Below are 57671 nucleotides of genomic sequence, written 5' to 3'. Positions count from 1 at the left end.
AAAGCAATCTGGATCTATCTGCAATAGGATGTATGCTCGAAGGGTCGAACATGTTAAAACCATGCCCGCCACCAAATATCAATTCGCCTTTACTGGTTTTCAAGGCAGCATTTATATTAAATTCTTTACCCTGCAGGCCATCTGTTTTATCGAAATTTTCAAACTGAAAGCTATACGAGTTGTTATTGCGGGTTAAAGTTACACGGCATAGCCCGCTTGAGGTGCTTAGCCACATGGCTCCTCTATTGTCTTCCAGTACATTTAAAACCTGATTGTCCGGCAAACCATTTTTCTTCGTAAGAGATACAAATCGGTTTGTCTTAGGGTTCAGTATGCTCAGTCCGTCCCTTGTCGCTATCCACATCAGATTGCGGCTGTCTTCGGTGATGCTATTTATATTATTCCCAACCAAACTGTTAGGGTCATTTGTTTTATTATAATGTATTACCCTATGTTCATTTTTCAATATTTTGTCTACTCCCAAATATCCTGCAACCCAAATATTTCCCAATTTATCTTCAAACAGTGAAGATACGTAAGGGCTTCTGATGTTATTTTGATCAAACGGATGATAAAATATTTCCTTTGAACGATCGAAGATCTCCAAACCACCGGCAAAGGTGCCTATCCACAACCGGTTCGACGAGTCTTCGAGGATACTCCATACCCTGTCATCGGCGATACTGGTTGATATATTGTCGTTATGTTTGTGGTGTATGAATTTTGTACCATCATAACAATCGAGCCCGCCAAAATAAGCTCCTATCCATAGCTTCTGTTCGTGATCAATATACAAGTTGACAATGACATCACTACAGATGCTGTTGGGATTTCCTGAGTCGTGTTTATACTGTGTAAACCTGCCGGTTTTCCGGTTAAAATAAATTAAACCTCCGCCATTTGTCCCGATCCATAAATTCCCTGCCCTATCTTCCACAAATTTGTCAACATCTTCAAAACTCAAACTCGCAGGGTCTGAAACAAAATGCCTGTAAAGAGGAAATCTGATAATATTTTTATGATAGTAGCTTACTCCTTCTTTAAAAGTACCGGCCCACATAATGCCTGTATCGTCTTTATACAGCGTCACACTATTTTGTGCCAGCGATTTTGAATCGTCTTCCCGGTTCAGCAGGTAGGTGGTCTTAAACCCTTTTTTATCAATAAGGCTTATCCCGCCATGGTCGGTGGCGATCCATATAAGCCCGTCATCAGCCTGTATAACACTATTAACGATGTTCGACTTCAGCCGGGCTCCAGCCGTTTCCTTGTCAATGTGCCTCAATACGCCTGACCGAGGGCTGTAATAATATATACCCTGGTCTACAGCGGGGGTATAAACCCACAAATCGTTATCCCGGTCGACAGTTATCGAATAATACCTGTTTTTATCATTATTTGCTTTATAGAAAACCTCAGTCCGATAGGTGATTTTATACTGTTTAACATCAAACCTCTCTACTACTCCACCATAATAAACCAGCCAGATATTTCCATTGGTATCCAAGCTGACGTCTGAAATAAGGTTTGAATATAAAGAAGAGTGGGAATTGCTTTGATGATAGTAACGTGTGGTCTGCTTTTTTAGGGTATTATAATGGTACAGACCAGAATCCGGGCATACAAACCAAAATCCTTCTTTACCATCCTTTAGTATTTTAGATACCGATGGATATCCCGGAAGTTTTAGCTGATGAAGCATCGCCCCCACATCAGCATTAAACTGCTCTGTCTGCGGGTCGTAAAAACAATATCCACCACGGGTTGCCACCCACAATTTATTATCCGGTCCTTCAAAAATGCCTGTTACGAAATCATCATTAATGGAGCTTTTATTGTTGTCATCGTGCTTAAATACTTTGAAGGTATAACCATCATAACGGTTAAGGCCCGATGCCGTGCCAAACCACATAAAGCCCTGCGAATCCTTAAATATGCAGTTAACCTGATTATTTGAAAGCCCTTTACCTATATTGAGCTGCGAAAACTGGTACTGGCCTGTTTGCGCAAAATTGTCTGCGCAGGTAAAAAACAATACCGAAATGACAATATAAAGCTTTACACGCATTGAAATATAATTGGAAACGCCTAAATCAATAGCCCGGCATCTAACAAGCGGTACACTAAGATAAATATAAAAGTCGGATAAACCCGGAAACATCCGCTCCGAAAACCCATCTAAACCAGGCGTAAAAAAAAGCGCCCGGCACCCCACTATGGCGCTTACTTTAACCGTATATCTTTATCTGGAAGTCTGAGGATCAATAATTAAAGTAATCGACATCGGTGTACCATTCTTCCCAGCTTGTTAATTGCAGGAATATTCCTGGTTATTTGCCTGCTGTTTTTAACACCAAAGTAGTTACCAGCGAATCTAATTTTACCGCGGCCAGATCAAGGGTGATACCCGTTGCGTCCTGATGAAATTTAACTTTTTCACCATGCAATACCTTGCACCCTGTAATACTCTGCTTAATTGGTGGTAATTTAATAACACCATCACCCTCCGGAGCTTTCAGCAAGTGGATATATATTTTATTTCCCCTGTAAGTAGCTCCGTAAAAACCATCAACAGGTTGAAAAGGCCCTGGGCGTGTTTGATATATGCCTTCGCCATTTTTCGCTAACCACTCTCCCACCTCTTTCAGGCGCTCCACGTGAGTGGGTGGAATAATGCCATCCGGGTCCGGACCGACATTTAATAACATATTTCCCCCGCGGTCAACGGTGTTCACAAGCATATCTATAATCCGTTTCAGTGGCATTAATTTCTGGGCTTTATTATATCCCCAGCTTGTTTCATTAAGGTTCAGGCATTTTTCCCATGGGAAGGGAATGATGGGCCCTTTAACATCCGCGCCCCCCTCGTCGGTTTGGAAATCTCCCAACATTCCCGATCTCGGATTAATAACCACATCAGGGTTATAGCTGCGTACCATAGCGTTAAGTTTTAACGGCTCCCAAAACCAGGCTGCGTCGGCATCGCTGCCTTTGTGCGCCAACCAGCCTCCATCGTACCACAAAATATCTATTTTGCCATAATTTTTCATTAGCTCCTCTACCTGCCCATAAGTTTGTTTCTTCAGCAGCGCGGCATTTTCAGGGAGACCTTTCGGATCGAAATAACCAGGGAAGCGCCAATCCAGCGGAGAATAATAAATGCCTACATACAGGCCCGCTTTACGGCATGCATCGGTGTACTCTTTTACAAAATCGCGGTGAGCGGCAGTTTCCCAACTATCAAAATGACGGTAACTCGACGGGCTGTTCCAAAGGGCAAAACCATCATGGTGCCTGGAAACCATTACCATATATTTCATCCCGGCCTCTTTTGCTACTTTGGCCCATTCGGCAGCGCTAAAATGCTTTGGGTTAAACTGATCAGCGAGTTTCGCATATTCCTCGGCCGGGATTTTTTGGTTGAACATGGTCCATTCGCCTGTTGCCGGGATTGCATATAAACCCCAATGGATGAACATTCCGAATTTCTGGTCTTCCCACCATTGCATCTTTTCGGGCGGGAGGTTGGAACCCGGACCCGATACACCTTGCCCTGCGCCCTTTAAATTAGGATAAATCTTTCCTTTCTCCATTGATTTTCTTTCTGCCTCGCCCATCTGCTGGCTCTTTACGGCAAAAGAATGGCTCAACAGCATCGCCAACAGACCGATCGCCTTAATCGTTATTTTTTGTTTGTATATCATTTTGGTTTCAGGATGTGAACTTTTCATGTTTCAATTTAAGCGGATATTTCTCTATAACCGAAGCTGCCAGATGCTTTAAATTTGCCTGCGTTTCATGATCATATGTCAATTTTTTTCAGGTGTGTTTGAGTTCTTCTCGACAATTACTCCTGAAAAGCCGCCTCGGGGCTGGCATTTGATATGCAGGATACTTGATTTTTGGATACTTTTTGTTTCGGTTATAATAGACTTCGCATCCGCTCCGTCCTTGAATACTTGAAAAGAATAATCTGATTTGCCTAAAAATTTAAAGTCAAGATCAAGAGTTTGCTCGGTATCTTTTCCATTAAGCCCTGCAACATACCAGCGTTTACCTTTTCTTCGGGCTATAACAACCATTTCGCCCGGGTAGCCGTTTATCAGCTTTGTTTCATCCCAGGTTGTAGGAAAACTCATCAGGAATTTGCGGGGTTCATCAGCTAAGGCATAATAGGCAGAAGGCCTATCGGCAAAATGCTGTAAGCCCGATTCAAATACTACTGCCAAAGCCAGTTCGTGGGCAAAAGAGGTTTTATGTTCGTGCTGCGAATTGGAAAACGTTACCGGTGTATAATCCATCGAACCTATAATATTCCGCGTAAATGGAAGAGTGGTATTATGCGCGGCGGCCTTATCGGTTAAGATGCCGTTGTTATTATACCATTCGGCACCATACACCGCTTCGGTACTCATTAAATTAGGATAAGTACGCGCCCAGCCACGAGGTATAGTAGCCCCATGAAAATTTACCAGCAGATGGTATTTTGCTGCATCTTCCAAAATATCCATATAATATTTCATCATGTCCTGCTGGTCTCCTGCAAAAAAGTCGACCTTGATACCTGACACACCCATATCTCTCAGCCATGAAAATTCCTTTTCTCTTTTCTCGTGGGTTAACAGCCTGTCCGCCGGCGTCGCGCCAAGCCACTCGGTACCTGAGTTATACCACAAAAGAGTTTTGATGCCTTTGCTCCTGGCATAATTCAACGCATCCTTTATTGTTCCGCCGTTCGACATTACATCCCATTCCCAATCAATAAGCACATAAGGCCAATTCATTTTTACCGCCAGGTCAATGTATTCAATCACCCTTTGATAGTCTTTCGAACCATGATTGTATGCCCAGTACACCCAGGCTGCGCTTCCGGGTTCAATCCATTTAGTCTCTTTAAAAGCGGCCGGTTCACTTACATCCGTAATCAACGTACTCTCCACCAAATCAGCCAGTTTTCCTACTATCATCACATGCCATTGCGATTTCCATGGCAAGGCGGAAACAGCACCGCCATGCCAGTTCTTCTTTGCCACAGGATAACTCACCTTATACAGGTTTGCATCTTGCTGATTGTTAAGCTTAGCCGCGCAATTTTGCCTGCTTATGTTTGCTTCCGAAATCAGCACCCATAATGGCTGATCATTAACCTTGTACAAGGCTGGATATCCCCAATCATGATTATTTTTTTCGGTAGTGCCATTAGTATTAAGCGGAAAAAAATTCTCATAGGACTGATTAAATGGCTGCATCCATCTTGCCGTGCCTGCGGGGATTACATAGGCTGTCGCTTCATCTTTAATCAATAAACTCGAGTCCGAATGATTTGGAAAAGTATACCTGAAAGTAACCCCGTCGTTATAAACTCTGAAAGTGATATCTAGGGGTTGTTTAGAGTCATTCTGATAATGAAATGTTTTTTCAATACCGAAGTTTTCGCAAAGTTTCCGCTTTCCTGTCAGCATTTCATATTTGTCATGAACTGCGACGGTCTTGCCCTCGCCAATAAATTTGAGATTTGATACGAATTGCTGATCAGCCCTTAATATACCTAACGGCGAGGCTGGCAACACTTCGATATAAGCATCATTGCTTCTATATAATACCTTAAAATAAGCCTGGCCTAAGGCACTCTGGCTTGCAGGTTGCATTTCCACAACTACCTTAATTTTTTTATCAGGAGATAAAATTTGTTGGGCGTAACAACAACCTACATAGCTTAAAAAAAAGCTCAAAACTAAACAAATGTTTTTCATATCAATTTATAAAGAATCATCCGGCAGTTGAAATCTTATTCATCAGCACCCATTTTTCCCCATTCTTCGCCCAGGGGAGAGGCTTCTGAAATTTCCACATCAGTTCTTCCCATTCCTGAGCTTTAGCATCTGCAGCATCCATCGCTTATTTACGGCCAAACGAAAAAGATGCATCGGTTTCCATGATTATAAAAAGCCTGTTACCGGTACGATAAATTTCCATTTCTGTAATGCCGGCAAGCTCAAGTCCTTTATTTCTGTCCACACATTTTTATGCCATTGCTCATATTCTTCAATCAGGGCAACATCGTCATTTAGGTCTACTACTAAACAATATCTCACTATATATTAAAATTTCAGCTGATTGGCATGGTTATGGAAAATTAAGTTAGCTATCCATAAATTCCGGATAATTAAAGCAGGCTCCACGATACCAGGTATGGTAGCATTCTGGGTTTGTTCCATTATTGGTTTATAAAGGCTTTGAGCAAACAGCCTAATTGTACAGGCCGTACTTAAGGCTATTTAATTGGAACAAAATTAGGCAAAGCGTCTTTCGCAAAATTGTACCAATTAGACTTTCTTTTACACAAATCCGACATTTACAATAAGATCACTCCCGGTACATTTTTAAAATGCATAATATACCTGTTTTAAATTCGATATAAATACCTGAATATGTTAACATAGTCTATCTTAAGATGATAATGCATACTCAGCTTGTCTTTTATAAAAACAATACAAATCAGACAATTATTTTAACTTTGAAATCCCGAATCGATATTTATGAGCCGAAGAATTCTAAAACACTCTTTTTCTTTATTACATGTTGACTATGTTAGGCTGGACAATAAATGGAACTATACAAACATTGTAAGCCCCTATTACCGGTTGTATCTTATAGACGAAGGCGAAGGGCTTGTTTCGAACTCAGAAAGCACAGTAAAACTTGAGCCGGGCTATATTTACCTGATACCCAGTTTCACGTTATGTAACCTACACTGTGAAAGGTCTTTAGGTCAATATTTTATACAGTTTTTTGAAGAATCGTCCGATGGAATTTCGCTATTTTATAACAACAGGTCGATAATGAAATTAAAGGCAAGTTTGTTAGACCTTGAAAATTTCAAAAGAATACTTGCGATCAATCGCGGCCGGGGCATTAACCGGTCTGATAATCCTAAGGTATATGAAAAAAACGTTTACTATAAGGAGTACCAGGAACTAAACAGTATGCAAAGCATGTCGGCCTTTATGGAAACCCAGGGCATTATTTTGCAATTAGCCTCCAGGTTTCTGACGCCCGAAACCTTCGAGCAAAATAAGCTCAGTTCTATCCCCTCAAAAGTTTTAGATGCGATTAGCTATATCCAGGTTAATCTCCATGAAAACCTCACCGTTAAATTGTTAGCAGAAAGGGCAAATCAACACCCCGATTATTTTTCAAGGTTGTTTTACCAATACACAGGCGAAAGGCCCCTGTCTTATATTAATGACAAGCGTATTGAACGGGCCCAGTACCTGATTACAACCACGAACATGCCCTATAGTGATATTGCAAAGGAAACCGGCTTTGAAAACGTTCCTTATTTTTCGAAGATTTTCAAAAAACTAACGGGTATGACGCCCAGCGGTTACAAAAAAAAGAACCAAAATATTAATACTGTATAAGGGTTATATGCGGTATATTAACTCCTCCGGGGAAAAGTTTATCATGGCAGCTACAGAACCGAATTTACCCGATTTAGTAAAACAACTTCCCACCAGTATCTGAAACATTTGAATACCTTGATTCAAATGTCCTGAGGATATCTCCCGGACCTAAAAGAATTAAAGTATCGCCAACAAAAAAGATCAAAGCTGCTGGTAGGCTGGGTATACTTTCTCTGGCAGGGTATTGACACTTTAACCTTGACAAAAGGACCAAGGCTGGGTTTGCTTATTTGCGGTGATGAGTACGGTTACAAAACGTACCCATCACCGCAAACTGGTTAATTAGGTTGAAACGGTGTGGCCTCCGCAAATTCAAAAAAAGTGCTGATACATTTTTCGGGAGACTGGTTTGAGTCGATCACATAGTCGCTTAGGGTGCGGTAGGCCGGGTTGATCATGTTGCTTTTTGCCTTACCAACTTCGTCATAGGTATAGCCACGGTATGCTATCCGGTTACCTAAAATTTCGGTTGCTTGTTCAACGTGCCCCAAAGGCCTTAGTTGTACTACCTTGATATCATTTTGCACAAGGAATGCTTTTAGTTGCGTAAGATATTTACTGTTGGTAAAAACAACATGGCCGCTACCGGTATCCACGATCTGTCCTTTATTGTGTTTTAAGGCAAATACGATCAAATGATACTTTAGCCAATCCATAGCTTCCTGGTTGAGTATCTTTTTTTGCACCATGTCTTTGATCAACTTTTTTTTTTGATCAACCTGCAGGCTTTGGTTCATTTGCGATAACTTCTCTGCTCCAAATACTTTCAAAAGCCAATCCTGTATCACCGGGGTTTTATACCAATAGTCCCAGCAGATCATATCCAGCGGGATAAAGTTCATCCCTGTTTTTTCAGATAATGTTTTAGCAAAAGTTGTTTTTCCGGCGCCTGTTGGCCCAACAATTAAAAGTTGCTGCCCTGTTCGGATCTTTTTGAGGTGCTTTTCACAAAGCTGTATTTCCTCCCTGGCCCAGTCAAGCGCATCGCCAACAAATTTTTCGGCTGCGGGTGCCGGCCTGGCACATTTGGTAATGATATCCAGCCCTATCCGTACCCTGTTTGCGTTTTTATTGATCAGTTCTTTTACATAGCGTTCTTCTTGCTCTTCAAGTCCGCCACGCTCCAGCATCCTGCGGTCAAGCGCCAGTACATGCGTAAAAGCATAAAAACCGTGAAAGATGGCCGGCATAGGCCGCGGGATATCCAGCCGGATGGGGCTATCGTACAATTCATCGGTATTGTTTAAAAACAAAGGGGCTGGTTCGGCAAATTGTAAGCCAATGGCGAATAGCTTATTGTGGGCCATCTCGTGTACAAAAGCCTGGCTTAAACAGATATAATCGTTCACAGTGGCCCACATGCTGCCATACACGTTTGGCGGTTGGTGGCTCATAGAACCCCAAAAACCATCTTTGGCATTATCGGTTAGGTATTTGGGATGAAATTCGTTTATAATTTCCCCAAACTGGGTATGGATTTCGGGCCAGCATTGCAGCAATAGCTGCTCGGCTTTATAAATGTGGTGATGATCCGCCGGGGCGTCCTGCAGGTTGTTGGCAACTGTATCTGTAAAGCGGATAGCCACTTTGCCACCAAATATGGTGAGCTCATTAAGTTGCGGGCCGGTTACCTTAACTATCGGATTATTATTTAAAGCGTCTAAAAAAAATTGTGTATCGCTGCCATCTGCTTGCGGAATGGCTATTGCATTTAGAGTTTCAGTGAGTGTCAGCATTTTGCAGAAGTGTTATGAATGATCCCTTTTTTGAATGATGCAGAATCAGATACCGGCTTAAAGCCTTTTTGCTGATAAGGGAAACTTAACCCGGTAACCCCTTCAGCAGGATACCTATCGCCCAATATTTGCACACTATACTTTTGGTGATAGGGTCTGGCCCAGTTGGTAGCCTGCAATTTGAACAATGGCGTACGGAACTCTTCGATGCCATGACAAGACGACCATTCTACCGGCCATGAAAGTACCTCGCTCAAAACTCCGGCATCAGCTGCGTAACCGTTGCATTGCATCCAGTTTAAATGGTTTTCAAGTAACTGGGCATTATCACTGCACGACAGGTTTTGCGGCGCATGGGCAAATAAGCTTAGCCCCATGTCTTCCCAAAGCAGCAATGAATTGAGGGTCTGATCATGTTCGATCAGTGCTGGCGTTTTGAACCGGCTTTGGGGCGAGTTTTTGGCAATATCCCAAATAGTTGGTGCACGTAGCGCATCGTTCTGCTGCTGTTTTTGATCTGGCTCGGCGTAAACGTTTGTAAGGTAAACCCTATTGCATACCCTCGAAGGCGATGATCTGCATGCCACTGTCTGCGAGGTGTAGGCTACCTCAAATGTTTTAGCCATTGATAAAAATGTGCCCCACAGGTGCCCATATAAGTTTAAGCTGCGACTTTGCCACCGGCCTTCATGAACACCGATGAGTGTACTGGCTAACAGTGACTTTCTGAGGCTGGCAAACTTATTGTGCCAGGTATTGCGGGCATCAAGCGAAACCCACATTAATGAAATATTTCGATCGTTCATGCGGGTTGGGTTTGTTTACTTTGATGGATATGATTAATAATACCCGCAATATTCGGGTTTTTCCCCTTGGCCCAATTTTTAAGGAAAACAGCCTCTATGTACCGCAATCCAGGATAGGTTGACAAAGGTTGCACACCTTTATCAATCATTTCTTTTTCTTTAATGGTAAACAGGGTCTTCCAAACCTCGCAATGCTCGGTGCGGTTTCTCCAGTCGCCTTCAATCGAAGTACCCGGACAATGCCCTTTGCACATGGCAAAAAAACGGCAGCCTTTGCACCCGCCAAATTCCTGGGGAGTATTGTATAAGGCGATATATCTCGAATATGATGGTAAGGGGGCTTTTACAAAATCTATTCCTTCTTTATTGGTACGGCCACAATTCGACCTTTTACCATCACCTTCTACGCCTCTTACGGCAGCGGTGGTATATGGGTCGCAGGCGTTCCAAACGCAGCTGGTGTTTTTGTCGTTGGCGTTTAGCAAGCGCTCAATTTCGCCAAACACATCGAACCGCAGATTTTTTAAGCCCTTTTCAAGCTCATGAAAATACAGCATAGCCTCGATATTCTGCCTGGCGCTTAGCCTGAAATTTTCGCCAACCATGGCGTTATCCACTTCCATTAAATGTAAGCGGGCTGATTTGATGCCCATATCGTCCAACTCTTTCATCCAGGCACCCATAGCCGGCAATACGTCGGGCAAGGCATTGCCGGTATGCAGTGTCACGATAATGCCGGGTATAATTGCGTTGTCGATAAGTAACCTGATGTTTTGATGGGTTTTTTGAGATAATTCCCTGGTGCGGGCCAGGGTACCCGCCCAGCGGATATCATTAAGCATTACGGGCCCGTCGACAGATATGCCCACATGAACCTGGTACTTTTTAAACAGCTCAATATGAGCAGGCGTGATCAGCGATCCGTTGGTTTGAATCCCATTCTTACCAAACCGCTCGTAGCCCCAGGCAAAAAGCTCTTCAAGGTCGGCAAAGGGTACCAACAGTGGTTCGCCCCCAAATAACACGAATGAACCGTCTTCACGCAGGATGGCATCTTTCATTTTTTGCATGTCATAAAGCCCGTTTTTTGCTTCAGCATCCCGCTGGGGATGCTGATAGCAATAATGGCAGGCGATATTGCATTTTACGCTCAGCGGCCTAAGTTCTACAGCCATTTTTATAAGTTTATCGTAGTGTCATAATGGGCCGATTCGCTCCAGCTCCAAATTTCTATTGAGCCTCTTACGAAAAAGTCCAGGTCAAATGCATCAGGGTTAGCATTTCCATCAGGAAAGAAATTAGCAAGCGGCACCTGCACATCAACACCAATACCAGCTTTGACACCTAAACCGAAGTTCTCACCGAAAACGTCCACATGCGGCAGAGCGTCCACAATCGGCACCTCAAAAGAAGCCTTGACTTGTACTTCAGTTGTGTAAAGATCTAAGTGGTTGTTGGAAGATATATCTAATATCGGGATAGCAGGGAACGGTAGTGGAGGCAGAGGAATAGTCACTGTGATATCAGTATTTCCTATTATATCAACATGAAAATTAAGCGGCACACTTGGCGGTACTGATGGCGTGAGGGAGTAATCCAAATGGAAATCCAGCTGGTAATCCACATGACCGCTTTGGCAAATCGTTGTAATGTCGTTAAACAGTGTTGCGATATCGGTAACAGCCACCTCGAAGTTATTAACAAGGTTGCTTAGTACATATTTGCCATCCGCAATTGCACCGTTAACTATAGCCTGTACGTATGCTGCAGCAGCGCCGCCATACTGCCCGGCGGCGTCATTAAGCACTGCGTTTAGTAATGCGGATGCCTCCGAGACAAGTTGACTAATGATGACTGACTCAAGCTGGGTAAGATCAGTGAAAGGGGTTGACGAGAAATCGAAGGTTAGTTGAACAGGATACCCGAACCAGGTAAAATCGCAATTAAGCGTTGTTGTATAATCACCTCCGGAAGCGGTTACAGTCAGGCTAATGCTAAATGGCGTATCCGAGCCACTCGTGATATTAACATTCCCTAAGCCAGGCACATCCGGGATGGTATAACTGAAGCTGTCAAGATCAACACTAAAGTTCAAACTCATATCCGTCAGACTGGTGAAATCAAAGTCGAAAGTAAGATCCCCCAGGAGGTCAAAACTATAATCAAGCGAAATGGATATTGTACCGATGTCATCGCCGCCTATGGATATATCTGTATCAACCCCTAACGAGGTCAAACCTAAAATGGTTACATCTACGGTAGTGGAGAACGACTCGAGGCTATCTTCGTTTAAATTGCAGCTAAACGCCGCCCCACCCGGCTGTATACCATATTTGGGGTTCCCGGTGCTGTTGCCGGTGACGGACGCTATTGTCTTACCTTCATAAATGATCGAGATCGGTGACATTTGCAGTTCTCCGGAAACGCCGCTTGAACTGATGGAAAGGGCCGCAAATGTTGTAAAACTTTCAACGCTTACTACCGATAAGAAATTGACACCTTTCTTGGCGGTGCTTCCGTCGGGAAGTTCAACATCCTGATCGCAGAAATAAAAATTCAGTTTTTGGATATTTACATTTCCCAGAAAAGAGGGTGCTTGTGGGCCCAAGGTTGCATTCCATATATCGGCGAGCGTATAAGGCGCATCTGTATTACAGGCCAGGTAAGGGATATTCACTTCGGTATCATCGATGCCTATGCTCACGCCCACTCCTCCGCCAATTTGGTTTGGCGATATGCCCACTTCAAATTTACCTTGCAGCACTGCAAGAATAGAAATAATAGTACCTACTATACTGCCTTCCAATGATATCCCCAGGCTATTTATAACAAGCCCGTTAATTCCAAACGGATTGTTTAGGGTTGTAGTTTCGTCGGCCGAAAATGCGATCATTGCCCCGTCATCAGCGCATCCGAAAGACAGGGTGCCTTGAATACTTAATTGTGTTATATCAGGCGGAGGGCTGGTTTGGAAATCATAGTCGAGTAGTATGGTGGTGCCTATTTTTATTTGTGGTAGCTCCGAACTGATGGTTAAGCTAATGCCGTTGATGGTGAAATCGGTGTTCTGGGCATTCGGAAAATTGATCTGTATTCCGGGGATATCTCCTGTTAATGAGAAATCCCCATCGTTATAGCTAATAGTGATGTCTATGGTTGTATCCCCTAAAAAGCCGCCCAGGTAACTAAGCGCCGGGTCTAAAATTCCGGTCGAATCGGTAGAAACCATGGTTAATGTTGCAACAACCTCGACCCCATCACTGATACCGGTGTAATTAGTGCCAGGGATAGCATAGGTTGAGTCGTCAAAGTTTGAGATCACAACAAACAGGCTATCGAGTTGTACACCGGTAAATAGTGATAGATCATCAGAGAGAATGGTCAAACTGCTACCGCTCAGGTCGATAGCAACATAGTATTGTGATAGTCCATCATATAGACCCAAATCGAGTGTAAGGTTTGTTTCAACAATAACTAAGTCGGCCGAAAACGTAAAGCTCGCACCAGTATCATCGCCGGTATCGCAACTAAATTTTACCGCGTTAAGCGTAAGTGCCGTCACAGCTGTCATGCCGTAGGCTGATGGCTCATGTACTGATTTAAAACCAAGCCCCAGATCGGGGATAAGGGTATTCAGTTCAAGGCCGCCGTCCTGGTCAGACCAACTGGCATCAATGGATATGCCACCCTGGGAATCTGTAATGGTGAGATCAAATACTTCACCACCGATTACCGCACTGAAATCGGCCTCCATTTTGTAACCTGAACCATCCTGTACGATATCAATATCGACAGTTAGTTGCAGATCGGGTCCGCTATAAATATTGAGCGAGCAAACATAAGAGAACTGAAAGGTAGCCGGGCTTGTTGACAAGGTAACTGTAGCGCCGGTTATTGACTGGTTACTTACATACGCCGGAAGGCCACTGGCAATTTGTATACCGAAGATGTTGTTTACATCATCAGCCAGGTTGCCTGATAAACTATAACTAAAACTGATCTGGGCGTCGCCATTTCCGTCTACAGAAAAAGTTATACCCAAGCCATTGGTCGTCTCGATACTCTTAAGAAAAAACTCAATGGTGATATCGGTAGCCGATACGGTAAATTGATTTCCTGAAATATCACCCATCGAAACGCCCGAACATTTAATGCCTGTTATTTTATACAAATCAAAAAAACCGGTATGCTTGGGTAAATCAAGCAAAGTGTCGTCAATGGTTAATAAATTACCATGCGTAATCGCATTGGATACCTGCTGTTGTAATTCCTGAATTGTCATATAATTTGTGTTAAGATAGGTTTATTAAAAAATACGTTATAAGTATGATCGCTGCATAAAATCAAGCCCTGCCAATCGTGAGATGGTTCGTATAACGATCGTTGTTATATTGTTGAATATGAATAAATATTTTTTGCCGGTGGTGAAAATGAGGATGAACGAGGATATTTCAGGGTACAAAAAGGCAGATTTTGTGTACAAAATATATTACCTTAGTATCGCTATTTAAACTATTTATCAGGCACCCCTACTATCATGCAGCAAGACATATCAATACTTATTATTGAAGATGATATCCTGTGGGCTGAAGGCCTGAAAGACAATCTCTCTGACTTTGGTTTTTTAGTAACAGGGTCAGCTTACAGTTTTGAAAAGGCGGTACTTGCACTCAATAATCTTAATTATGATATTGTGCTGCTGGATATTAACCTGCAAGGGCGCAATGAAGGATTAGAGTTGGGTAGGATGCTTACGGAATTATACCGTAAGCCTTTTATTTTTATAACAGCCGATATTACCAAACAAACCCTTGATAGGGCGGTTGACCTTAAACCCTCGGCCTATTTAACCAAACCTGTAAACCCTGCATCACTGTATGTAACTATCCAAACGGCGATCAGCAACTTCGGTTCCGGTAAAATAGCGACCGCCGATGGTCCGCAAACACAAGCGGGTGAAGAATTTTTTATAAAAGTAGGTGATAAATACAAAAGGATCAGCTGGAACGATGTTGTCTCTTTGATATCCGATCGTAATTATACTCTGCTATTGAATGCGGCCGACCAAAAGGAGTATTATATCCGCAGCTCTATGAACCGCACTTTGCGTTATATCATACCGGCGCACCTGCAAAGCCGGTTTGTGCAGGTTAGCCGTGCCGAAGCCGTGCAGTTACGTTTTATCCAGGAATTGGTGGCCGATGAAATAATAACCCCCTATAAGCGTATTACAGTTGGCGATACGTTTATCCGCGACATCCGCAAACAATTAAATATTATCGCATAACGGGAGGCTTACGGTAAATACAGTACCCACACCGGATCTGCTTTTAAAAGTGATATAACCGCCATGCTCGGCAGCTATCTGCTTACAAATAGATAGCCCAAGCCCAAACGATTTTTCGCCCGAAGTACCTTGTTGCTTTGCGGTAGTGAAGGTATCAAATATATCGGCATGAAGGTGTTCGGGGATGCCGATACCCTGATCGGTCACGGTAAACTCTGCCCGGTCATTAACAATGCCGGCAGTCAGTTCGATTCTTGCTTCCGGATGACTGAATTTAATGGCGTTGACGATGAGGTTACTTATTAGCCTCATTAATCTTTCGGGAGCCCCCGCTACCGGCAAAAACGGTTCTGTCGGGCTGAATAGTATCTGCTGTTGTTTTTCGGATGCGCGGTAGCGCAGTATCTCTATAGCGCCGGCAATAAGTTGATTAAGGTCTGTGCGTTCTTTTGTCGCCTGGGCACCGTCGGGCCGTAATCCCAATAATTCGTTGATCAATTCGAGCGCGTTTTTTGCCGCCTGTTTAATCAGGCCAAGCGACCTGGCTGCCCGGGCATCAACTTCATCGTTCATCAGCATCGAATCTGCCAGGTACTCGGTGGCGCCGACAGGGCTGCGCAGATCATGCGCCACTACATTCAGTATCCGGTCCTTTTCTTTGTTAGCTTGTTCCAACGCTGTTTTTTGCTTGCCGATCTGATCATTCAAGCCTGTTAATATCTTCACATTACGCCGGCTTCTGCGGTAATTATATAACACCAAAACGATAATGACAACCGCCAACAGGGATAATGACAGCACGATCCATAGATAAATCTTACCCAATTGATTATCCTTTTTTAGCAAACTAATCTCTAACCGTTGGCTGCGGGTATTTAGCTCTTCGTTCAGGTCGGTCTCACGCTGTTCTTTTTTTACCAGGGCGATAGAGTCGCGCATGCTGATATATAGCTTATAATAAGCCAGTTCAGGTAATACGAGGTGTTTAGCGGCCGCATATTGGTACATCAGTCGTTCCCAGTTAAGCCGGGCATCTTCGTTGTATTGTTTTTTTAGACTTTTATCAAGGCGATCCAATATGTTTTTCATCAGCGGATATCGTTTCTGCTGAAAATACAGATCGGCCAGGTGCACTTGTGTGGATTGGGCATCGCCAATGTCGCCTACGGGTTTATTGGTGAATTGCAGGCTTCGTTTAAAGAATACCTCGGCAGAATCGGTGCGCCCGGTATGATACAAGATCTGCGCGATAGTGCCATACACCACGCCACGGTTACGTTCGGCGGCTTCCTCGTTATAACGGGCGTTGGAGCTATAAGCTGTAAGATTTTCAGAGTGACTTATCTGGGCCAAAGCTTTTGCACAATATAACCGTGCGCTATCGTAATGCCCCAATTTTTCATCACATAAGGCAATATTGTTCAGCATTTCCTGCCGGTCATAATCATTGTCAATACGACTGCCCGGATGACGGCAATTATCAAATATCTGCAAGGTATGCACAAAATACGATCTCGCAGCAGCATAACGTTGCTGTTGATACATAGCCAACCCTATCAAGTGATATATCTGATGTGCATGGCATTCTTCGCCCGCCTTTTCAATTATATTTTTAGCTTTAAAAAATTCATCGATAGCCGGTTGAACCTCGCCCAAATTATACAGTAAATTACCTTTATTAAAATGTTGTGAATAGGAATACCGGAGCCAGATACTATCTGTCATAGGATGCCGGTCGGCAATAAGCACGGCAGAATCAGCAAATAATATCGTACTGTCACGTTTCCCCATCAGTTGATAATAAAAAGCATCGTGTGAATAACGCAGCATATCAAGCTGGTCGGAACGAAACTTTTTAGCCTTGCATACCGAATCGACAATGTCAATGGCTTTGCGAAAATTATGCTTAGCTATCTGTGTATTTGCCAGGCCAAACATCCGATTGAGTTCTGGCTGTGGAATCAGTGGTAATTGGCGTGCGTTGTGGCATGAGGCTAAAATAAAAGCACATATCAGGAAGAGAATAAAAATGACGGATATAAGCCGGAGCCGGCATATCCGCAGATACTTATTCATAATTATCGTTGTAGGGCTTTAATATTTACAGCATGCTAAAAATAATAAAATGGCCCGATATGTGTCTATAGCCTAAGAAAGAAATTGTTTGACCGCCTCACGCAATCGCGCAGGCCACAGAGCAGGTTAAATGCATGATGGCCTCCCGGATTAAAAATTTTCTCTAAATGAGCTTTAATTACATAGGTGGACCAGCATACCTGGTATTTAGGGATCTCGCGTTTCTTTTAATGATCTCAGAGACAAATCAGAAACAAAAATCCACTTTCCAAAGGAAATCACGAAGTAATACTTATTCTACAACATACAGTATATCAATTAAGTATGAGTGATTTTATTCTTCTTAGTAAGTCATGTTTATGCGTGCCTATTTACCGATACAGAACTTTGAAAAAATGTTATCCAGTAAATCATCTGTAGTAACCACACCGGTTATCTCACCAAGATAATGTAGCGCTTGTTTGATATCCAGGGCCAGAAAATCGGAAGTGATTGGGTTATCGATACCATGAAGAACGCGTTCTAACGCATCGTATGTTTTTTGTAAGGCTTCCAGATGGCGGATATTGGTTACTAATGTCTCATCGCCGGCAAGCTGGCCATGTACTGTTTTATCATAGATGGCTTGCTTCAATTGGTCGATATGTTGCTTTTCACGTGCCGAAACCGCTATCGTATCCACATTAGCTGGCAAATCAAATGATGTTTGCAACAAATTTTCAGTCAAAAGATCGATCTTGTTGGCTATAGCCAACACCGGAAGACCATCTTTTACCAGGCTTTTTATATCCCGCTGCACATCTGCAGGAGTAAGTGTCGCAGCATCAAAAACATAAAGTAATAAAGCCGACTGACTTATTTTTTCGAGTGTCTTTTCAACCCCAATCGCTTCGATCGTATCGGTGGCCTCGCGTAGTCCGGCAGTATCAATCAAACGGAAATTAATTCCGTTGATATTCAGCACCTCCTCTATCGTATCGCGGGTAGTGCCTGCTATTTCGCTCACAATTGCCCGCTCCTCATTTAACAAAGCATTCAACAGAGTTGACTTACCGGCGTTGGGCCGCCCGGCGATAACTGTATTTACACCAGATTTAATAGCATTACCCAATTCGAATGATTGGATAAGTTTGCCGACCGTTCTGCTGATATCAATGATCAATTGTTGAAGCTGACTACGATTGGCAAACTCTACATCTTCTTCCGAAAAATCCAGTTCGAGTTCGATCAGCGAAGCAAAATTCACTAACTGTTCTCGCAGGCTCTTCAATTCGCTGCTGTATCCTCCCCTCAGTTGCTGCATTGCTACCTGTTGCGAAGCTTTAGAGTTTGAAGCGATAAGATCGGCAACTGCTTCGGCCTGGCTTAAATCAAGTTGGCCATTGATGAATGCCCTTAACGTAAACTCCCCGGGTTTGGCAGCCCGGGCTCCTTTTTTTATCAGAAGTTTGATGATCGATGTAATAATATATGGCGAGGCATGACAGGAAAACTCTACCACATTTTCGCGGGTGTATGATTTTGGCGCTATGAAGATGGAAGCCAATACTTCGTCAAGTATCACATCCTCATCAACAATATTACCAAAGTGGATAGTGTGTGATGCCTGCCTTGCCAGATCTTTACCTTTGAAAACACTATTGGCAATAACAATAGCATCAGGCCCCGATAAACGAATAACAGCTATGGCGCCCACTCCACCGGGTGTGGCTAAAGCAACAATGGTATCTTCCTTAACAATTTGCGACATTGCGGCAAAGGTCGGTAATTGATGTCAAAATCAGGCTGATTTTGATAATCAAAAAGAGTCTTCTTACTTTAGTATGTTAATGTGTTGTCTGAAACACAGCGCAGGTTTAACTTTGGGTTAAACCCTAAACAACTCACTCCATGTAACAAAATTGTTGTAAATCTGCAATTTCGTTCAATCAATGGTGCTTTTTCTAAAAAAAATCAAAATAAAACCTACTAAATATATAAAAAAAGCACTAACTTGCTTGTCGTATTAATTTTTAACATTGATAAAAACTATTGTTAACATTAATTTAAAATACAATAAGCTTTTAATTGATACTTTCGTAAGCATTTTTAATTGGTAAGCACATAAATATCGAACATGAAAAAAACCTTACTCTACTTATTCTACTCCCTTTTGTTTTTATTGCCCACACAGTTGATGGCGCAAATCGCCAATCACGTAGTTATTAGCCAGGTTTACGGCGGCGGCGGCAATACGAACGCAGTTTTCACCAACGATTTTGTTGAATTGTACAACCCCACGAGCAATGACGTCGTCATGACCAACTGGTCGCTTCAATACGCTTCCGCTGCAGGTACAGCATGGGGAGTGTCCACTTCGTCAACCATAGCGCCGTTTTCTGGTACTATTAAAGCACACGGATATTTTTTGATCGGCCTGGCCGCAGGCACAACTGTTACTAATAAACCATTGCCAACTACCGACGCTACGGGCCCCATTAATATGAGTGCAGCGGCTGGTAAAATTGCGCTGGTTAACAACAGCACACAGATAAGCCAGGTTGCCAACCCTACCGACGCAAGTATTGTTGATTTATTAGGCTTTTATACCTCGGGCGGTGCTACGGTAACTACCGGCTTCGAAACGGCTTACCTGACAATACCATCTACTGTAACATCCAACACGTGGGCTGCTCAGCGTATCGCAAATGCTACCTCAACAGCCGCATCTCTTTCGGCAGGCGGAGCAGATGCAAGTGCAGGCAATGGTTGGGATTCTAATAACAACTCTACCGATTTTGTTGTACAAACTACTATCGTACCTAAAAATTCAGCAACACCCATAGCCCCGGCGTTAGGCTCACCAACCCCAACTTTATCAGCAAATCCAACTTCCCTCGATTTTGGAACCACGCAAACCGTAGGCACCACCTCGGCAGCTAAAAACTTTTCGTTAAGTGGCACAAACATAGATGCGAACGGCGTTTCGCTAAGCGTGGCCGCACCTTACAGCATTTCGAGCTCGTCGACCGGAACATATGGCACATCTTTAAGCTTTACCCAGGCGCAAATGGCAAGCGCTCAGACTGTTTATGTTGAGTTTACACCGACCAATACCACAGCTGCCCCGGGCAGTGTAAGCATCACCAGTGCCGGGGCCAGCACGCAAACTGTTACCTTAACCGGAACAGGCGCTGCCGCCGTTACACCGACTTTATCGGCAAATCCAACTTCCCTCGATTTTGGAACTACGCAAACCGTAGGCACAACTTCGGCAGCTAAAAGCTTCTCGTTAAGCGGCACAAACATCGGATCGGGCGGGGTGTCGTTAAGTGTAGCCGCACCATACAGTATTTCGAGCTCTGCCACAGGAACTTATGGCACCAGTTTAACTTTTACACAGGCACAAATGGCGAGTGCGCAAACTGTTTATGTTGAGTTTGCCCCTACTACTACAACTGCTGCACCCGGCAGCATAGGCATTACCAGTACGGGTGCTACTGCGCAAACCGTATCCTTAACCGGCACAGGTGCTGCTGCGACATCTACTGGTGCAAACCATGTTGTTATAAGCCAGCTTTATGGTGGTAATGGTAATACTTACTCGTTCGATTTTATAGAATTATACAACCCGACCAGCGCCGATGTTGATATGAGCAACTGGTCGTTACAATACAACTCGGCAACGGGTACAGGTGCATTTTCCGGGTTAACCACATTTACATCGGGCACAACTATAAAGGCGCACAGCTATTTCCTGGTACAGGAGCAAGGTACCGCGGGTACGGGCACAGGTACCTCACCTACAGCCGACCTTACTACAAGCGGTACAACCAATAACTTCAACATGTCGGGCACGGCGGGCAAAATTGCCTTAGTTAACGGTACGACTCTCTTATCGGCCCCACCTACGCTGCCAAGCGCAGCTATTATTGATTTTGTTGGTTACGGCACTACCGCTGCCTATTATGAGGGAAGCGCAGCTGCACCGGCACCATCGTCTACAACATCTATCATCCGTAAAGCATCAGCTACTTCCACCGCTTCTACACTTGCTACCGGAGGTTCTGAAGCAACCGCAGGTAACGGGTACGATACCGATAACAACGGCAGCGATTTTGTGGTAGCTTCAACTATCAACCTAAGAACTTCGGCTACTCCGGCAGCGCCACCATTGGGCCCATCGTTAGCTCTTGCGCCAACAAGTTTAACTTTTAGCCAAACTGTGGGGACTACCTCAGCGGCGCAATCGTTTACTATTACCGGCAGTAGCTTAACTGCCGGAGCAACCGTTACTACCAGTGCACCTTACGCTGTTTCAACATCAGCAACAGGCACTTACAGTACTTCGGTAACTTTTACTCAATCGCAATTGAGCAGCGCCCAAACGGTATATGTACAGTTCACGCCAACCGCAGCAGGGCCAGCCAGCGGCTCAGTTACTGTTGCCAGCACAGGCGCGACAAGCCAATCCGTAACATTGAATGGTACCGGTACTACTGCTGCGGCCCCAACTTTGAGTGCAACACCGGCAACGTTAACTTTCAGCCAGTCTGTCGGTTCAACATCGGCTGCCCAAAGCTTCTCAGTTAGCGGCACCAATATACCATCTACAGGTGTTACTGTAACTGTGGCCGCACCTTATGCCATTGCAACTTCGGCCGCAGGCACTTATGGTACAAGCATAACATTTACCCAGGCGCAAATGGCGGCTGCACAAACCGTGTACGTTCAGTTCACTCCTGCTGCAGTAGGGGCCGCTAACGGTACAGTAACGATAGCTTCTACCGGTGCAACATCGCAACCTGTAACATTAAATGGTACAGGTTTAGTTGCGGCGAATACTCCGCCGACCCTGAGTCCGATCAGCAATGTCACACTTTGCTATACGCCGGTACAGCAAACCATCGCGCTGAGCGGCATTACGCCGGGGGCAGAATCAGCACAAACAGTCGTATTATCAATAAGCTCATCCAATCCTGCATTATTCTCACAGTTGGGCGCGTTCCCGATAGCCGGCGGCACAACAGGCCAGATAAACTATACTATTGCGCCAAATGCCAGCGGAACTGCGGTAGTTACCGTGACCGTTAAAGACAACGGCGGCATCGCAAACGGCGGTATAGATACTTATACCACCAACTTTAATATAACAGTAAACAGCCTGCCAAACGTTAATATAGTAAGTAATGTCGGCACTAATATCACCAAAGGCGTTACGGCGCAGCTCACTGCCACCGCAGGCGGTACTACCTATGCCTGGACACCGGCAGCCGATATCATCAGCGGGCAGAACACCGCTACCGTAACAGTTCGGCCCAAAGCATCCGAAACTTTTACCGTTGTTGTTACCAATGCCAGCGGCTGCTCTACCACTCAAACTATCAGTTTAAATGTAAGCACCTTATACCCGCTGGTAACCAGCAATATCATTACACCAAACGGCGATGGTAAAAATGATACATGGATCATTAAGAATATAGACTATTATCCAACCAGCTCAGTTAAGGTGGTTGACAAAGCTGGTAAAGTAGTATTCTCGGCTACAAATTACCTTAACGATTGGGACGGAACTTACAACGGACAACCGCTTACACAAGGCACTTATTATTATGTGATAGACCTCGGCACCGGCGCTCCTAAATACACCGGTTATGTTACTATCATCAGAGACTAAACTTTACTCAGCATCACACACATGAAACTAAAATATAAACACTACATAACCGCAGCCTTTGCCTTTGCATCCGTTGCCTGTGCAACAACTGTAAAAGCACAGTTAAACCCGCTTGCATCGCAGTATTTTTCAAATCAATACCTGTTTAACCCTGCGATGGCCGGCTTAAACTCTGGTTTGAATATTAACCTGGATTACCGCAAACAAGCCATAGGTGTTGAAGGCTCGCCATCAACCCAGTCGGGAACAGCCGAATACCAGATGAACAAGGTCGGCCTGGGTTTAAATCTTTACAATGATTTTTCAGGTCTGATCAGAACCAGCCGCGCCGTGGTAACCTATGCCTATCACCTGCCAATTGGTGCAAACAACCAGAAACTTAATTTTGGTTTGTCGGCAGGTGTACTAAATCAGCACGTTCAAACCAATAATATTGTTGGTGATGCCAGCGATCAGACGGTAGCAAACTTTAACAATAAGCAAAATTATGTTGATGGTGATTTTGGCATATCATATACCAGCGATCATCTCACTATACAGGGTGTGTTGCCAAATTTGAAATCGACTTTTAAGGATAATAATACTATCGATAAATCATTATACTTTGCATCCGCGAGCTATAAACTTGGCGATCCGAAAGACATTACTTTTGAGCCAAAGGCGATTTACCGGGGTATTAAAGGTTCTAACGGTATAGTTGATGGCGGTATCGACATCGGGTTCAACGAAAACGTTTTTAACCTGCAAGGTTTGTACCATAGCAACAACACTATTACTTTCGGCGTTGGCGTTAACAAAACTTCATTTGCCGTTCTGGCTTTTTACACCACCAATACTGCAACTATCAACTATAATGCAAGTGGCGATGTGGAGTTAGGGTTAAGACTTAAATTATAAGCAGTCATAGTTTAAAAGAAAAGCACGTGTAATACTACACGGGCTTTTCTTTTTTTCACTCATTTTCTTACCACTATATTTTATATTTAATATATTTAAATTCTTAACCTATCCGCTATGAAAAAATTATTACCATTATTATTTATTACGCTGGCCATTGCTGGTTGTAAAAAAGGAAATAGCCCTGCACCCGATCCGAATGCCAATAATGCATCAAAAATTGTGGGTAAATGGAAAGACGGGGTTGCCACAAGTATTTATTATACTGGTGGTAAAGAGGTGTACCGCGAAAATTATGCTGCCCCTACCTCTATCTTAGGTTACTACGAGTTCACTACCGGCGGGCTTTTTAACGTCTATCAGCTTAACGGTTCAACATCTACGTTAATAGGTTCGCTTAGTTATACGCTCACAACGAACAATACCGTTTTACGTTTAAGCTCGGGAAGTTCTTTCCAGGATGATCCGATATCGTTCACAGATGACAATACGCTCGTTATAACTGCCACTACGACAAGCGGTGTTACCTATGTATCAAACAACGTAACGTACAATGCCGATAAAGAGGTTGATTACAGTACCTTATTGAGGATGCCATAGGTCATAACTGGTACTAAATGCCTCTATTCTTATCGATAGCCAACAAGTCGGCCGGGTTTTGTAAAGTTAACCGATATCTCTGAGTTTATTTTGTTCGACGGTTTGATTGTTTACTTCGGGTTCATGCTCGTAGCTGATAAGCGGCCTTATGATAGTTTCCCCGTTTTCGGGATAATTGCTATCGCCTGTTCGCGAAAGGCTATGTTGAGTCTCATCAGGCCGGGCGTAACTGTAACCCAACCTTCTGTTTTCCTCTTCAATAAAAGTAAACAGGTCGCCCAGGCTTGAATATACAGCCTGTAAAAACTTAAAATTAGTTGAGGTAAGGCATTGCCCCGTATCATGCGGCCCTTTGCCGGGCTCGCAAAAATTAAGTTTAGTTATTACCCCGTTTACCAGTTCGACCTCAAATTTGCCCTCGTTATGCCAGGCCAAAGTGTTTCGTATTTCTCTATAATGATCCATGGTGCAGTTAATTTTTTTATCACAATGTCGCTGCAAATGATGCTTCAGAACATTGACTATCAAAATATTAACAAGGCATATGCCAAATCGTATTTATCCCCTTACTTGTTTGTCAACATTTTCAAAAAACACGTTAATCTCACAAAGCTCACATGTATTTAATCATTGGGATATTTAATTAACTATTGAATTAAATTAGGCTTAATTTTTTTAATCAGTTAATTTAACAGCTTATGATGCTGGATAGATTTTGGGTCACAGTGTAAGGAAAATACTATTAAAACTTTTCTTCAATCCCTAAACCGAACAAAGCAAAATCGTATTTTACAGGATCGGCAGGATCAAAATGGCGCAGCGTTTCGGTAAGTTCGACAGCGGTTTGCCAGTCTGTTTGTTTGCGCGTGATTAATTTTAATTTACGTGCCACACGATCAACGTGCAGGTCGCAGGGCATAATCAGGTCGGCAGGTTTGATATGGCTCCAGATGCCGAAATCCACGCCGGTATTGTCCTTACGAACCATCCATCGCAAAAACATATTTAAGCGTTTGCAGGTTGATTTTTGCGATGGCGACGAAACGTGTTTCATCGTACGCCTGGGATGGTCGGGCAGGGAGAAGAAATAACGGCGGAAGTGGTTGAGTGAGGTTTCAATGGCAGTTGCAGCAGCAGTTTTTCCTTCCGGGGATACAAAGGCTGCCTCCAAGCTATCGTGATGCTCGTAATGATGCCTGAAGAAACTGATGAAATACAGTGTATCGGTATCATTAAACGTGCGATGCTTAAAATGTAGCAACTTTTTCAGATCGGGCTCCCGGTGGTTCATAATGAAATCATAAGGTGCACCGTCCATCAGGTTGATCAGTTCTTTACATTTATTGATGATGGTAACCCTTTGCCCCCAGGCCAATGTAGCCGCCCAAAAACCCATGATCTCGATATCCTGTTTTTGGGTAAACAGGTGCGGGATACTGATGGGATCGTTAGGAATAAAATCCGGACGGTTGTATTGCTGGACTTTACTATCGAGGAAGGCTTTCAGATTCTCTATCATGAGCAAGGAATAAGAAGCAAAGGGCAAATATCTTTAAAATACTCCTGAGATCTTTGCTCCTTGTTCTTTAATCTATTTAGGATAGTGCCTGTTTCAAATCCTCCAGCAAATCGTCGATGTCTTCTACACCCACGCTTAAACGTAACAGGCTATCTACAACACCGGCTTTTTCGCGAAGTTCTTTCGGGATGCTGCCGTGGGTCATGCTCACCGGGTGGTTGATCAGCGATTCAACACCACCTAACGACTCTGCAAGTGTAAATACTTTAAATGAGCCGGCCAGTTTATACGTATCTTCTAAAGTAGCGCCCTTGATGGTAAATGATATCATCCCGCCAAAATCGCGCATTTGCTTTTTAGCAATATCGTGGTTAGGGTGATCTTCAAAACCCGGCCAGTATATCTTATCAACCTTTGGATGACTCTTTAAAAAATGGGCTACCTGGCGGCCATTCTCGCAATGCGCTTTCATACGCAGGTGCAGTGTTTTAATACCGCGAAGCACTAAAAAGCTATCCATAGGCCCGGGTGTTGCCCCGGTTGCGTTGTAAAAGAACCAGAGTTTTTTATACAACTCATCATCGTTCATCATTAAAGCGCCCATTACCACATCGCTATGCCCACCCAAGTATTTGGTAGCCGAGTGCATGACCAGATCGGCACCCAGGTCGATAGGGTTTTGCAGGTACGGCGATGCAAACGTATTATCAACACAAAGCAGTATCTGATGCGCTTTCGCGATCCTGGCTACACCTGCTATATCGATGATCTTCATCGTTGGGTTGGTAGGTGTTTCCAGCCAGATCAGTTTAGTTTTTTCATTGATATAGGGCGCAATATTCTCAGGTTTGGAGATATCGATAAAATGGAATTTAATGCCATAGTTAGCAAATATCTTAGTAAACATGCGGTAAGAGCCGCCATAAAGGTCATCACCGGTAATGACTTCATCGCCCGGTGCAAGCAGCTTCATTACCGAATCGGTAGCGCCCAATCCGCTCGAAAAGGCTAAACCATGTTTAGCGTTCTCCAAAGCTGCCAAACAATCTTCCAGCGCCTTACGGGTTGGGTTTGTACCGCGCGAGTATTCATAACCCTTGTTATCGCCAGGCTGTTTTTGCCAGTAGGTTGATGTTTGGTATATCGGCGTCATCACCGCGCCGGTTGTTGGGTCAGGCTCCTGCCCTGCATGTATAGCTTTGGTTGCGAATTTCATGATAGCATGATGTTGAGCCCCCCAGTCCCCTAAAGGGGGAGCAATTATAAACGACTGAATTCCTTTAGGGAAGGAACTTTTATTCCCCCTTCAGGGGGTTAGAGGGCCTAATACGCTCGTGCGAATAAGACCCTTTGCGTGCTTGGCTTACCTGTTACCATACAAACGCCATCTTCTTGCGGGTTATCCAGCGGTATGCAGCGTATAGTAGCTTTGGTTTCTTCTTTAATGCGTTGCTCTGTCTCCGGCGTGCCGTCCCAATGTGCTGAGATAAAGCCTGGTGTTTCGTCGAGCATTTGTTTAAACTCATCGTAGCTATCGGCCTTACGGGTATTCTCCGTACGAAACTTTAAAGCTTTTTGATAGATATTATCCTGGATATCAACCAGCAGCTTTTCAATATTTTCGGCTAAACCTGCCTGCTGTACCGTTTCTTTTGTTTTTGTATCCCGGCGCGCCAGCTCGGCAGTACCGTTTGTCAGATCGCGCCCGCCTATGGCAACACGCAAAGGTATGCCCTTTAGTTCGTATTCGGCAAATTTAAAGCCCGGCCGTTGTGTATCCCTATCGTCATATTTTACACGGATATTTTTAGCTTTTAATTGTTTGATCAGGTCATCAGCTACAGCCGATATCCGGGCCAGCTCTTCATCACTTTTAAAAATAGGCACAATAACTACTTGTATCGGCGCCAGCTTCGGCGGCAATACCAGGCCGGCATCATCCGAATGGGCCATTACCAATGCACCCATCAAACGGGTTGATACACCCCACGAGGTAGCCCAAACGTGGTCGAGCTTACCTTCCTTATTGGCAAATTTTACATCAAAGGCTTTGGCAAAATTCTGACCTAAAAAGTGCGATGTTCCTGCCTGTAAGGCCTTTCCATCCTGCATCAATGCCTCTATACAATAAGTATCCAAAGCACCTGCAAAACGCTCGTTAGGCGTTTTACGCCCTTTAATAACCGGTAACGCCAGCCAGTTTTCGGCAAAGTCGGCATATACGTTTAACATTTGCTCGGTTTCGGCAATGGCTTCTTCGGCTGTGGCATGGGCGGTGTGCCCTTCCTGCCATAAAAATTCGGTAGTACGTAAAAACAAACGGGTACGCATTTCCCAGCGCACTACGTTGGCCCATTGGTTAACCAGGATTGGCAAATCGCGGTATGATTGTATCCAGCCTTTATAAGTATTCCAGATAATAGTTTCCGAAGTTGGACGAACTATGAGTTCTTCCTCCAATTTAGCATCTTCGTCTACAATAATATTGCCATTGCCATCGTTCTTTAGGCGGTAATGTGTTACAACCGCACACTCCTTGGCAAAACCATCAACGTGGCTGGCCTCTTTCGAGAAGAAGGATTTGGGTATAAAAAGCGGAAAATACGCATTGCTGTGCCCTGTTTCTTTAAACATTTGATCGAGTACAGCCTGCATCTTCTCCCAGATGGAATAACCGTATGGCTTGATCACCATACAGCCCCTTACTGCCGAATGCTCTGCCAGGTCTGCTTTGACAACCAGATCGTTAAACCATTGCGAATAATCCTCGTCTTTACTAATGATCCCCTTGCTCATAGCGTGCTATAAAAATTTGACTGTGAAATTATGTTTATTATTGCCGCCAAATTTATAAATTTATACGTTATTTGAACTTTTACTTTTTAACCAATAAACCATGAAACTGAACATTACTAAAGGATTGTTCCTTATAGGTGCTATCGCAGCACTGAGTTCCTGTTCTACTCAAAATAAAATAGCCTCGGCTAAAAGCGATGGTTATGACGATGTTTATAACACAACCGCTAAAGCCGGCGATCAGCCTGTATATGCAGAAAGGGTGAATAATTACCGGCATGACAACTACACGACTACCGTGACCGACTATGGCGATGACTATTATACTTACGATAGCTATTCGGCAAGGTTGAATCGTTTTTACAATTCGCCCTTTGCCTTATCGTACTACGATAACCTGTATTATGGTAGTGTAAGCCCATATTTCGTAGGACTTAACCCCTATTACAGCGGCATAGGTTTAAGCTTAAGCTATGGCATTGGCTATGGTTACTATGGCGGCTATGCTTACAATCCTTTTTATAACTACTACGGTTATGGGTCGGGTTATTACGGTTTAGGCTATGGGGGATATTACGGTTATGGTGGTTATTACGGATCCCCGTATGGTGGTGTTTACTCGTACTATAATACAGTAGGTGGTAACTACGCTACCGCCCGCCCCTACCGCGGTTCGGGTTTAGCAAACGCTACACTTCCAAACCTAAGCCGCACCGGCGGATACACGCCACCGGCAAACACACGTCAGCCACGCACAACAAGCGTTAACCCTTATCCGGGCAATAATACGCCAACCATACAGCAGGTTAACAGGCCGCAGCCAACTTTCCAGCCACAGCCTCAACCGTCATACCAGCCATCATCGGGCAGCAGCAACAGCGGTAGCTCATCATCGGGCAGCAGCGGCGGCGGTGGGGCCCGTCCGGTAAGGCCATAATTTGCTATCAATTAAAAAGAAACAAGTATTTAACCGGTGTGCAATAAATAACAAACTAAAGCGTAATTACTACGATTGCATACCGGTTAAATAAAGTGCTTAGCTTAAAATAGTTTCTTGATAAAAATAAAGTCTACATCAAAACATCTTACTTTAATGAAGGTCAAATATTTGTTAACTGCGGTGGCTATAGTAGTCATCGCCCAAAATAGTTTTGCTCAATATTCGCAGGACGCCGTCCTGTTTTCAACCGGGCAAACCGGCTCTACATCCCGTATCAAAGCTATAGGTAATGCCCAAACTGCCATCGGGGGCGATTTAAGCTCTATCAGCGGTAACCCGGCGGGTATTGGTTTTTTCACACATTCTGAAGCAGCTTTCACCCCGGAGTTCAATTCGTCGAAGATCAAGTCAACCTATCTGGGTACCGCAAACAGCGGGAGCACATCCAACCTCAACTTTAATAATGCTGCGGCTGTATTTTACTCAAGGCTTAATACTCCACGCGGTTCAGACAAAACGCAAGGATGGCTAAGCCTTAATTTCGGCGTATCGTATAACCGTAAAAATGATTTTTATGCAAATGTAAATTACGGAGGCAAAAACAATAATAATTCGATAACTGACTATTACGCCAGCCTTGCCAATACGTATGGAGTCGACCCGGGCAATAGCCTTCAGGATTGGGCTTATGATCATGCCCTGATTGATCTTTATTATATTAATCCATCCAACCCCAGCCAGGGCACAACTTACCGTGGCAACGCCAAACCCGGTGTTACACAAACCAATAACATGATCAGGGAAGGTGGCGAAAACGAATTCAGCTTATCGATGGGCGCTAACTACAGCAATAAACTTTATCTTGGCCTGGGTATCGGCATTACCAGCCTGCGTTACAACCTTGATAATACATTTACCGAAAGCGGTGCTGCATCTATTTTGGATGCCAACAACAACCCGATGAACGTAACTTATACTTCTGTATATAACCAAAACCAGGTTACCACCGGCGATGGCTTTAACGCCCGTTTAGGATTTATTTACAAGCCTGCGGATGCGATAAGAATAGGTGCAACTTTTACCACACCAACTTATTACACTGTACAGGACGACTATTCGGAAAGCCTGCGCACACAATATAATGTTGGTTCGCCTTCACCAGGTGGCCCAGCCGATTACCCTTTTACCTATAACTTCCACACGCCTTTAAAAGTTAGCGGCGGTATGGCCGTATTTTTTGGCACCTATGGCTTTTTAACTGCCGATGCCGAATATGTTGATTACTCATCGGTTAAATTGAGCAGCACAGACGGATATGACGCAACACAGGATAACCACGATATTAAAACCGGGTACCAATCGACAGCTAATATCCACGCGGGTGGCGAACTGCATTTAGACCAGGTATTCATCCGGGGCGGCTACAGTGTACAGGGTAACCCTCAAAAAGGTATCGAGAGTACCAAAACCATCAGCGGCGGCATAGGCGTTAGGTTTGAGAAGTTTTATGTTGACGCCACTTTTACCAATGTAAAGGGAAGCCAAACCATGTATCCATACGTATTGGCTACCAATTCGCCTGCGGCCAGTTTAGACAAGACCTACAATAACGGCTTTTTGACCGTAGGGTTTAAATTTTAACAATAGCCTTTTTGATATGCTGAACCTGCCGGCTTTCGGCAGGTTTTTTTATGTTTGCCCGATAACTTTGCCGATGTCTGTATTAACACCTTTTATTGATGAAAAATTCGACGGACAGGTCTGGAAATTTGTTATCGACGGACGTGCCGGCCTGTTGCTTGCCGAAATACGAAATACCGGTGGACGGGAGGTATCATTTGCATCCATTAACTTAAACACAGGCAAACTTAATTTTACGGGCCTTAACCTGCCCGAAAAATGGTTGATAGGATTGGAGGGTTCATTTGAAGGCACGTTATTGTTACACGGATTCCAATCGGCGCAAAGCCCGGTACGCAAGGGCATTTATGCTTTTGACGGCGAAACAGGGTTACCGCTGTGGAGCAACTATAACGATGTAATAAGCCAGCTAACCATTAATGGGCCGGCAGCATACAATACCCAGGTACATCCCCCGGTATTTTATTTGCTCGATAGTAAAACCGGTGCAACATTGCGGCCGTATAATCCGTCTGTTGATACGGAGATAGTTCAGGATATCACACTCCCAACTATCTTAACCAGTATGCCATCAGACTTAAATATTTCTTTTGATGGTGAACCAACCGGTAATTGCCATTATATGGAGCACAATGGTTTTAGAATTGTATCTTTGCACACTTTGAACCAAGGCATCCTCAAACAGCAATTGTTGGTTATGTTTGACGGTAAGCCGGTTTACGAGGATATATTAACTGACGAGATACAAAAATTACAACCCGAAGCGTTTATTAGGTATAAAAACCATTTAATATACATTAAAAACACACGGGAGTTAAAAATTTTAAATTTATAGCTGCTGCTAAACAAAAATGATGAAGTTAAAATCTCTGCTTTTCACCATTGTATTGTCATCGCTAACAGCAACGGTTTTTGCAAATCCCCTATTCGACTCGATAGGCGTTGAAAACCAGAATGGCAAAAAAGTAATTCTGCATAAGCTCGATCCCAAAGACAATTTTTATTCGATAGGGCGCAGGTACAATGTATCGGCAAATGCCATCATGGCCTTGAATAAAGACGCCAAAATGCAGGTTGGCGATATCATTAAAGTACCTACCGATATCCCGTTTTCAGATAAACAGACCAACCATCCCGCAGCAACAAATAAACCGGGCGGCAAAGCGCAAACCATGCAATATAAGGTTTCGCAGGGCGAGACACTTTTTGGCATAGCCAAAAAGTTTGGCAGTACGGTTGATGAACTGATCATGACGAATGGGTTAAAATCGAACACATTGATGCCTGGGCAGGTATTGCTGGTAAAATCGGCAAACCCGGCTACCGAAACTGTGGCAGAAGCACCGCCGGCAAAGCAACAACCCGAAAAGGTTACCGAAAAGCCGGTTGAGAAACCTATAGTTAAAACAGCGCCGCCGGTCGAAAAACCGGTAACCAAACCAGCCGAATCCAAACCAGCCGAAAAGCCTGTAAACAAATCAAAAGTACCTGTTAAAACCGAAGATACTTTTGTTGAACAACCGGATATGCCGCAAACACCTGTCGCCAAACGCGATAGTACAAAGGTTTCGCCGCACGACACGGTTGATTTCTCAGGTCACAAAATTGTAGGCGACAGGTATGGATTGAGTGAAAAGAATGAAAGCGGTATAGCCGTTTGGATGGATAATGAAAGTATCGACCCTAATAAAAAACTGATACTGCACCGCACCGCGCCTGTAGGCACCGTAATAAAAATCACCAACCCCATGACCAACCGCACTACCTTTGCCAAAGTTGTGGGCCGCTTTACCGAAAACGAAAACACCAAAGATGTGATCGTAGTTATGACCAAAAATGTAGCCGAATCGCTTGGTGCCTTAGATAAACGCTTTCATGTATCTATAAGCTACGGTATCCCGAATGAGTAAACCTTATATTATTGGCATAGCCGGCGGCAGCGGCTCTGGCAAAACGTTTTTTTTAAACTGCTTTTTAAATCATTTTAAAAAGGAAGAAGTGTGCCTGGTATCGCAGGATGACTATTATATCCCTGTGGCTGATAACATGACGCCCGAAGAGAACAAGCTGTATAATTTTGATCTGCCGCATACCATCGATAGGGAGCACTTTATAAGCGATATCAACAAAATTATTGCCGGCGAATCGTTCACCAAAAAAGAATACTGCTTTGGGAACCCTAACGCCGTACCCAAAATGCTGGAGATTAAACCGGCACCTATCGTAATAGTTGAAGGGTTGTTCATTCTGCATTTCAGGGATATTGCCGACCTGCTCGATATGAAGATATTTATCGATGCCGATGAAGATGTAGCTTTGCAGCGCCGCTTAAAGCGCGACCTGATAGAGCGTGGTTACTCGCACGATGACGTGATGTACAAATGGATAAACCACGTCGTACCTGCATACAAAGAGTTTTTGCTACCCTATATGGGCGAATGTGATAAAGTGATCACTAACAACAGCCATGTAGCCGAGGATATTATTGCTGTTACCGAGGAGATAAGCGCAGAGCTTAAAGCATTGTTGAATGGTTGATTAAGTGAATAGTTAACAACCAAATAGATCAACTTAATAAACTCAGTTAACCACTCACCTGATCAACCTGGTAAACTACTTAACCTCAAATCATCATCTCGGGTATCTCGCCTTCAATAATCAATTTCCCGGCGGTAGCGGCTTTAATTTCGTCAATGCTTACGCCCGGTGCACGCTCCAGTAGCTTAAAACCACCGCCGGGCAATACATCCAGTACAGCCAGTTCGGTAACTATTTTTTTAACGCAGTTAATACCTGTTAAAGGCAAAGTGCATTTCGGCAACAGCTTTGACTCGCCTGCTTTGTTTACATGCTGCATAGCTACAATGATATTCTCGGCCGATGCTACCAGGTCCATCGCGCCGCCCATGCCTTTCACCATCTTGCCGGGTATCTTCCAGTTGGCTATGTCGCCGTTCTCGGATACCTCCATAGCGCCAAGTATAGTCAGATTCACCTTGCGCGCGCGGATCATACCGAAACTCATGGCCGAATCAAACACAGCCGAACCAGGCAGCATGGTAATGGTTTGCTTACCGGCGTTGATGGTATCCGGGTCTTCTTCGCCCTCGAACGGGAAAGGCCCCATGCCCAGCAAACCGTTCTCGGATTGTAAAACAACACTAATATCTTTTGGTATGTAATTGGCAACCAGCGTTGGGATGCCAATTCCGAGGTTAACATAATAGCCGTCCTTCACCTCGCGCGCAATGCGTTTGGCAATACTGTTTTTATCAAGCATCGGTTTATAAAATGTATACCAAATGTAGCAAAGTTTCGCGCTTAGTTAACCTGCTCAAAAAGTAAATTGATGTTCGGGTCGATGTTCAGCATCGAAGGCTTTTCGGATAAGGGTATCTGTATATCCTTGGTTTTGCCGTTGATATTGAAACTAAATACTTTAGGCGTTCCGGGTACCGAAAACTCCAGCGGGAAGTTAAACACATACTCCTGTGTTTGTTCGACGTGTACGTTCAGCATCTTTGCGGCCGCATCGTACTCATAATTAATTTTGAGTTTTGGATGGCCGGGCGTGCGCAGCCACTGATTAAAAAATGTTTGCAGGTTTAACCCGGAGTTGATCTCAAAAACATGCCTCAGGTCGTCGGTATTCGCGTTTTTATCACGATACACATTGTAATAGGCTCTGATAGAGCGCCAAAATATCTCATCGCCTAATTTGCGGCGCAGCATATGCAGCACCCATCCGCCCTTTTCGTAACTATTGGCGTTGAGCAGTTGTGTAAAGTTTTTGGTCACGGCTGTGTCTATTACAGGTGTAAACCGGCGCCTGGCAAACGCAATTATCTTTCGGCGTTGTGTTTGCAGTGTTTTCATCAAGGTATCAACGCCGTACCGGTGCTCCAGGTAAAGGTCGGTAAAGTAGGTGGCAAACCCTTCGCTCAGCCAAAGGTGCGCCCAGCTTTTTTCGGAAGCGGCATCGCCAAACCATTGGTGAGCTATCTCGTGCGCCATTAACGATTCGATACCCTTATCCCCTACCGATTGCTCAAAATAGAATATGCAGCTGGCATTTTCCATGCCTCCAAAGATGGTTTTAGATTGTACGTTAGCCAGTTTTTCGTAGGAGAACGGCCCGATGTTATTAACGTAATACTGCAAAATCGGCCGGGCTACCGCATAATCCTGAAACCCCCTTACTTTATTCTCGTTAAAAACATAGGTATAAACATGCGTCGCGCCTACGTCGCCCGGATGATCTATGGCAAACTCGGCAACGCCGATAACCATTACCTTGGTCGAAACCGGCGCGCTCTCCTTGTAATGCGTCAGTTTTAAATACCCCGGCAACTGTGTTTCGCTTACTTTTGCCCCATTGGCCACAACCTGGTAATGATCGGGAGCAGTAACTGTAAAATCAACGGTGGCTTTATCGGCCGGGTGATCAACACAGGGCAGCCAGTTATGCGCCCTGTTGGGCCAGTTATCGCCAAAAAAGGTTCGGTGCCCAAACATATTGTTAGATATAATGAGGCCATCGGAAGGGACGCCCGAATAAGTAATCGTATAGCTGTGGCTTTCGGACCGTTTAGCGGGGGCATAGATCACCACGTTGTCGCTGTCCTGTTCAAATTTAACGGGATTACCCATTTCGGTTACAGCAGATACCAGCATCCCCTTACCCGATTTGTTGGCCCTGACCAGGTTAAGCGAAAAAGTATCGCTGTTTTTGAGATAGCGTACATCAATCGTGGCTTCGCCTTTAATTGTGTTGTTTTCATCGTTAAGTTGTATAACAAAGCCATAGTGCCGCACATCAACGGCAGCATCGGGCAGTTGTGCCAGAGCGGTTTTCGAGAAAACCAATAAAAACAGAAAAGCTAAGCAGGTACGATGCATAAAGGATGAATTTTATCTTTTAAAGATATAAAAAGCGCGGTGCTTATCTATGCTTATTTATTGCAGATATTTTGTTTGTAGCTAACCGTTGTTTACCTTTGTGTACTGCAATTGCAGTCATTTCAATTTAAAGGTTCGCACCTCAGTATCTCAGCTTTCCCTCTCGCGGAATTAAATACTACGCAACCGATAGATCATCAAATCATTTTTTATTTTTATTCAATGACTCCAGAACAACCATTTGATTATAATTCGACGCGCAGTAAACTGTTGCTGTCGGAGTACGGCCGGAACGTACAAAACATGGTAAAGTATATTGTTGCTTTACCCACCAAAGAAGAACGCAACCGATACGCCGCGGTGGTGATAGACCTGATGGGTTTTTTAAATCCTCACCTTCGCGATGTTGCCGATTTTAAACATAAGCTTTGGGATCACCTGCACATTATCTCGAACTTCGAAATAGATGTCGACTCGCCTTACCCGCCACCGAGCCCGGATGCGATACACCTGAAACCGGAACCTTTAAAATATCCGCATCAGCGTATCAAATACAAGCATTATGGCAAAACCATCGAGCTGATGATCAACAAAGCCAAAACCATACAGGAACCCGAGCGCCGCAACCACATGGTGCAGGCTATTGCCAATTTTATGAAAATGGCCTACGTACAATGGAACAAGGATACCGTTGCCGACGAAACCATCCTGAACCATTTACTGGAGCTATCGGGCGGCGAACTTAAGCTGGATGAAAACGTTAACCTGAACAAGGTTGAATACCGCAGTGCACCTACCCACAAAGCCGAAAACAATCGCGGCGGACGCAATAATCAAAACCGTGGCGGCGGCGGTGGCGGACGAAACAACAACAACCAGCGTCAAAATAACAACCAGAACAACCGTAACCGTAACAATGGCGGCAGCGGCGGAGGTGGCCGTAAATATTAGTCGGGAGTTCTAAGTCTCGAGCCCGGAGTCAATAGCAATTTTAATTATTTCTGCTAACTTCGAACCCGAGACTCAGGGCTATAGACTCAAGACTAAAAACTAACCAATGGGTGCATTTGAAATTAAAGGTGGCAAGCCCCTAAAGGGCGAAATAACGCCGCAGGGTGCAAAAAACGAAGCATTGCAGATACTTTCGGCAGTGTTGCTGACAGATGAAAAAGTTACCGTAAGTAATATCCCCGACATTGTCGATGTCAATAAACTGATAGAGCTGTTAGGCGATATGGGCGTAGTTGTTGAACGCATCGCTCCTGATACTTATACTTTCGAAGCCAAAAAGATTGACCTCGATTTTTTCCAAAGCGAAACCTTCAAAGCTAAAGGCGGCAGCCTGCGCGGTTCGATCATGATCGTGGGCCCCTTGCTTGCGCGTTTCGGCAAAGCGGCAATACCTAAACCTGGTGGCGACAAAATCGGCCGCCGGAGGCTCGATACGCACTTTCTGGGCTTTGAAAAATTAGGCGCACGCTTTGATTATAATCCCGAAAACGGATTTTTTAACGTTGACGCATCCAACCTTAGGGGCACATACATTTTGCTTGACGAAGCTTCGGTAACGGGTACTGCCAACGTGGTAATGGCTGCTGTATTGGCCAAAGGCACTACCACCATTTATAACGCCGCCTGCGAGCCTTACCTGCAGCAGCTTTGCAAAATGCTTAACCGCATGGGCGCTAAAATAAGCGGTATTGGCAGCAACCTGCTCACCATTGAAGGTGTTGACAGATTAGGCGGTACCGAGCACCGTATGCTACCTGATATGATCGAAATAGGATCGTTCATCGGCCTGGCTGCCATGACCGAATCGGAGATTACGATAAAAAATGTTCATTACGACGAATTGGGTATGATCCCTGATGTTTTTAAACGTTTGGGCATCAAGCTCGAGCGTCGTGGCGATGACATTTATGTACCGGCCCAGAAACATTACGAGATCGAGACCTTTATCGACGGCTCGATCATGACTATTGCCGATGCGCCATGGCCCGGCTTTACCCCCGACCTGCTGAGCATCGTTTTGGTAATAGCCACCCAGGCCAAAGGTTCGGTACTTATTCATCAAAAAATGTTTGAGAGCCGTTTGTTCTTTGTGGACAAGCTGATTGATATGGGTGCACAGATCATCCTTTGCGACCCGCACCGCGCTACCGTTATTGGTTTGGATAAACAGGTACAGCTAAGAGGAATTAAAATGACCTCGCCTGATATACGTGCCGGCGTTTCACTGCTCATAGCGGCATTATCAGCAAACGGCACATCGACCATTTATAACATCGAGCAAATTGAGCGCGGCTATCAGCACATTGATGAAAGGCTGAAAGCGCTCGGCGCAGATATTAAACGGGTTGAATAAACGCTGAGCTTCACAGGTAAACAAAAAAGGGCATTGTGTAATCCACAATGCCCTTTTTTGTTTGTTTATATCTCACTTTTACACAGTCGGATCGGCAGCGTTATCCAACTCATCGGCTATTTGTGCCGCTGATTTTTCTTTCTTAAATATCGCTGCACCAATTAAGCTAACAATGGCGCCTAAAATAGCATAACCAATGGCAATAAAAAACGCACCGCCAATGCCTGAATATTTTTTAGTCATTTCCATCGCCTTATCAATTTGTTCCTGCGACATACCTTGCTGTGCCCATAAGGCAGGTAACTTCTCTAACGATTTTTCGAAGTATTCAGGACTCAATATTGTAATATACACATAGGTAAACACCGCCATTAATAATCCGTTAAAAACAGCATACCTGAACCCGGCAGAGAAGCCCTGATTAAAAGTAATGTAACCTCCCAGTTCATCGCGAAATTCTTTCTGAGTCAGAAACAAACAGGCCAAAAACGGTATATATCCTATGTATTTTATCGGGCTGTTTATATCAAGGTTTGCGAACTGTATCGCATAGGTGATCACTATAGCGATTAGTAAACTGATAACAGCCCATTTGGTTGCTACCTTGGTAGGATTGGGTGCGGGTTTGATTTCCATAATGTTTTTATGATTGGTTAAAGGTATCTAATATACTCAATATTGCCATATCAAAGTCGTTATTCACAGCATTTTGTGCTATAAGCTTTTTGGTGTCGGCAGATGGGTTAATATCGTAAAAGAAACACATTAACGGGTAAAACAGCTCTTTCAGCTCCGATTCCTCATCCACATCGCGGGCAACCTTCGCAATCTCTTCAATGGTACTCTCCATTAATATCTGGTTTTCGATCACGGGTTCGTAGATGCGGTATTCGTCCTGGAACTCGTCTTCGTCGACCAATAAAAACTCTTTCAGGAAGTCGCCCAGTTCGGGTACAATGTCTTCGTCGTGGCATTCGTTAATATAAAGCAGCACGTTCAAAAGCTCCGTACCCCGGTCAAGCGTGTCATCCTCTATCTTTGCCCATTCGGGCGAATCGAGATAATCCTCTTCCAGTTTTTTTACATCGGCGCTAAAAAAATTCATCAGCAGCATATCAAAGAAAACCTCGCGCAGATCTTCCAACTGCGGGTTCTCATCAAATACGGCATCAAGCATATCAACCTTATCGAGGTAATCCTCATCGGCCGAGAATACTTTTACCAGTTCGTCGGTGATTGCTTTTTCGTTAAGACCCTTGCCCTGCAAAAATACGCCGATGGCGTTTTGAACAGCTAATTGTATCCTGGCGTCCATCATAAGTTTATGGTTTAAATACCTGTTTATTATTGCAGGCGAGTGTTACCCTACCTGTTAATTGCTCATCGATAAATGGGGAATTATACGATTTGGAAAGATTATTCTGTTTAGTGAAGTTCCACTGCTGCTTGGTATCAAAAACAACCAGGTTAGCCGGCTTATCTTTTTCGATAACGGCTGCATCCACGCCCAAAATCCGGCGTGGGGCTATGGCCAGTTTGTTCACCAGTACATCAACCGCTAAGCCGGCCCGTAATACCAGCGGCAAAACGGTTTGCAAGGCAATCATACCATATTCGGCCACTTCAAATTCTACCGCTTTAAATTCAACTTCATGCGGTGTATGCTGTGATACAATAGCGTCGATAGTGCCATCCTCCAAACCTTCAATCAGGGCCTTTACATCGTCTGCCGTGCGCAGGGGCGGTTTTACCTTATAATGCGAGTCGAAACCCATCAGCGCTTCGTGCGTTAGCACGAGGTGATGTGCAGCAACATCGCAGGTAACGTTTAGTCCTTTTTGTTTGGCCTGGCGTATCAGCTCGACTGACTGGCGCGTAGACACCGTGCTGAAATGTATTTTTGAACCGGTGTAGCCAACCAGGTACAGGTCGCGGGCTATCATCAGTTCTTCGGCCAATGCCGGGATGCCTTTCATCCCCAGAATAGTGCTAACATCTCCTTCGTGCACTTTAGCCTTTCCGGCGATGGCCCTATCTTCGGGATACGAAAACACCAAACCATCAAAACCCTGGGCGTATAATAAGGCGCGCTCCATCAAACCTGCGTCCTGAACGGGGTACCGCCCATCGGTAAAGGCTTTGGCGCCGCTTTGATGCATATCGAACATCTCGGCCAGATCTTTACCTTCACTTTTATGTGATATAGTGCCTAAAGGATAAATATCAACCAGGTTGCCTTTAGCTTTATTGAGTATAAACTCGACTTCAGATTTGGAATGCACAGGCGGATTGGTGTTGGGCATCAGGGCCAGGCCGGTAAAGCCACCGGCAGCAGCAGCCTTAGTGCCCGTTTGCAAGTCCTCCTTAGTTTCGAGGCCCAGTTCGCCGATATTACAGTTCAGATCAAAAAAACCGGGAGCAACATGTTTTCCCGCAGCATCAAAAATTTCGGCATCAGCCTGAATGTCTGCAGCGATATCGGCAATCAGGCCATTCCTGATCAGGATATCGGCAGTTTGACGGTGGTGTGGTGAATTTGGATCGGTAATGGTAGCAGATTTGATGAGCAAATTCATTTGATCGGTGCTTTATAATGTAAAGATCAGGCAGGTATAGTTACATCGGGTTTATCCGGTTGATAAAACCTGATCAGCAATATTTCGGCTGCCAGGCAAATCAGGCTCAAAATTATACAAAGTTTCCATAATTCTAAGCCCATATTTGCTTTTGCTACAGTATCTTTTAACGATTGCGGGCCTGCCTGAAATACGGTTGTCCGCACACCCGGTATCTCCGTTTTTAAAGTGTTATCATCCAGGTAAGTCAGATCGCTCTCACTACGGTTATTATTAAAAGCAATACAGGCCGTTACCGTATCCTGACTCTTTAACTGGTAATTGCCAGGCTGATTTACCTGGTCGGAGAAGTAAAGCACTGTGCTACCCTCCTGTTGCCTCACATCCGGAAGAATAGTTTGCTGCCCTTTTACCAGTTTAACTAATTGTTTATCTGATGCCTGCACAGGCGATGTTTCTACACTTTCGTCCTGACCAATAGTGTAGTATAAGGGCTGATCTCGACCGCTCAACAGGGCCATCCTGAACATGAGCGGTACAAAAAGTGCGTGATGCGGCAGATTGCTGTAATCGTCGGCCAAGGGCACGGCCGACAGGTATACCTTACCTTTACCGCTGCTATAATTTACAAAAAAAGGCTGATGGCCCGGTAGTTCGAGCAGGCTTTCGGATGCGCCGAAGGCCTTACTGCCCAAACGATAATATTTATTGACAAGCGGCAGGTCGGGATTTTGCGGCAACTGCTCAAATGTATTTTTAAACACCTTACTTTGGACGTTCAGAGCAACTACTTTATTTTTTTCGGTTACTAAAGCCTCCGGGGCGTTAACACCCATGGGCAATAACAAAGCCTGGTAGGTCGACAAGTCGGCTCCATCGGCCGGAAAGACTGCCAGGGTGCCGCCTTTGCTAACGTAGATTTTTAGCTGCTGTGCCAATCCGGTAGAAACAGCCTTTACATCAGTTAACACTACAAAGGGGTAGTTTAATAAGCCCGTATAATCCACATTGCCGTTATGCGCCCAGGTTGGTTTAAAAAAGGAGTCGGCATTAAAAACAGCGCTTAAATATTTATTCGGTTGCCCGCCATCTATCAGCAGTAAAGGCATTTGTTGCTGTACTTTGAATGCAAAATAAAACTCATTGTCGAAATTCACCGGGTTATCCTGCAATTGTATCTCGGAGTTTTGCCAGCCTTCCTGCAAGCCCGAGAAAGTCAGTGTGTCATTTTGTACACTCCGCGCATCAATGGTAAAACTGCCTAAAGCCTTTTGTATGTTGTTAACCATTAACTTTAACGGAATTTTTTCGGCTTTTTCATCAGCATAGTTATGCAGGCGCACTACCAGTTTCTCGCTTTCGCCGGCACGGTGCACCGCGCTCAATAACCAAACCGAATCAACCGTAACGTTAGGCAGCGAATTAGCCTTCAACTTGATCAGGCTGACTGATATACTGCTATCTGTTTTTACCGGATGGCCGGCAAGCAGGTTTTTCTGGAAGTCAGACAAGATGTAAACATCCCTCAAGGCATTACCCTGGGTGCTTAACAAACTTTGTTGCCGTTGGATGATCTGTTCGAGGTTACGGCTTTGTGGGCTTATCTTTATTTTATCAACTTCATCGGTAAACTCATCCCTGCTTAACAGGCGTTGCTGGCGGCCCTCAAACTCCTGTGTGAGCAATTGAAACCGATCATTTAAGCCGTATCCTGCAGCTATCTCCTTTGCACGCCGCCGGGCTTCGTCGAGCAGGCTGCCTTCGCGGTTAACGGTTTCCATCGAGTACGAATTATCGATAAAAATGCTAACCACATGCTGCTTATCGAGGTTTACACTGCGCGACGACGGTATATACAACTTTGCAAAACCCAGTATCAGAAAAGCCAACGCCAGTATACGCGACGCCAGGATGAGCCGGCGTTTAAGGTTTTTGCGCGATGATTGCTTTTGCTGAATATTTTTGAGAAACTGAACATTGGAGAAGTACACCTTTTGATAGCGCCTGAAATGAAACAGGTGTATAATCAAAGGGATAGCCAGCGATAACAGCGCAAACAGGAATGCAGGATATATAAATTGCATAGGCTAACCAAATATAGATATTTTACTAACAAAAACGGTATTGCAACCAAATCATTACTATCGGTTTTTGTATCGTTCTGTGCAGCTGTTTTTTTGCAAAACAATGCCGAAATCACGTTATTTGTGCTGAGTATACAAATAATCATCCCCAATAATTAAGTAAACTATTACCATATATCTATTTGCTTGTATGGCTTTTGTTATCCAACCTAACGTATATTGCGAAAACTGCATAAAGTGCGGCGCCCGTCCCGTAGTAACTCAACTAAGAAATATGTTTTCGGTAATGTGCCCGAACGAAGAATGCGACAATGTTGTTACCGGAACCCTGATCAACCTGAACGAATGGAACCGCATTAATAAAAAACCCGGTCAGGGTTGATAATGCAAAAGCCTGACGCCAGGCTTAAACTTTTCAAACAAAATAACCCACTGTAAATCAATTCAATTATCATAAGCAGGATTTTTAAAGCGATATTTTTTTATTTTTATGTTGCAAAAGCAGTTTTTATCACTACTTTTGCAACCCCAAACGGGATGTAGCGTAGCCCGGTATCGCGCCACATTTGGGATGTGGAGGCCGCAGGTTCGAATCCTGCCATCCCGACACCGGAAAAACAAAGAGCTCTGACGAAAGTCGGGGCTTTTTTTGTTTTGGCTGCAACAAACTGATTTGCACTAACAAGAATATCCCAATAAATCTAATAACTTTCATATTCGGATCTATTTGAGATATTGCCACATCCAATAATATTTAATATCCTGTCCAACAGGCGTTTTAGCTACTCAAGCATGAGCCATCTCAATCATTCATAATTAATTAACAATCCAACAACATTCATTATTGTTATTTAAGATTAGCATAACATGGTATTTATTTCATTTGTAAATAAATATATTTATTTTGGCTATATCTAAAAAATACTGCAACCTAAAACTCAAATTATCATGACTCAAAAATTAAACCACCCCTTAACCGGGGCCCGGATACTTACTCCGGCCGAAGCAAAAAGTGTGGACATCGGTCCGTTAAGAAAACTGATTGGAAAATGGCAGGGACTTGTTCCGAAAAATCAAGGCCTTATTGCCAGTGGCTGGAACGTGATTTCGGTACCGGGCCCGGGCGTGCCCGATTTCACCTACGAGGTGATACCTTACACCGAGAACCTCACCTTTTCGCCGGCTGTGATACAGGCGGGTAACCGCGGACCGGTGATCGACGGAAACCAGATAGATCAAAACATCTATGGCTTAATGTACGAGCAGGAAATTATCAGCGCCTGCCCGGCAGATGCGTTTAGTTCGACCCGGGGCTTTATTGCCGGCACTCCTATCCACGCCGAAACCGGGCTGATATTACTTTTAGGCACCCCCAACGGCGGTTACAACATTGCCCGGCTGGCTACCATACCGCACGGCAATGCATTACTGGCCCTGGGCGCGTCATCAGGGCAAGATAACCCCGGTACCGGTTTTATCCCGGCGGCGTCGGCCATCCCAACCAATCTTGATGGTTCGCATGTGTCCCTGTTAGATTATGTACAGCAAATCACTCCCAACTCACAGTTCCCGGGTATTTTTAACCAGGTAAACCCTAACACCTTCCTTACATCAACCCTCGAGAGCGTGGTAGGCCCTGCAGGTAAAATCACCAGCATGACGACTTTCGAAATGGATACACGCGCCGCGAATACCGACGGTGGGATTCTTAATATCCCATTCATCTCTAATAATGTAAGCGCGACTTCGATGAAAGCAATATTTTGGGTCGAAGAGATAGAAGGCGGAACAGAAAAAGAGCTGCTGCAATACACCCAAACCATCAACCTGGTGTTTCCGCCTGCCGGGTTATCACTGCCAATAGTATGGCCACATATTACTGTAAATACCCTGATCAGGGCTCGTTGATCTGGTTAAACCATATACCGGTGAATCTGAACCTTATCCGCCGGTATATGGTTTACTTTACTTTCCATGGCGGGTCTTTTCTGTTTTTACCTGCATAATATAAAATAAGCTGGTTGCCGTCGGGGTCTTTAAGCCTTGCCTCGCGCCATAGCCATTCCTGGTCGGTCGGCCCGGTTTCAAAAACTACTCCTTTCTCCATAAGTGCACTTGCATCTTCATCCAGGGTCTCGGTCTCGAAATAGATCCATGTCGCTCCATCAACCCTGTCATTACTATAATGCAGTGAGAAAGTTGAATCACCACTCAAACATTCAAACCTGGCATAGTGAGGCAAGGCCTTGACAATCAGTTTAAGGCCAAACTGCTCGTAAAATGCAATAGACCGCTCAACATTGCTGACGGATATGGTGATCTGATTCAAATTTAGTTTCATATGATAGCTTGATGTGCTTGTCAACAAATTTTGCTTAAAAATATGACCGCTCTGTCACAGGCAGGTAAAAGTAGTAAATTATAGTAAACCAGGTTGACGAAATTAGTCAACTTGGTTTACCTTTGCATTGTTATTTCAAGAAGATGATGAAAGCGATAGTTACCTATATACCTGTACTTACTAATGTTAGCAAACATTTACCCCACGTTGATCTGCATTGGAGCAGGCTGGGGCATTACCTTTTCGGTGTATTGCAACAGGCTTTCAGGGACAATGTTTTATCGGAAGCTGAGATGGAATTTTTACTGCTGAGTGTAACCGGGTTTGTTGTAGCCGCAAAGGATACTATCGGCAAATATATGGCATATGCCAGGAACACCATTAAGTAATTTAAAAGTCAGGAAACGACAGGCAAGCTTATTTTTTGTAATTGCCGATCAGGGTTTACATCTAATTCCGTGTTACTATATAAAATATGATGAAAACTTTTAACCACAGCAGCAACATTAACAGAATTGGTAGCGAACGGTCGTTTTCAGCCTCGGAGCACCTGGCCGCGATTTATCGCCATACCGAAAGTTAATTAGCGAAATATCATCAATAACATTTTAGACAAACCGATCAAACAACTAATAATCAACCAGTTAAAAGCAAGGCACAATATTAAACCACCTGTTTACCAGGTAATACAAACAAACTTACAGAGGGAAACCTCAACAATAATAACAATCATGAAAACTACCTTTACTCATATCATTAATAAAACCATCGCCTTACTGCTGCTGGTGCTATCGGCATCCGTTGCCATGGCACAGCAAACCATAGTTAAAGGCGTAATTACCGATGCCCGTACCCACGAGACCATGCCAGCGGTAACTGTTGTGTTCGACGGGACGACAATAGGCAACAGCGCCGATAACACTGGCCACTACCACCTGGTGGGCAATGGCAACTACACCAAGATCAAAGTATCTTTCATCGGCTATACCACCGTGGTGAAAACCATTATTCCCGGCCAGGCTCAAACGGTGAACATAACGCTTGCCGAAGACAGGCACATCTTACAGGAAGTTGCTGTAAAATCGGGCAAAAAAACCAGGTATACCAACCGTAACAACCCGGCTGTTGAACTGATCCGTAAGGTGATTGCCCATAAGGACGAGAACAGGTTAGAGAACTTCGATTATGCCGAGTATCAGCAATACGAGAGGATCAATATCTCGCTGAGCGACTTGTCGGAAAAATTCAAGAACAAAAAGATATTCAAGAACTACCAGTTTTTGTTTTCCGAACAGGATTCGGACGCGATAGGCGGCAAAAACCTGCTGCCTATTTATATGGAGGAGAAACTTTCGGACAATTACTTCCGCAAGTCGCCCTTTACCAAAAAACAGGTGATACAGGCACACAAACAGGTTAAATATGATGAGCGCTTTGTAGACAACGATGGCTTGCAAACCTATTTTAACCGGATGTACATGGATATCGATATTTATGACAATAACATCGATTTACTCAACAACCAATTGCTCAGCCCAATTGCCGATGCGGCACCGACATTCTATAAATTTTTTATTACCGATACCATTAAGGATGTCGTTCCGAACCTGATCGAGCTGAGCTTCACCCCACGCAACACTACCGATATGCTTTTTGAGGGTAAGATATACATTACCCAGGATGGTAACTACGCCGTGCAAAAAGCGCTGTTGAGCGTAAACAAAAACATCAACCTCAACTTTGTACGGAAGATGCAGAGCACCCTGGCTTTCGAAAAAACAGATGGCGGGAAGTATCGTCTGAGCCAAAGCGATTTGAAGATAGATTTCGGCCTGAACAAGAATAAAGGCGGCGGCATTTATGGTGAGCGCGTGGTGATCATGAACAACTTTGTAGCCAACCAGCCACGCATGCCCGAAACCTATAATGGCCCTGCGCAGATGATTGCCTTTAACGCTACCGATAAAGGCGACGAATTTTGGAAAGCCAACCGCCCTGATACGCTGAAGGCCCAATATGCAAACGTTTATAAGAACATCGATAGCCTGCAGACTATACCTTCGTTTAAACGTACGATGGATCTGGTGACCCTGTTTATTGCAGGTTACAAAAACTTCGGTCCGTTTGAGATGGGGCCGGTGAATACTTTCTACAACTACAACCCTGTTGAGGGTTTCAGGCTACGTTTAGGTGGCCGTACCACACCCGAGTTGAGCAAGCGTTACTACTTAGAAACCTACGGCGCTTATGGTTTTAAGGATGATAAATTTAAATACTTTTTAAGCGGCACGTATTCGTTGAATAACAAATCGATCTATTCGTTCCCGCAAAATTATTTGCGCGCCAGTGTACAGCACGATGTGAAGATACCTGGCCTTGAATCGCAGTTTGTGCAGGAGGACAACTTTTTAATGACTTTTAAACGCGGCGAAAACAACAAATATCTCTATAATGATGTGTTCAGGATTGATTACGTGCATGAGTACCTGAACCATTTCTCCTACAAATTTGAACTGCAAACCTGGAACCAGGCCCCTGCCGGCGAACTGCTTTATCAAACCGGCATCGAAACACCGGTAACCAGCAAAAATATTGTGAACACATTGCAAAGCACCGAGCTATCTGCCGAACTGCGTTATGCGCCGCATGAGAAGTTTTATCAGGGTAAGATATACCGCACACCTATCCCCGATAAGTACCCGGTATTTACCCTGCGTTACCAGCAAGGTATCAAAGACTTTTTAAAAGGCGATTATAAATACGAAAACGTGACCGGCCACATCTACAAACGTTTTTATGTATCGCAATTAGGCTTTACCGATGTTGATGCCGAAGGAGGTTATGTTTTCGGCAAGGTGCCTTTCCCGTTACTTAACATCGGCCATGCTAACCAGAGTTATGCCCTGCAACTGGATTCGTACAACATGATGAACTACCTGGAGTTTGTGAGCGACCATTATGCCAGCGTAAATGTGGATCACCATTTTAACGGCTTTATATTTAACAAAGTGCCGGTGCTGAAGGAACTGAAACTGCGCGAAGTGATCTCCTTTAAATCGTTATGGGGCGGCGTCCGTCCCGAGAACAACCCGGTAAACGATCCTACCCTGCTTAAATTCCCGGTTAACAGGTATGGTGTACCAACCACTTATGCGCTCGCTAATGGCCCATATATGGAAGCAAGCGCCGGTGTCGAAAACATATTTAAACTGTTAAGGCTTGATGTAGTTAAACGCTTAAGCTACCTCGACCACCCGGATGCATCCCAATGGGGTATCAGGGCCAGGGTATTGATAGAGTTTTAACAATTATTTAATTTAAATTGTTAACCGGGTTGACTATATTAGTGAACAATAATCTATTAACAAAGTAATTATGGCAATGGATGAATCGAGGGTGTTGTGCAAGATGCTGTATGTGCTGAAAAAACTGTCGGACGACTGGCTGTTCAGCAGGCTTTGCCATGGCGATTGCGCCGATTTTAATAATTCGCACCTGCCGCTGCTTTTCAGCATTGGCGATGAGGGCATATCTAACAGCAAACTGGCCGCAAAGCTCAATGTGAGCAAACAGGCCGCCAGCAAGGTGATCAAAGATCTGGAAGAGCAAAAGCTGGTACGTACGGAAAAATGCGCCAGCGACGCCCGCTCATCGACGATATTTTTGACAGACGAAGGCAAACAGCTACGCACACACATCAAGGCCCAGGTAATGGAGATGGAAGGCCAGTACATGAAGGTTTTGGGCATCAAAAACTACAACATTGCCATGGATGCCATGCAAAAGATGATCGACTTTCACGAAGAACAGGCTAAGGTGAAGCTGAACTGATCAACTCATCGACGGGAACGAGATACCTTTGATCTTACGGAACAATTCCACAGCGTACAGATCGGTCATGCCGGATACGAAATCGAGGACGGTTAGTATCCGGCTGTAATCATCCTGCCCGTTAGTTAGAAATTGTTTCGGGATTAAGTTTACCAGCTTTTTATGATACCCGCTTTTGTTTTGCAGATAAGCCGGGATAAACTCTTCCAGTAAACCGCCCATTATTTTATAACCGGCAACTTCAATCTGTACCACCGAACTATAGTTGTATATCTTTTTTACGGATACTTTTGCGATATCCTTCATTACCGAACGGAAAGGTTCATCAATATGATCGATCAGCGCAGCATTAAAATTCCCGCCAAGGATAGCTTCTTCCTGTTTAAAGAAAAGATCGGAGCATTGTTTGACTAAGGTATTGATAGCCCTCGCCCGCAGGTAACCTACTTTGGCATCAGTATCATCGATAGCTTCCAGCCTGGCCGGCATTTTCGGGTCATCGCATAGTGGCAACAGCAATTCCTCAACCTCTTTGTAACTTAGTATTTTGAGCCGATGTGCATCTTCCAGGTCGATGATGTTATAACAGATGTCATCTGCGGCCTCAACCAGGTAAACCAGCGGGTGCCGCTGATAGATCAAAGGGTCCTGCTGCATCCGGATCATACCCAATCCGGCAGCTATCTTTTCAAAACCTGCTTGTTCCGATTCAAAAAAGCCGTATTTCTTGGTGTATATTTTATTTTTATCGTGCCCAGCAAGCGATGAACAGGGGTATTTGGCAATTGCTGCAATAGTAGAATAGGTCAATGCAAAACTACCTGCACCCTTGCCATTGTATGAATGCGTCAGGATGCGCAACGCGTTGGCATTACCTTCAAAATTGGTAAGGTCGCGCCATTGCTGTGCACTTACCTTGTCCTCATAAACCTTGCCTGCCCCATCGGTAAAATAATGCGATATGGCCGATTCGCCCGAATGCCCGAACGCGGGGTTACCCAGATCGTGCGCCAAACAAGCCGCAGCTGCGATATCCCCTATCTCGCTAAGCAAAGGATATTTATCATCGATGTTTTTATCGAGCTTACGGTGCTTGTTATAATGGATACGCCCCAGTGAGCGGCCAACACTGGCCACCTCTAAACTGTGGGTAAGGCGGTTATGTACAAATACGCTGCCCGGTAGCGGAAAAACCTGTGTTTTATTCTGCAGACGGCGAAAGGGCGATGAGAAGATGATCCGGTCGTAATCGCGCTGAAACTCGGAGCGGGCGTCTTCGGGGTTCTCTACATATCTGTGCTCGTATCCCCAGCGTTTTGCCGAAAGCAGTTTGTACCAATCCATACCGCCAAATATATAATACTTTTATGATTAGACCTTACAGCAACACGCCCTGCATAATGATAACGGCGATGGTAAAATAAATGATAAGGCCGGTTACATCCACTAAAGTGGCTACAAACGGAGCAGATGATGTGGCCGGGTCGGCGCCCAATTTTTTGAGCAGCAACGGCAACATCGAACCGGCTAACGATCCCCAAAGCACCACACCTATTAATGCCACACCAACAGTAAAGCCAACCAGTATCCAGTGCGGGCCGTAAATGTGAGAAAAGAACGTCCAAACAAAAATGCGGAAGAAGCCAATGATACCAAGCGTTAAACCTAATAACAGCCCCGAAAGGATTTCACGACGCATTACCCGCCACCAGTCGCCTACAGTTACCTCACCCAGGGCCATGGCCTGTATAATGAGCGTTGAGGCCTGCGAACCGCTGTTGCCGCCACTCGAAATGATCAATGGCACAAACAAAGCCAAGACTATGGCTTTGGCCATTTCCCGTTCAAAGAACCCCATTGCGGTAGCGGTAAGCATCTCTCCCAAAAACAGGATGACCAGCCAGCCTACACGTTTTTTTACCAGCTTAAACAGCGGCATATCCATATAAGGTTCATCGAGCGCTTCGGTACCACCTATTTTCTGGATGTCCTCGGTATATTCTTCGTTGGCTATCCACAAAATATCGTCGACGGTAACGATACCCAGCAGGATGTTCTCATCATCGGTAACAGGTAAGGCGGTGCGGTTATTCATCCTGAATACGTTGATCGCTTCCTGCTGCGGGTCGTTCACATTGAGCGCGATAAGCCGGTTATCCATCAGTTCGCTTACCTTGGTCTCCGGGTCGGCCAATAATACTTCGCGTATACGGATGTCATCTACCAAAACCCCGTTGGTGTCGATCACATACAACACATCGATGGTTTCGGAGTTTTTACCGTATTTGCGCAAATGCTCCAGCACACGGTTCATATTCCAGGTCTTTTTAACTGTGATATAATCGGGCGTCATTAAACGGCCAACGCTATCTTCGTCGTAGCCCAATAAAGTCAAAGCTTCTCTCCTATCGGCAGCAGGTAAGTGTAAAATCAGCGCCTTTACAGCATCGCCATGTAACTCGGCAAAAAATGCAGTACGGTCATCGGGCGGGAGCAGGTTGATCAACTCGGCAATCTTGGCGCCGGACAGCTTTTTGATGATACGCTCCTGCTTCGGGAAATCAAGGATGCGGAATACGTTTACCGCCCGGTTAGGCGACAGAGTTTCAATAAACAGCGGGCCGTAATCAGGAAGTTCGTCTATCAGTGCTTCAACATCCGATATATTGAGGTTGTTCAGGTGTTCGCGGAGCTGTTCGTGATCGTTCTGCTCCAGCAACAGTTCAATTTGTTCAACCATTTCTTCCATAAGCCGTTTTGTTTACATAGTTAATCCTTTTGTTTACCGTGCGCAAAAGTCGGTTTATTTTTTGGAGATAGGAAGGAAATAATGTGCAAATACGCAGATGAATAAATGTGCAGGGATCCTTGTTCCTTTATTTGAGCAGGGGGGATATTGTAAGAAATTTTCGGGCCATTATCTTATTTATTCAATCATTACTGTGGGCGTTCCCCTGCGGGTCAGGCTGTACGCTCATACGCCTTCAGGCATTAACCACAGCCGGCCCACAACCCATCGCGCGGCCGGTATCCCTGCCTGCCGGCAGGCAGGCGCTCCCATTCTTAACGCAGAACTCCCGTTTCCCAAATCAATCATTCAATCTTCAATCATTAAACAGCAGGGGGGAAATTGTAAGAAATTTTTTGAACTATAATCTATTCAATCATTCAAAAATCAATCATTCAATCATTGATTTAGCCTCGCGCTATCCTAACAATATACGCAATTCTGTCAGAAAGTTCAAGTTCTGGCTTACTTTTTAAGCCTGTAATATTTATAAATCTTTACGGCCGACATGATGATCATCGTAAACAGAATCAGGGCCAGCATACCGTATATCCAGTTTACGGCATCTTTTAAAACGGCGAGGAATACGATAGCGAACAGGAAGATGGTGGCCACCTCGTTCCAGATGCGGAGTTGGGTCGACGTCCATTTATAGATGCCGTTGCGCATCTGTTTCATTTTGCTCTGGCAGATATGGTGGTACCCGATCAGGCCGATCACAAAACCTAATTTTACCTGCAGCCAGTGCATTTGCAGCAGGTACGGGTTGATGATCACCATCGTAATACCGGCGATCACCGTCAGCAACATGGCCGGCGTGGTGATGATGTTCATCAGCTTGCGCTCCATGATCTCGAACTGGGCCGAGAGTATGCGGCGTTCATCTTCGGGTTTATCCTGCGCTTCGGTATGGTAGATGAACAGGCGCACGATATAAAAAAGCCCGGCCATCCAGCTTACCACGAAGATGATATGAATTGCTTTGATATAGTCGTAATATTGCACTTGGGATTACACTGATTTTAGATTGATTTCACCGGTTACGGCACGCCACTTAATATTTGTACTCTTTTATCACCTCCACCGCATATTTCACATTATCGAACGGGATATCCGGCATTATGCCATGCCCCAGGTTAAAAATAAAGCCGTTCTCGCCGCGCATACGCTCGAATAGTTTATGGATGCGATCTTTAATCACCTTTTTATCGGCATATAAAATATGCGGGTCGAGGTTGCCCTGTACGGCTATGCCCTGCGGCAAACGTTTTTTGATATCCAGCAGGTCAGCGTTCCAGTCGATCGAGATCACATCCGGTTTGGCTTCGGCCATCAGCGGCGCGAAAACCGAACTGCCTTTGCAGAACGATATCACCGGGATATCCTTGCGATTTAGTTTACTGATGATCTGGGCAATATACTTGTGCGAAAACTCCTTATAATCGTCCCAGGCCAAAGCCTGTGCCCAACTATCGAATATCTGGACCGCATTAACGCCGGCTGCAATCTGTAGGTTAAGATAGTCGGCAGTAACGGCAGCTATCTTGCTCAACAACTGATGAGCCAGTTCGGGCTCGTTGTGCAGCATCAGTTTGGTCAGTTTGAAATCTTTCGATGAGCCGCCCTCAACCAGGTAACTCATTACTGTAAAAGGCGCACCTGCAAAGCCGATTAAAGGTATAGAGCCATTTAAACGCTGCTGTATTACCTTAATGGCATCGGCAACATATTGCAGCTTATCCCCTACTTCTGTTTGCAGGCCGTCCACATCCTTTTGTGTACGCACCGGATTGGCAAATTTAGGGCCAACGTTGGCCGTGAAACTTAAATCGCCGCCCATAGCCTCGCCGGTAACCAGTATGTCCGAAAATAATATCGCGGCATCAATACCCAGCAAATCCACAGGTAACATGGTCACGTCAGCAGCCAGTTCGGGCGTTTTGCACATTTCCAGGAACGAATACTTGTTTTTGATATCCCAGTATTCTTTCATAAACCGGCCTGCCTGGCGCATCATCCATACAGGCGGGCGTTCGGTTTTTTCAGAAAATGCGGCTTTTATAAATAACGAATCCTTCATATAAAATTTGGCGCAAAGCTATGCATTTGCTTTGCGGGTTTGTAATTCTTTTTGCAGCTTCTGTATCACTTCCTTCATCTTGCTGCCTATCTTCTCTTCATCGCGCGTGGCCAGCTTCAGGTAAGCTTCGGCCTTTTCATAATTGGCCTTGCGGATGTTGATATTGGCCACATGCGCCAGTGCAGCCACATGGTCGTTATTATTCCGCAGCGGGAATTGCGCTGCTATCTCGTAATGCTTTTCGGCTTCATCGTAATCATTACGCTTCAGGCAAATGCCGCCAAGCATAAACTCGTAAAAACCGCGCCGGTTACGGCTCAGCCAGAGCGGGTTATACACCTGATGGAGCAGCGATTCTGCTTTCTCGTAATCTTTCACGTGATACAGTTTAGCAGCCAGGATAACGGTACCGCTCTTAAAATAGTCCCACACAATAAGCAGCATCAGCAACAATACAACACATACCAGCTGATAGTTGTGCTGATATGCAAAAAAAGCAACCAGCAGGCCAAACAAACCCAATACTGCCAAACGTGCCTGGTTGGTGAACATTAATTAATGCTGATTATCGGTAAACTTATAACCTACGCCCCGTATCGAATGGAAATAAACCGGGTTTTTAGGATCAGGTTCGAAATACTTACGGAAGGTAAGTATAAAATTATCGATGGTACGGGTTGATGGGTAAACGTCATAGTTCCACACGGTTTCCAATATCTGCTCGCGCGATACGGCATCGTTACGGCGTTCGATCAGCAGTTTCAGCAGCATGGTCTCTTTTTTGGTTAGTGGCGTGATGCTGCCATCGGCGTTCACCAGTTCGAACGAATTGAAGTGAATGGTTTTATCACCTATTTTGTAGCTGTTAAACTCTTTCAGATCGTCGCCTTTTAAGCTGCGTTTTACCAGGTTATTAACGCGCAGGATCAATTCTTCCAGGTTAAAGGGTTTGGTGAGATAATCGTCTGCGCCTTTTTTCAAACCGGCAATTTTATCCTCATTGGTATTCTTCGCGGTCAAAAACATAATCGGCACCTCCGAGTTTTCCAGGCGGATGGTTTCGGCAACCACAAATCCGTCGATCTCGGGCATCATCACGTCCAGTATTACCAGGTTAAAGCGCTCTTCCTTAAATATTTGCAGCGCTTTTTTGCCGTTGGTTGCTGTTGATACTTTATACCCCTCCAGTTCGAGGTTCAATTTGATGGCTTCCAGCAAATGTTCTTCGTCTTCGGCCAGTAAAATGCGTTTTTTGTTTTGCATGTCGCTAAGGTTTAAATGTTAAAATTTCATCCGAAAACAACCTCAAAAACACTGCCCTTAGGCCGGTTGTCGCGGACGTGAATAGTGGCCTCGTGCTTATCTAAAACCTGTTTTACTATAAACAGGCCCAGCCCGGTGCCTTTGGTATTACGGGTATCTTCGTTGCCTACCCGGTAAAATTTATCAAATATGTGCGCCTTTTCGCTGTCGGCAATGCCAATACCCTGGTCGGCTACGGTTAAATGTACTTCATCGCCCTTGTGAAACAGCTTTACGTCTACGGTTTCGCATGGCGCAGAGTATTTAACGGCGTTCTCTATCAAATTGTTTACCACCGATGTCAAAGTGAACTTATCGCCCATGATCTCCACCTGCGGCTCGATCTCGGCATTGATGATCTGCTGTGTATTATCGCACTTGTTGATCTGCAGGCGATTTACCACGCCATCCACCAGTAACGACAGGTTTACTTTCTCTTTCGGGAAAGTATAAGTCTGCCCGTCGATTTTGGTTGCCATCAGCATGTTTTCAACGAGGTCGTCGAGGCGCTCGATATCCTGCAGACATTTATCGAGGAAGTTTATACGCTGAGCCGGGGTCAGATCACGCTTTTGCATCGTCTGTAAAAACAATTTGATGGATGCCAGCGGCGATTTAAGTTCGTGCGTTACCGACAGTAAAAAGTTTTTTTGTCGTTGGCGCAGTTGTATTTCTTTATTGATGGACCGGTGCAGGCTGATAGCTCCGAGGATAAGGATGAACACAAAAACCGATAGTTCACCGCAGATCATACCCAGCTTGTGCGGCTTTGCCGGAACAAGCATAATCCCCCACCAAAACAACTGGGCGAGGGCGTAGGTGATCAGTACATAAAAAATTACAAAAGGCCTTTTCATGGTTTATTTACCGAATACAACGTCTAAACTCTCAAATATAGCTCTTTTAGCTTTCTCCAACTCCACTTTGTTATGGGCGGATGAGATAAAACCAACCTCATAACCCGACGGACCGAGATATACCCCACGGTTCAATAACTCACGGTGCATTACTTTAAATTTCTCCATGCTTGCCGGGTCGATCTCTTCGGCTTTACGCACGGCTTCCTGGTCGGTAAACGCGAACCAGAAGATCGATCCGATATAGAATACTTTAAACTTATAGTTTCGTGCTGTAGCGAAGCGCTGGATGGATTGGACAAACTCCTCTGTTTTGCCATTGAGATCGCGGTAAAAGCCCATACGCGCCAGCTCGGTCAACTGCGCAATACCGGCCGACATAGCCACAGGGTTACCTGATAAGGTACCGCCCTGGTAAACGCCGCCATCAGGCGATACATGCGCCATGATCTCTTTCGATGCGCCGTAACAGCCTACCGGCAAACCGCCGCCGATGATTTTACCATAAGTAACCATATCCGGCTTGATCTGGTAATAACCTGCCGCACCCTCAAAACCTATGCGGAAGCCGGAGATCACCTCGTCGAATATCAATAAAGTGCCATTTTGGGTACAGATATCGCGTAAAAATTGCAGATATTCTTTGTCCTGCAAAAGCAAACCGTTATTGGCAGGTATTGGCTCGATGATCACCGCGGCGATCTGATCTTTAAATTCGGCAAAAGCTGTTTTTAATGCTTCGCGATCATTGAGTGAGATGACGATCGTCTCATTAACAAAACCCTTAGGCACACCGGCCGACGAAGTTTCGCCGAAAGTCACCAAACCAGAGCCTGCCTTTACCAGCAGCGCATCGGTGTGGCCGTGATAGCAGCCTTCGAACTTAATGATCTTATCGCGTTTGGTATAACCGCGGGCTACGCGGATAGCCGACATGACGGCTTCGGTACCCGAGCTTACAAAGCGCAGTTTTTCAACGTATTTGTTGTTTTTCAGGATGAGTTCGGCCAGTTCGTTCTCCAAAGCAGTAGGCGCACCGAACGACACGCCGCTCTGCATGGTTTCTATCACGCTTTCGCGGACTTTGGTGTGGTTATGCCCCAGGATGAGCGGCCCCCACGAACAGCA

Annotated in this window: 45 protein-coding genes, 1 tRNA gene and 1 pseudogene (2 of these 47 running past the window's edge); 18 read left to right on the top strand and 29 right to left on the bottom strand. The window is 44.6% G+C overall.

Annotated features, from left to right (window positions below; all coding sequences use genetic code 11):
* The 4 genes and pseudogenes from BEL04_RS01295 to BEL04_RS01280 form a co-directional block, all read right to left on the bottom strand.
* Nucleotides 1-2068 carry the beginning of a two-component regulator propeller domain-containing protein gene (locus BEL04_RS01295; protein WP_065999353.1) on the bottom strand. It extends 2132 nt beyond the left edge of the window, so only the first 2068 of its 4200 coding nucleotides appear in the window; its start codon is at nt 2066-2068; its stop codon lies beyond the left edge, outside the window.
* Between the two features lie 262 nt (nt 2069-2330).
* Entirely contained in the window at nt 2331-3704 is a 1374-nt protein-coding gene (locus BEL04_RS01290) for an alpha-L-fucosidase (protein WP_066003300.1), read from the bottom strand.
* Between the two features lie 105 nt (nt 3705-3809).
* Nucleotides 3810-5753: a glycoside hydrolase family 97 protein gene (locus tag BEL04_RS01285; RefSeq protein ID WP_065999351.1), complete on the bottom strand. Its 1944-nt coding sequence runs from the start codon at nt 5751-5753 to the stop codon at nt 3810-3812.
* Nucleotides 5754-5769: 16 nt separating this feature from the next.
* Nucleotides 5770-6095 (bottom strand): annotated as a pseudogene (locus BEL04_RS01280) (L-rhamnose mutarotase).
* A 747-nt stretch (nt 6096-6842) separates the two neighbouring features.
* On the opposite strand from BEL04_RS01280, the gene BEL04_RS01275 reads away from it, so the two are divergent.
* On the top strand, nt 6843-7424 hold the full coding sequence (locus tag BEL04_RS01275; protein WP_254659502.1) for an AraC family transcriptional regulator: 582 nt from the start codon (nt 6843-6845) through the stop codon (nt 7422-7424).
* 320 nt (nt 7425-7744) lie between these two features.
* Here the strand turns inward: BEL04_RS01275 and BEL04_RS01270 are convergent, their stop codons facing one another.
* From BEL04_RS01270 to BEL04_RS01255, 4 genes are read right to left on the bottom strand one after another with little or no spacing between them, the layout of a single operon-like run.
* Nucleotides 7745-9202 (bottom strand): HEXXH motif-containing putative peptide modification protein, encoded by a 1458-nt coding sequence (locus BEL04_RS01270; RefSeq protein ID WP_065999347.1) that lies wholly within the window; start codon nt 9200-9202, stop codon nt 7745-7747.
* Nucleotides 9196-10008 carry a hypothetical protein gene (locus BEL04_RS01265; RefSeq protein ID WP_065999346.1) on the bottom strand — a complete coding sequence of 271 codons (813 nt, stop codon included), beginning with the start codon at nt 10006-10008 and terminating at the stop codon, nt 9196-9198. Before BEL04_RS01265 ends, BEL04_RS01270 begins: the two co-directional genes overlap by 7 nt.
* Nucleotides 10005-11183 carry a radical SAM protein gene (locus BEL04_RS01260; RefSeq protein WP_065999345.1) on the bottom strand — a complete coding sequence of 393 codons (1179 nt, stop codon included), beginning with the start codon at nt 11181-11183 and terminating at the stop codon, nt 10005-10007. The genes BEL04_RS01265 and BEL04_RS01260 overlap by 4 nt, the downstream gene beginning before the upstream one ends.
* A 2-nt stretch (nt 11184-11185) precedes the next feature.
* A complete protein-coding gene (locus BEL04_RS01255) occupies nt 11186-14290 on the bottom strand; it encodes a hypothetical protein (RefSeq protein ID WP_065999344.1) in 3105 nt (1034 codons plus the stop codon).
* A 255-nt stretch (nt 14291-14545) separates the two neighbouring features.
* On the opposite strand from BEL04_RS01255, the gene BEL04_RS01250 reads away from it, so the two are divergent.
* The gene (locus tag BEL04_RS01250; protein ID WP_065999343.1) at nt 14546-15295 is read left to right on the top strand and encodes a LytTR family DNA-binding domain-containing protein; all 750 of its coding nucleotides are present in this window, start codon (nt 14546-14548) and stop codon (nt 15293-15295) included.
* Here the strand turns inward: BEL04_RS01250 and BEL04_RS01245 are convergent.
* Together BEL04_RS01245 and mnmE are read right to left on the bottom strand one after the other, a co-directional pair.
* Nucleotides 15278-17371, bottom strand: a complete 2094-nt coding sequence (locus BEL04_RS01245) for a HAMP domain-containing sensor histidine kinase (protein ID WP_083227709.1) — start codon at nt 17369-17371, stop codon at nt 15278-15280. The genes BEL04_RS01250 and BEL04_RS01245 overlap by 18 nt on opposite strands.
* A gap of 367 nt (nt 17372-17738) precedes the next feature.
* Nucleotides 17739-19121, bottom strand: a complete 1383-nt coding sequence (mnmE, locus tag BEL04_RS01240; RefSeq protein WP_065999338.1) for a tRNA uridine-5-carboxymethylaminomethyl(34) synthesis GTPase MnmE — start codon at nt 19119-19121, stop codon at nt 17739-17741.
* A gap of 366 nt (nt 19122-19487) precedes the next feature.
* Between mnmE and BEL04_RS01235 the strand changes: the two genes are divergently transcribed.
* From BEL04_RS01235 to BEL04_RS01225, 3 genes are all read left to right on the top strand, one after another.
* Nucleotides 19488-23027, top strand: coding sequence for a lamin tail domain-containing protein (locus tag BEL04_RS01235; protein ID WP_065999336.1), 3540 nt, complete (start codon nt 19488-19490; stop codon nt 23025-23027).
* A 21-nt stretch (nt 23028-23048) separates the two neighbouring features.
* Nucleotides 23049-23924 carry a PorP/SprF family type IX secretion system membrane protein gene (locus BEL04_RS01230; protein WP_065999335.1) on the top strand — a complete coding sequence of 292 codons (876 nt, stop codon included), beginning with the start codon at nt 23049-23051 and terminating at the stop codon, nt 23922-23924.
* 117 nt (nt 23925-24041) lie between these two features.
* Nucleotides 24042-24524 carry a hypothetical protein gene (locus tag BEL04_RS01225; RefSeq protein WP_065999333.1) on the top strand — a complete coding sequence of 161 codons (483 nt, stop codon included), beginning with the start codon at nt 24042-24044 and terminating at the stop codon, nt 24522-24524.
* A 66-nt stretch (nt 24525-24590) separates the two neighbouring features.
* On the opposite strand, the gene BEL04_RS01220 is transcribed toward BEL04_RS01225, so the two are convergent.
* The 4 genes from BEL04_RS01220 to proS form a co-directional block, all read right to left on the bottom strand.
* Nucleotides 24591-24989 (bottom strand): hypothetical protein, encoded by a 399-nt coding sequence (locus BEL04_RS01220; protein ID WP_065999331.1) that lies wholly within the window; start codon nt 24987-24989, stop codon nt 24591-24593.
* Between the two features lie 277 nt (nt 24990-25266).
* On the bottom strand, nt 25267-26043 hold the full coding sequence (locus BEL04_RS01215; RefSeq protein ID WP_175403973.1) for a TIGR02757 family protein: 777 nt from the start codon (nt 26041-26043) through the stop codon (nt 25267-25269).
* 76 nt (nt 26044-26119) lie between these two features.
* Nucleotides 26120-27262: a cystathionine gamma-synthase gene (locus BEL04_RS01210; RefSeq protein ID WP_256389361.1), complete on the bottom strand. Its 1143-nt coding sequence runs from the start codon at nt 27260-27262 to the stop codon at nt 26120-26122.
* A 104-nt stretch (nt 27263-27366) separates the two neighbouring features.
* Complete coding sequence (gene proS, locus BEL04_RS01205) at nt 27367-28839, bottom strand: proline--tRNA ligase (RefSeq protein WP_065999321.1); 1473 nt, start codon at nt 28837-28839, stop codon at nt 27367-27369.
* A gap of 100 nt (nt 28840-28939) precedes the next feature.
* On the opposite strand from proS, the gene BEL04_RS01200 reads away from it, so the two are divergent.
* The 5 genes from BEL04_RS01200 (at nt 28940) to BEL04_RS01180 (ending at nt 33958) form a co-directional block, all read left to right on the top strand.
* Nucleotides 28940-29776: a hypothetical protein gene (locus tag BEL04_RS01200; RefSeq protein WP_065999319.1), complete on the top strand. Its 837-nt coding sequence runs from the start codon at nt 28940-28942 to the stop codon at nt 29774-29776.
* A gap of 156 nt (nt 29777-29932) precedes the next feature.
* Nucleotides 29933-31420 (top strand): OmpP1/FadL family transporter, encoded by a 1488-nt coding sequence (locus tag BEL04_RS01195; protein WP_065999316.1) that lies wholly within the window; start codon nt 29933-29935, stop codon nt 31418-31420.
* 16 nt (nt 31421-31436) lie between these two features.
* Nucleotides 31437-32255: a DUF4905 domain-containing protein gene (locus BEL04_RS01190; RefSeq protein WP_065999310.1), complete on the top strand. Its 819-nt coding sequence runs from the start codon at nt 31437-31439 to the stop codon at nt 32253-32255.
* Between the two features lie 16 nt (nt 32256-32271).
* A complete protein-coding gene (locus BEL04_RS01185) occupies nt 32272-33330 on the top strand; it encodes a LysM peptidoglycan-binding domain-containing protein (protein ID WP_083227708.1) in 1059 nt (352 codons plus the stop codon).
* Nucleotides 33323-33958, top strand: coding sequence for a uridine kinase (locus tag BEL04_RS01180; protein WP_065999302.1), 636 nt, complete (start codon nt 33323-33325; stop codon nt 33956-33958). The genes BEL04_RS01185 and BEL04_RS01180 overlap by 8 nt, the downstream gene beginning before the upstream one ends.
* Nucleotides 33959-34043: 85 nt before the next feature.
* Here the strand turns inward: BEL04_RS01180 and BEL04_RS01175 are convergent, their stop codons facing one another.
* Nucleotides 34044-34700: a 3-oxoacid CoA-transferase subunit B gene (locus BEL04_RS01175; protein ID WP_065999300.1), complete on the bottom strand. Its 657-nt coding sequence runs from the start codon at nt 34698-34700 to the stop codon at nt 34044-34046.
* A 41-nt stretch (nt 34701-34741) separates the two neighbouring features.
* On the bottom strand, nt 34742-36319 hold the full coding sequence (locus BEL04_RS01170) for a M1 family metallopeptidase (RefSeq protein ID WP_065999298.1): 1578 nt from the start codon (nt 36317-36319) through the stop codon (nt 34742-34744).
* Between the two features lie 222 nt (nt 36320-36541).
* Between BEL04_RS01170 and BEL04_RS01165 the strand changes: the two genes are divergently transcribed.
* Together BEL04_RS01165 and murA are read left to right on the top strand one after the other, a co-directional pair.
* Nucleotides 36542-37270, top strand: coding sequence for a DUF4290 domain-containing protein (locus BEL04_RS01165; protein ID WP_065999296.1), 729 nt, complete (start codon nt 36542-36544; stop codon nt 37268-37270).
* A 106-nt stretch (nt 37271-37376) separates the two neighbouring features.
* Nucleotides 37377-38684, top strand: a complete 1308-nt coding sequence (gene murA / locus BEL04_RS01160) for a UDP-N-acetylglucosamine 1-carboxyvinyltransferase (protein WP_065999294.1) — start codon at nt 37377-37379, stop codon at nt 38682-38684.
* 78 nt (nt 38685-38762) lie between these two features.
* Here murA and BEL04_RS01155 read toward each other — a convergent pair whose 3' ends face one another.
* Genes BEL04_RS01155 through BEL04_RS01140 form a run of 4 tightly spaced genes read right to left on the bottom strand, consistent with a single transcriptional unit; the run spans nt 38763 to nt 43344 of the window.
* Nucleotides 38763-39320 (bottom strand): DUF4199 domain-containing protein, encoded by a 558-nt coding sequence (locus tag BEL04_RS01155; protein ID WP_065999291.1) that lies wholly within the window; start codon nt 39318-39320, stop codon nt 38763-38765.
* A 7-nt stretch (nt 39321-39327) separates the two neighbouring features.
* A complete protein-coding gene (locus BEL04_RS01150; RefSeq protein WP_254659501.1) occupies nt 39328-40002 on the bottom strand; it encodes a hypothetical protein in 675 nt (224 codons plus the stop codon).
* A gap of 4 nt (nt 40003-40006) precedes the next feature.
* Complete coding sequence (locus BEL04_RS01145; protein ID WP_065999286.1) at nt 40007-41260, bottom strand: dihydroorotase family protein; 1254 nt, start codon at nt 41258-41260, stop codon at nt 40007-40009.
* A 26-nt stretch (nt 41261-41286) separates the two neighbouring features.
* Nucleotides 41287-43344 (bottom strand): BatA domain-containing protein, encoded by a 2058-nt coding sequence (locus tag BEL04_RS01140; protein WP_065999284.1) that lies wholly within the window; start codon nt 43342-43344, stop codon nt 41287-41289.
* Nucleotides 43345-43534: 190 nt separating this feature from the next.
* On the opposite strand from BEL04_RS01140, the gene BEL04_RS01135 reads away from it, so the two are divergent.
* The 3 genes from BEL04_RS01135 (at nt 43535) to BEL04_RS01125 (ending at nt 45252) form a co-directional block, all read left to right on the top strand.
* Nucleotides 43535-43726: a hypothetical protein gene (locus BEL04_RS01135; RefSeq protein WP_065999282.1), complete on the top strand. Its 192-nt coding sequence runs from the start codon at nt 43535-43537 to the stop codon at nt 43724-43726.
* A 151-nt stretch (nt 43727-43877) separates the two neighbouring features.
* A tRNA-Pro gene (locus BEL04_RS01130) sits at nt 43878-43951 on the top strand.
* A gap of 341 nt (nt 43952-44292) precedes the next feature.
* Nucleotides 44293-45252, top strand: a complete 960-nt coding sequence (locus BEL04_RS01125) for a heme-binding protein (protein WP_065999279.1) — start codon at nt 44293-44295, stop codon at nt 45250-45252.
* A 52-nt stretch (nt 45253-45304) separates the two neighbouring features.
* Here BEL04_RS01125 and BEL04_RS01120 read toward each other — a convergent pair whose 3' ends face one another.
* Nucleotides 45305-45685, bottom strand: a complete 381-nt coding sequence (locus tag BEL04_RS01120) for a VOC family protein (RefSeq protein WP_065999277.1) — start codon at nt 45683-45685, stop codon at nt 45305-45307.
* Nucleotides 45686-45828: 143 nt separating this feature from the next.
* Between BEL04_RS01120 and BEL04_RS01115 the strand changes: the two genes are divergently transcribed.
* From BEL04_RS01115 to BEL04_RS01105, 3 genes are all read left to right on the top strand, one after another.
* Nucleotides 45829-46074 (top strand): hypothetical protein, encoded by a 246-nt coding sequence (locus tag BEL04_RS01115; RefSeq protein WP_139112892.1) that lies wholly within the window; start codon nt 45829-45831, stop codon nt 46072-46074.
* Nucleotides 46075-46416: 342 nt separating this feature from the next.
* The gene (locus BEL04_RS01110; RefSeq protein WP_065999274.1) at nt 46417-48990 is read left to right on the top strand and encodes a DUF5686 and carboxypeptidase-like regulatory domain-containing protein; all 2574 of its coding nucleotides are present in this window, start codon (nt 46417-46419) and stop codon (nt 48988-48990) included.
* Nucleotides 48991-49060: 70 nt separating this feature from the next.
* Nucleotides 49061-49516 carry a MarR family winged helix-turn-helix transcriptional regulator gene (locus BEL04_RS01105; RefSeq protein WP_083227707.1) on the top strand — a complete coding sequence of 152 codons (456 nt, stop codon included), beginning with the start codon at nt 49061-49063 and terminating at the stop codon, nt 49514-49516.
* Here the strand turns inward: BEL04_RS01105 and BEL04_RS01100 are convergent, their stop codons facing one another.
* From BEL04_RS01100 to hemL, 8 genes are all read right to left on the bottom strand, one after another.
* Nucleotides 49517-50860, bottom strand: coding sequence for a deoxyguanosinetriphosphate triphosphohydrolase (locus BEL04_RS01100; protein ID WP_065999269.1), 1344 nt, complete (start codon nt 50858-50860; stop codon nt 49517-49519).
* A gap of 34 nt (nt 50861-50894) precedes the next feature.
* On the bottom strand, nt 50895-52265 hold the full coding sequence (gene mgtE / locus BEL04_RS01095) for a magnesium transporter (protein ID WP_065999267.1): 1371 nt from the start codon (nt 52263-52265) through the stop codon (nt 50895-50897).
* Nucleotides 52266-52769: 504 nt separating this feature from the next.
* The gene (gene hemJ / locus BEL04_RS01085) at nt 52770-53309 is read right to left on the bottom strand and encodes a protoporphyrinogen oxidase HemJ (protein ID WP_083227706.1); all 540 of its coding nucleotides are present in this window, start codon (nt 53307-53309) and stop codon (nt 52770-52772) included.
* Nucleotides 53310-53358: 49 nt separating this feature from the next.
* Nucleotides 53359-54384, bottom strand: coding sequence for a uroporphyrinogen decarboxylase (gene hemE, locus BEL04_RS01080; protein ID WP_065999262.1), 1026 nt, complete (start codon nt 54382-54384; stop codon nt 53359-53361).
* 18 nt (nt 54385-54402) lie between these two features.
* Nucleotides 54403-54936: a tetratricopeptide repeat protein gene (locus BEL04_RS01075; protein WP_065999260.1), complete on the bottom strand. Its 534-nt coding sequence runs from the start codon at nt 54934-54936 to the stop codon at nt 54403-54405.
* Between the two features lie 3 nt (nt 54937-54939).
* Nucleotides 54940-55647 carry a response regulator transcription factor gene (locus BEL04_RS01070; protein WP_065999257.1) on the bottom strand — a complete coding sequence of 236 codons (708 nt, stop codon included), beginning with the start codon at nt 55645-55647 and terminating at the stop codon, nt 54940-54942.
* 26 nt (nt 55648-55673) lie between these two features.
* Nucleotides 55674-56543 (bottom strand): cell wall metabolism sensor histidine kinase WalK, encoded by an 870-nt coding sequence (locus BEL04_RS01065; protein ID WP_065999255.1) that lies wholly within the window; start codon nt 56541-56543, stop codon nt 55674-55676.
* A 3-nt stretch (nt 56544-56546) separates the two neighbouring features.
* Nucleotides 56547-57671, bottom strand: the 3' portion of a protein-coding gene (hemL, locus tag BEL04_RS01060) for a glutamate-1-semialdehyde 2,1-aminomutase (protein WP_083227705.1). Its footprint extends 246 nt past the window's final position; only the last 1125 of its 1371 coding nucleotides appear in the window; the start codon falls outside the window, past its right edge; the stop codon is at nt 56547-56549.

The organism is Mucilaginibacter sp. PPCGB 2223 (assembly GCF_001705515.1).
GTDB lineage: Bacteria > Bacteroidota > Bacteroidia > Sphingobacteriales > Sphingobacteriaceae > Mucilaginibacter.
Note: the sequence above shows the minus strand (reverse complement) of the source record. Positions and strands in the feature narration are given on the sequence as shown.

Excerpts from the sequence above, each read along its gene's own strand:
- BEL04_RS01290 (WP_066003300.1), bottom strand. The coding sequence starts at position 3,704 with ATGATATACAAACAAAAAATAACGATTAAGGCGATCGGTCTGTTGGCG.
- BEL04_RS01285 (WP_065999351.1), bottom strand. The coding sequence starts at position 5,753 with ATGAAAAACATTTGTTTAGTTTTGAGCTTTTTTTTAAGCTATGTAGGT.
- BEL04_RS01275 (WP_254659502.1), top strand. The coding sequence starts at position 6,843 with ATGAAATTAAAGGCAAGTTTGTTAGACCTTGAAAATTTCAAAAGAATA.
- BEL04_RS01270 (WP_065999347.1), bottom strand. The coding sequence starts at position 9,202 with ATGCTGACACTCACTGAAACTCTAAATGCAATAGCCATTCCGCAAGCA.
- BEL04_RS01265 (WP_065999346.1), bottom strand. The coding sequence starts at position 10,008 with ATGAACGATCGAAATATTTCATTAATGTGGGTTTCGCTTGATGCCCGC.
- BEL04_RS01260 (WP_065999345.1), bottom strand. The coding sequence starts at position 11,183 with ATGGCTGTAGAACTTAGGCCGCTGAGCGTAAAATGCAATATCGCCTGC.
- BEL04_RS01255 (WP_065999344.1), bottom strand. The coding sequence starts at position 14,290 with ATGACAATTCAGGAATTACAACAGCAGGTATCCAATGCGATTACGCAT.
- BEL04_RS01250 (WP_065999343.1), top strand. The coding sequence starts at position 14,546 with ATGCAGCAAGACATATCAATACTTATTATTGAAGATGATATCCTGTGG.
- BEL04_RS01245 (WP_083227709.1), bottom strand. The coding sequence starts at position 17,371 with ATGAATAAGTATCTGCGGATATGCCGGCTCCGGCTTATATCCGTCATT.
- mnmE (WP_065999338.1), bottom strand. The coding sequence starts at position 19,121 with ATGTCGCAAATTGTTAAGGAAGATACCATTGTTGCTTTAGCCACACCC.
- BEL04_RS01235 (WP_065999336.1), top strand. The coding sequence starts at position 19,488 with ATGAAAAAAACCTTACTCTACTTATTCTACTCCCTTTTGTTTTTATTG.
- BEL04_RS01230 (WP_065999335.1), top strand. The coding sequence starts at position 23,049 with ATGAAACTAAAATATAAACACTACATAACCGCAGCCTTTGCCTTTGCA.
- BEL04_RS01225 (WP_065999333.1), top strand. The coding sequence starts at position 24,042 with ATGAAAAAATTATTACCATTATTATTTATTACGCTGGCCATTGCTGGT.
- BEL04_RS01220 (WP_065999331.1), bottom strand. The coding sequence starts at position 24,989 with ATGGATCATTATAGAGAAATACGAAACACTTTGGCCTGGCATAACGAG.
- BEL04_RS01215 (WP_175403973.1), bottom strand. The coding sequence starts at position 26,043 with ATGATAGAGAATCTGAAAGCCTTCCTCGATAGTAAAGTCCAGCAATAC.
- proS (WP_065999321.1), bottom strand. The coding sequence starts at position 28,839 with ATGAGCAAGGGGATCATTAGTAAAGACGAGGATTATTCGCAATGGTTT.
- BEL04_RS01200 (WP_065999319.1), top strand. The coding sequence starts at position 28,940 with ATGAAACTGAACATTACTAAAGGATTGTTCCTTATAGGTGCTATCGCA.
- BEL04_RS01195 (WP_065999316.1), top strand. The coding sequence starts at position 29,933 with ATGAAGGTCAAATATTTGTTAACTGCGGTGGCTATAGTAGTCATCGCC.
- BEL04_RS01190 (WP_065999310.1), top strand. The coding sequence starts at position 31,437 with ATGCTGAACCTGCCGGCTTTCGGCAGGTTTTTTTATGTTTGCCCGATA.
- BEL04_RS01185 (WP_083227708.1), top strand. The coding sequence starts at position 32,272 with ATGATGAAGTTAAAATCTCTGCTTTTCACCATTGTATTGTCATCGCTA.
- BEL04_RS01180 (WP_065999302.1), top strand. The coding sequence starts at position 33,323 with ATGAGTAAACCTTATATTATTGGCATAGCCGGCGGCAGCGGCTCTGGC.
- BEL04_RS01175 (WP_065999300.1), bottom strand. The coding sequence starts at position 34,700 with ATGCTTGATAAAAACAGTATTGCCAAACGCATTGCGCGCGAGGTGAAG.
- BEL04_RS01170 (WP_065999298.1), bottom strand. The coding sequence starts at position 36,319 with ATGCATCGTACCTGCTTAGCTTTTCTGTTTTTATTGGTTTTCTCGAAA.
- BEL04_RS01165 (WP_065999296.1), top strand. The coding sequence starts at position 36,542 with ATGACTCCAGAACAACCATTTGATTATAATTCGACGCGCAGTAAACTG.
- murA (WP_065999294.1), top strand. The coding sequence starts at position 37,377 with ATGGGTGCATTTGAAATTAAAGGTGGCAAGCCCCTAAAGGGCGAAATA.
- BEL04_RS01155 (WP_065999291.1), bottom strand. The coding sequence starts at position 39,320 with ATGGAAATCAAACCCGCACCCAATCCTACCAAGGTAGCAACCAAATGG.
- BEL04_RS01150 (WP_254659501.1), bottom strand. The coding sequence starts at position 40,002 with ATGATGGACGCCAGGATACAATTAGCTGTTCAAAACGCCATCGGCGTA.
- BEL04_RS01145 (WP_065999286.1), bottom strand. The coding sequence starts at position 41,260 with ATGAATTTGCTCATCAAATCTGCTACCATTACCGATCCAAATTCACCA.
- BEL04_RS01140 (WP_065999284.1), bottom strand. The coding sequence starts at position 43,344 with ATGCAATTTATATATCCTGCATTCCTGTTTGCGCTGTTATCGCTGGCT.
- BEL04_RS01135 (WP_065999282.1), top strand. The coding sequence starts at position 43,535 with ATGGCTTTTGTTATCCAACCTAACGTATATTGCGAAAACTGCATAAAG.
- BEL04_RS01125 (WP_065999279.1), top strand. The coding sequence starts at position 44,293 with ATGACTCAAAAATTAAACCACCCCTTAACCGGGGCCCGGATACTTACT.
- BEL04_RS01120 (WP_065999277.1), bottom strand. The coding sequence starts at position 45,685 with ATGAAACTAAATTTGAATCAGATCACCATATCCGTCAGCAATGTTGAG.
- BEL04_RS01115 (WP_139112892.1), top strand. The coding sequence starts at position 45,829 with ATGATGAAAGCGATAGTTACCTATATACCTGTACTTACTAATGTTAGC.
- BEL04_RS01110 (WP_065999274.1), top strand. The coding sequence starts at position 46,417 with ATGAAAACTACCTTTACTCATATCATTAATAAAACCATCGCCTTACTG.
- BEL04_RS01105 (WP_083227707.1), top strand. The coding sequence starts at position 49,061 with ATGGCAATGGATGAATCGAGGGTGTTGTGCAAGATGCTGTATGTGCTG.
- BEL04_RS01100 (WP_065999269.1), bottom strand. The coding sequence starts at position 50,860 with ATGGATTGGTACAAACTGCTTTCGGCAAAACGCTGGGGATACGAGCAC.
- mgtE (WP_065999267.1), bottom strand. The coding sequence starts at position 52,265 with ATGGAAGAAATGGTTGAACAAATTGAACTGTTGCTGGAGCAGAACGAT.
- hemE (WP_065999262.1), bottom strand. The coding sequence starts at position 54,384 with ATGAAGGATTCGTTATTTATAAAAGCCGCATTTTCTGAAAAAACCGAA.
- BEL04_RS01075 (WP_065999260.1), bottom strand. The coding sequence starts at position 54,936 with ATGTTCACCAACCAGGCACGTTTGGCAGTATTGGGTTTGTTTGGCCTG.
- BEL04_RS01070 (WP_065999257.1), bottom strand. The coding sequence starts at position 55,647 with ATGCAAAACAAAAAACGCATTTTACTGGCCGAAGACGAAGAACATTTG.
- BEL04_RS01065 (WP_065999255.1), bottom strand. The coding sequence starts at position 56,543 with ATGAAAAGGCCTTTTGTAATTTTTTATGTACTGATCACCTACGCCCTC.